Source organism: Paraburkholderia antibiotica (genome assembly GCF_012927125.1).
Taxonomy (GTDB): domain Bacteria; phylum Pseudomonadota; class Gammaproteobacteria; order Burkholderiales; family Burkholderiaceae; genus Paraburkholderia; species Paraburkholderia antibiotica.
The window spans coordinates 802,295-859,965 of the sequence record NZ_JABBFZ010000001.1; the positions used below are offsets into that span (position 1 = coordinate 802,295).

At 65.3% G+C, this 57,671-nt stretch carries 43 protein-coding genes and 5 tRNA genes (2 of these 48 running past the window's edge); 33 read left to right on the plus strand and 15 right to left on the minus strand.

Annotated features, from left to right (window positions below; translation table 11 throughout):
- The 9 genes from HHL14_RS03570 to HHL14_RS03610 all read left to right on the plus strand — a co-directional run.
- Window positions 1–445: the end of a peptidase domain-containing ABC transporter gene (locus HHL14_RS03570; protein WP_169496176.1), read on the plus strand. The gene continues 1,721 nt to the left of window position 1, outside the view; the window shows 445 of its 2,166 coding nt (coding positions 1,722–2,166); its start codon lies beyond the left edge, outside the window; it ends in the stop codon at window positions 443–445.
- Entirely contained in the window at window positions 438–1,823 is a 1,386-nt protein-coding gene (locus HHL14_RS03575) for a TolC family outer membrane protein (protein ID WP_230412897.1), read from the plus strand. Before HHL14_RS03570 ends, HHL14_RS03575 begins: the two co-directional genes overlap by 8 nt.
- 343 nt (window positions 1,824–2,166) lie before the next feature.
- A complete protein-coding gene (locus tag HHL14_RS03580; RefSeq protein WP_169496177.1) occupies window positions 2,167–8,628 on the plus strand; it encodes a type I polyketide synthase in 6,462 nt (2,153 codons plus the stop codon).
- Between the two features lie 43 nt (window positions 8,629–8,671).
- Window positions 8,672–10,027 carry an aminotransferase class I/II-fold pyridoxal phosphate-dependent enzyme gene (locus HHL14_RS03585; protein WP_169496178.1) on the plus strand — a complete coding sequence of 452 codons (1,356 nt, stop codon included), beginning with the start codon at window positions 8,672–8,674 and terminating at the stop codon, window positions 10,025–10,027.
- The gene (locus HHL14_RS03590) at window positions 10,024–11,034 is read left to right on the plus strand and encodes a zinc-dependent alcohol dehydrogenase family protein (RefSeq protein WP_169496179.1); all 1,011 of its coding nucleotides are present in this window, start codon (window positions 10,024–10,026) and stop codon (window positions 11,032–11,034) included. The genes HHL14_RS03585 and HHL14_RS03590 overlap by 4 nt, the downstream gene beginning before the upstream one ends.
- A gap of 60 nt (window positions 11,035–11,094) precedes the next feature.
- The gene (locus tag HHL14_RS03595; RefSeq protein WP_169496180.1) at window positions 11,095–11,832 is read left to right on the plus strand and encodes an ABC transporter ATP-binding protein; all 738 of its coding nucleotides are present in this window, start codon (window positions 11,095–11,097) and stop codon (window positions 11,830–11,832) included.
- Window positions 11,832–13,058 (plus strand): ABC transporter permease, encoded by a 1,227-nt coding sequence (locus tag HHL14_RS03600; RefSeq protein ID WP_169496181.1) that lies wholly within the window; start codon window positions 11,832–11,834, stop codon window positions 13,056–13,058. The genes HHL14_RS03595 and HHL14_RS03600 overlap by 1 nt, the downstream gene beginning before the upstream one ends.
- 43 nt (window positions 13,059–13,101) lie before the next feature.
- On the plus strand, window positions 13,102–13,872 hold the full coding sequence (locus HHL14_RS03605) for an outer membrane lipoprotein-sorting protein (RefSeq protein ID WP_169496182.1): 771 nt from the start codon (window positions 13,102–13,104) through the stop codon (window positions 13,870–13,872).
- A gap of 15 nt (window positions 13,873–13,887) precedes the next feature.
- Window positions 13,888–15,255: a hypothetical protein gene (locus HHL14_RS03610; RefSeq protein ID WP_206002161.1), complete on the plus strand. Its 1,368-nt coding sequence runs from the start codon at window positions 13,888–13,890 to the stop codon at window positions 15,253–15,255.
- A gap of 118 nt (window positions 15,256–15,373) precedes the next feature.
- Here HHL14_RS03610 and HHL14_RS03615 read toward each other — a convergent pair whose 3' ends face one another.
- The 3 genes from HHL14_RS03615 to HHL14_RS03625 all read right to left on the minus strand — a co-directional run bounded on the left by HHL14_RS03615 (window position 15,374) and on the right by HHL14_RS03625 (window position 20,445).
- The gene (locus HHL14_RS03615) at window positions 15,374–16,558 is read right to left on the minus strand and encodes a porin (protein WP_169496184.1); all 1,185 of its coding nucleotides are present in this window, start codon (window positions 16,556–16,558) and stop codon (window positions 15,374–15,376) included.
- 141 nt (window positions 16,559–16,699) lie between these two features.
- Window positions 16,700–19,135 carry a glycoside hydrolase family 31 protein gene (locus HHL14_RS03620; RefSeq protein WP_169496185.1) on the minus strand — a complete coding sequence of 812 codons (2,436 nt, stop codon included), beginning with the start codon at window positions 19,133–19,135 and terminating at the stop codon, window positions 16,700–16,702.
- A gap of 20 nt (window positions 19,136–19,155) precedes the next feature.
- Window positions 19,156–20,445, minus strand: a complete 1,290-nt coding sequence (locus tag HHL14_RS03625; RefSeq protein ID WP_169496186.1) for an MFS transporter — start codon at window positions 20,443–20,445, stop codon at window positions 19,156–19,158.
- Between the two features lie 497 nt (window positions 20,446–20,942).
- Here HHL14_RS03625 and HHL14_RS03630 point away from each other — a divergent pair, with 497 nt between their 5' ends.
- The 6 genes from HHL14_RS03630 (at window position 20,943) to HHL14_RS03655 (ending at window position 28,192) form a co-directional block, all read left to right on the plus strand.
- On the plus strand, window positions 20,943–21,287 hold the full coding sequence (locus HHL14_RS03630) for a hypothetical protein (RefSeq protein WP_169496187.1): 345 nt from the start codon (window positions 20,943–20,945) through the stop codon (window positions 21,285–21,287).
- A gap of 224 nt (window positions 21,288–21,511) precedes the next feature.
- Window positions 21,512–23,473, plus strand: coding sequence for an extracellular solute-binding protein (locus HHL14_RS03635; RefSeq protein WP_169496188.1), 1,962 nt, complete (start codon window positions 21,512–21,514; stop codon window positions 23,471–23,473).
- A gap of 126 nt (window positions 23,474–23,599) precedes the next feature.
- Window positions 23,600–24,637 (plus strand): microcin C ABC transporter permease YejB, encoded by a 1,038-nt coding sequence (locus HHL14_RS03640; protein ID WP_169496189.1) that lies wholly within the window; start codon window positions 23,600–23,602, stop codon window positions 24,635–24,637.
- On the plus strand, window positions 24,637–25,743 hold the full coding sequence (locus HHL14_RS03645; RefSeq protein WP_169496190.1) for an ABC transporter permease: 1,107 nt from the start codon (window positions 24,637–24,639) through the stop codon (window positions 25,741–25,743). The genes HHL14_RS03640 and HHL14_RS03645 overlap by 1 nt, the downstream gene beginning before the upstream one ends.
- Window positions 25,740–27,389 (plus strand): ABC transporter ATP-binding protein, encoded by a 1,650-nt coding sequence (locus HHL14_RS03650; RefSeq protein WP_169496191.1) that lies wholly within the window; start codon window positions 25,740–25,742, stop codon window positions 27,387–27,389. The genes HHL14_RS03645 and HHL14_RS03650 overlap by 4 nt, the downstream gene beginning before the upstream one ends.
- A 137-nt stretch (window positions 27,390–27,526) precedes the next feature.
- Window positions 27,527–28,192, plus strand: coding sequence for a C40 family peptidase (locus HHL14_RS03655; RefSeq protein ID WP_169496192.1), 666 nt, complete (start codon window positions 27,527–27,529; stop codon window positions 28,190–28,192).
- 210 nt (window positions 28,193–28,402) lie between these two features.
- On the opposite strand, the gene HHL14_RS03660 is transcribed toward HHL14_RS03655, so the two are convergent.
- Window positions 28,403–29,287, minus strand: a complete 885-nt coding sequence (locus HHL14_RS03660; protein ID WP_230412916.1) for a patatin-like phospholipase family protein — start codon at window positions 29,285–29,287, stop codon at window positions 28,403–28,405.
- 751 nt (window positions 29,288–30,038) lie between these two features.
- Here HHL14_RS03660 and gltX point away from each other — a divergent pair.
- The 7 genes from gltX (at window position 30,039) to HHL14_RS03695 (ending at window position 33,060) form a co-directional block, all read left to right on the plus strand.
- Window positions 30,039–31,448, plus strand: a complete 1,410-nt coding sequence (gene gltX / locus HHL14_RS03665) for a glutamate--tRNA ligase (RefSeq protein ID WP_169496194.1) — start codon at window positions 30,039–30,041, stop codon at window positions 31,446–31,448.
- A gap of 158 nt (window positions 31,449–31,606) precedes the next feature.
- Window positions 31,607–31,682 (plus strand) — tRNA-Ala (locus tag HHL14_RS03670).
- 184 nt (window positions 31,683–31,866) lie between these two features.
- Window positions 31,867–31,942, plus strand: a tRNA-Glu gene (locus tag HHL14_RS03675).
- A 102-nt stretch (window positions 31,943–32,044) separates the two neighbouring features.
- A tRNA-Asp gene (locus HHL14_RS03680) sits at window positions 32,045–32,121 on the plus strand.
- 61 nt (window positions 32,122–32,182) lie between these two features.
- Window positions 32,183–32,258 (plus strand) — tRNA-Glu (locus tag HHL14_RS03685).
- Between the two features lie 81 nt (window positions 32,259–32,339).
- A tRNA-Asp gene (locus tag HHL14_RS03690) sits at window positions 32,340–32,416 on the plus strand.
- Between the two features lie 179 nt (window positions 32,417–32,595).
- The gene (locus HHL14_RS03695) at window positions 32,596–33,060 is read left to right on the plus strand and encodes a GNAT family N-acetyltransferase (RefSeq protein ID WP_169496195.1); all 465 of its coding nucleotides are present in this window, start codon (window positions 32,596–32,598) and stop codon (window positions 33,058–33,060) included.
- Window positions 33,061–33,138: 78 nt separating this feature from the next.
- Here the strand turns inward: HHL14_RS03695 and HHL14_RS03700 are convergent, their stop codons facing one another.
- Window positions 33,139–34,041 (minus strand): AraC family transcriptional regulator, encoded by a 903-nt coding sequence (locus HHL14_RS03700; RefSeq protein ID WP_169496196.1) that lies wholly within the window; start codon window positions 34,039–34,041, stop codon window positions 33,139–33,141.
- A gap of 209 nt (window positions 34,042–34,250) precedes the next feature.
- Between HHL14_RS03700 and HHL14_RS03705 the strand changes: the two genes are divergently transcribed.
- Entirely contained in the window at window positions 34,251–34,652 is a 402-nt protein-coding gene (locus HHL14_RS03705) for a gamma-glutamylcyclotransferase family protein (protein ID WP_169496197.1), read from the plus strand.
- A gap of 260 nt (window positions 34,653–34,912) precedes the next feature.
- Here the strand turns inward: HHL14_RS03705 and aceB are convergent, their stop codons facing one another.
- Both aceB and HHL14_RS03715 read right to left on the minus strand, forming a co-directional pair.
- A complete protein-coding gene (aceB, locus tag HHL14_RS03710) occupies window positions 34,913–36,505 on the minus strand; it encodes a malate synthase A (protein ID WP_169496198.1) in 1,593 nt (530 codons plus the stop codon).
- Between the two features lie 76 nt (window positions 36,506–36,581).
- Entirely contained in the window at window positions 36,582–37,436 is an 855-nt protein-coding gene (locus tag HHL14_RS03715) for a (S)-2-haloacid dehalogenase (RefSeq protein ID WP_169496199.1), read from the minus strand.
- Window positions 37,437–37,598: 162 nt separating this feature from the next.
- On the opposite strand from HHL14_RS03715, the gene HHL14_RS03720 reads away from it, so the two are divergent.
- Window positions 37,599–38,501 (plus strand): LysR family transcriptional regulator, encoded by a 903-nt coding sequence (locus HHL14_RS03720; protein ID WP_169496200.1) that lies wholly within the window; start codon window positions 37,599–37,601, stop codon window positions 38,499–38,501.
- 328 nt (window positions 38,502–38,829) lie between these two features.
- Window positions 38,830–39,264 carry a universal stress protein gene (locus tag HHL14_RS03725; RefSeq protein WP_169496201.1) on the plus strand — a complete coding sequence of 145 codons (435 nt, stop codon included), beginning with the start codon at window positions 38,830–38,832 and terminating at the stop codon, window positions 39,262–39,264.
- 294 nt (window positions 39,265–39,558) lie between these two features.
- Here HHL14_RS03725 and aceA read toward each other — a convergent pair whose 3' ends face one another.
- From aceA to HHL14_RS03740, 3 genes are all read right to left on the minus strand, one after another.
- Complete coding sequence (gene aceA / locus HHL14_RS03730) at window positions 39,559–40,863, minus strand: isocitrate lyase (protein ID WP_206002198.1); 1,305 nt, start codon at window positions 40,861–40,863, stop codon at window positions 39,559–39,561.
- Window positions 40,864–41,325: 462 nt separating this feature from the next.
- Complete coding sequence (locus HHL14_RS03735; RefSeq protein WP_169496203.1) at window positions 41,326–42,960, minus strand: DEAD/DEAH box helicase; 1,635 nt, start codon at window positions 42,958–42,960, stop codon at window positions 41,326–41,328.
- Between the two features lie 536 nt (window positions 42,961–43,496).
- Window positions 43,497–43,766: an acyl-CoA-binding protein gene (locus HHL14_RS03740; RefSeq protein WP_169496204.1), complete on the minus strand. Its 270-nt coding sequence runs from the start codon at window positions 43,764–43,766 to the stop codon at window positions 43,497–43,499.
- A 254-nt stretch (window positions 43,767–44,020) separates the two neighbouring features.
- Between HHL14_RS03740 and tsaB the strand changes: the two genes are divergently transcribed.
- From tsaB to HHL14_RS03760, 4 genes are read left to right on the plus strand one after another with little or no spacing between them, the layout of a single operon-like run.
- Window positions 44,021–44,863: a tRNA (adenosine(37)-N6)-threonylcarbamoyltransferase complex dimerization subunit type 1 TsaB gene (gene tsaB, locus HHL14_RS03745; RefSeq protein ID WP_169496205.1), complete on the plus strand. Its 843-nt coding sequence runs from the start codon at window positions 44,021–44,023 to the stop codon at window positions 44,861–44,863.
- Window positions 44,860–45,354: a ribosomal protein S18-alanine N-acetyltransferase gene (gene rimI / locus HHL14_RS03750; protein ID WP_169496206.1), complete on the plus strand. Its 495-nt coding sequence runs from the start codon at window positions 44,860–44,862 to the stop codon at window positions 45,352–45,354. Before tsaB ends, rimI begins: the two co-directional genes overlap by 4 nt.
- On the plus strand, window positions 45,341–46,528 hold the full coding sequence (locus HHL14_RS03755) for a uracil-DNA glycosylase (RefSeq protein ID WP_169496207.1): 1,188 nt from the start codon (window positions 45,341–45,343) through the stop codon (window positions 46,526–46,528). The genes rimI and HHL14_RS03755 overlap by 14 nt, the downstream gene beginning before the upstream one ends.
- Window positions 46,528–47,778, plus strand: a complete 1,251-nt coding sequence (locus HHL14_RS03760; protein WP_230412898.1) for a DUF1853 family protein — start codon at window positions 46,528–46,530, stop codon at window positions 47,776–47,778. The genes HHL14_RS03755 and HHL14_RS03760 overlap by 1 nt, the downstream gene beginning before the upstream one ends.
- 66 nt (window positions 47,779–47,844) lie before the next feature.
- Here the strand turns inward: HHL14_RS03760 and thiD are convergent, their stop codons facing one another.
- Window positions 47,845–48,651 carry a bifunctional hydroxymethylpyrimidine kinase/phosphomethylpyrimidine kinase gene (gene thiD / locus HHL14_RS03765; RefSeq protein ID WP_169496209.1) on the minus strand — a complete coding sequence of 269 codons (807 nt, stop codon included), beginning with the start codon at window positions 48,649–48,651 and terminating at the stop codon, window positions 47,845–47,847.
- A 211-nt stretch (window positions 48,652–48,862) separates the two neighbouring features.
- On the minus strand, window positions 48,863–50,170 hold the full coding sequence (gene lplT, locus HHL14_RS03770; protein ID WP_169496210.1) for a lysophospholipid transporter LplT: 1,308 nt from the start codon (window positions 50,168–50,170) through the stop codon (window positions 48,863–48,865).
- Window positions 50,171–50,388: 218 nt separating this feature from the next.
- Between lplT and alr the strand changes: the two genes are divergently transcribed.
- The 3 genes from alr to HHL14_RS03785 all read left to right on the plus strand — a co-directional run bounded on the left by alr (window position 50,389) and on the right by HHL14_RS03785 (window position 53,272).
- Entirely contained in the window at window positions 50,389–51,459 is a 1,071-nt protein-coding gene (gene alr / locus HHL14_RS03775; protein WP_169496211.1) for an alanine racemase, read from the plus strand.
- Between the two features lie 3 nt (window positions 51,460–51,462).
- Window positions 51,463–52,839: a DNA repair protein RadA gene (gene radA / locus HHL14_RS03780; protein ID WP_169496212.1), complete on the plus strand. Its 1,377-nt coding sequence runs from the start codon at window positions 51,463–51,465 to the stop codon at window positions 52,837–52,839.
- Between the two features lie 154 nt (window positions 52,840–52,993).
- Complete coding sequence (locus HHL14_RS03785; RefSeq protein ID WP_169496213.1) at window positions 52,994–53,272, plus strand: DUF2866 domain-containing protein; 279 nt, start codon at window positions 52,994–52,996, stop codon at window positions 53,270–53,272.
- A gap of 177 nt (window positions 53,273–53,449) precedes the next feature.
- Here the strand turns inward: HHL14_RS03785 and HHL14_RS03790 are convergent, their stop codons facing one another.
- The gene (locus HHL14_RS03790) at window positions 53,450–54,529 is read right to left on the minus strand and encodes a CaiB/BaiF CoA transferase family protein (RefSeq protein ID WP_230412917.1); all 1,080 of its coding nucleotides are present in this window, start codon (window positions 54,527–54,529) and stop codon (window positions 53,450–53,452) included.
- A gap of 149 nt (window positions 54,530–54,678) precedes the next feature.
- Window positions 54,679–56,643, minus strand: coding sequence for an ATP-binding cassette domain-containing protein (locus HHL14_RS03795; protein ID WP_169496215.1), 1,965 nt, complete (start codon window positions 56,641–56,643; stop codon window positions 54,679–54,681).
- A gap of 166 nt (window positions 56,644–56,809) precedes the next feature.
- Between HHL14_RS03795 and HHL14_RS03800 the strand changes: the two genes are divergently transcribed.
- Window positions 56,810–57,289, plus strand: coding sequence for a glutathione peroxidase (locus HHL14_RS03800; protein WP_169496216.1), 480 nt, complete (start codon window positions 56,810–56,812; stop codon window positions 57,287–57,289).
- Window positions 57,290–57,329: 40 nt separating this feature from the next.
- Here HHL14_RS03800 and HHL14_RS33055 read toward each other — a convergent pair whose 3' ends face one another.
- Window positions 57,330–57,671, minus strand: partial view of a cardiolipin synthase gene (locus HHL14_RS33055; RefSeq protein WP_230412899.1) — the 3' end only. The gene runs 1,386 nt beyond the window's last position; the window shows 342 of its 1,728 coding nt (coding positions 1,387–1,728); its start codon lies beyond the right edge, outside the window; it ends in the stop codon at window positions 57,330–57,332.

The window sequence follows — 57,671 nt, forward strand, 5'->3', positions numbered from 1 at the left end:
GTTCGCGGGCAGCATCGACGAGGCGCGCATTCACCAGCTGCTCGACGAGGTCGGTCTGCTCGACGACGTGATGCGCCTGCCGATGCGCACGCGCACCATCATCAGCGACACCATCGCCAATATTTCGGCGGGGCAGCGCCAGCGTCTGCTGCTGGCGCGCGCGTTGTACCAGCGGCGCGAACTGCTGCTGCTCGACGAGCCGACCTCCAACCTCGATCCCGACTCGGTGCGCCGCATCGTCGGCTTGCTGCTGCGGCTCGACTGCACGGTCGTGGTGATTACGCACGACATGTCGCTCGCGGCCGCGTTCGAGCGACGCTACCGGCTGACCGATGGCGAGCTGGTGCGCGAAGCGGGCGGACAGGCACATGAAGAAGCGAACGCAGAAGTGAACAAAGAAGCAAACGCAGCAACCCCCCACGACGTGAGCACCGCCGATGAATAAGCGCAACCGCATGATGCCGATTCTCGCGGCCTGGTGCGTCGGCGCGGCGCATGTCGCGCACGCGGCGCCACTCGATCTGATGACGGTCGTCGATCAGGCGGTCGGCCACGACGCCGATCTCGCCGCGGCCGAAGCCGGCTACGAAGCCGCGAAGCAGGCGGTGCCGATCGCGCGCGCCGCGCTGCTGCCGAGGCTCGACGGCGGCTGGGGACGCGGCTACAACCGTATCGCCAATCAGGGTTATGTGCCGGTCTCGTACTGGCAGAGCGGCTGGACCGTGAGCCTGTCGCAGCCGCTGTTCGACTGGGCGCGCTGGAGCAGCTACAAGCAGGCCGATTTCACTGAAGCGCACGGCGCGGTCGCCTATGCCAGCGCACAGCAGGACACGATTCTGCGCGCCGCGCAGGCGTACTTCGACGAACTGGCCGCCGAGGACGAACTGAAGCGCGCGAACGACTATCAGGCCGCGATCGGCCAGCAACTCGACGAACTGAACCGCCGCCGCGCGGCCGGCGACGCGACGCTGATCGATCTGCGCGAAGCCGATGCGATCGGCCAGCAGGCGCAGTTGCAGCAACTCGACGCGACGAGCGCGCTGAATCTGAAGCAGCAGGCACTCGCACTGGTGACGGGGCAGCCGTTCACGCCGCTCGCGCGCCTCGCCGACACGCCGGTGCGTCCGCGGCTCGATCCCGCCGACGTCGACAGCTGGGTCGGGCAGGCCACCACGCAAGGCTATGCGGTGCAGTTGAAGCAGCTCGACTGGCAGATCGCGAAGCTCGACGTCAGCAAGGCGCGCGCCGCGCACTATCCGGTCGTGAACCTGCAGGCCGGCTATACGCCGGCGGGCGCGGCCTCGGGCTATGCGCGTCCGACCACCACCACGACGGCGATGCTGACCGTCACGATTCCGCTCTTTGCCGGCGGCGAAATCCAGGCGCGTCTGCGCGAATCGTACGCGCAGCGGGATCAGGCGCAGGACGCGGTCGATTCCGCCGCGCGCCAGGCCGGCGCGTCCGCGCGCGATGCCTATACGCGCTTCACCGCCGGACTCACGCGCGTCGATCTGCTCGGGCGTCTTACGCAAACTTCGCGCGATGCGCTCGCGGCGACGCGTATCGGCTATCGCGTCGGTAGCCGCACCAGCACCGACGTGCTGCGCGCGACCGACACGCTGTACACGAACCAGCGTGACCTGCTGCGCGCGCGCTACGACACGATCCTCGCGTTGCTGCAATTGAAGGCGCAGACGGCGGCGTTGAACATCGACGAAGTGGCGGCGGTGAATTCGCAACTCGCGATTGCCGCGGCGGGGACTTCAGCGCCGGCATCGCAATCCGGCAATAGTGGAACGGTATCGGTAAAGCCGAAAAAATAAAGCGTCGATAAAACTGCGGAAAAATATTTTTCTGATTATCTTGAAATTAATTCCTATTTTCATTGAAATTATCATTCAATTCATGAAATTGTAAATAGGATAAAAGTAAGAAAATTGCCTGGTGGAACCGGTGCTGTCTGAAAAACGACCTGACGTATATAGGACAAAGCTTGATAGGATGGATTTCTAGCGAAATGAGAGCGTTAGACCGCATTTGTCGTGAATACTGATATCAATAAAAAAATCGTATATCTAAGAGTCCGGAAATTCGATCTCTGAATTAAATTCAGCGGGTCTGATTCTTATCGATTATTTTGCGATTTATTAGAATAAGGAATTGATCATGCGTGACATTGCGGTAGTGGGGATGGCCGGTCGTTTTCCAGGCGGTCTCGATAATGTGGATTTGCTGGTGCAGGCATTGCGCGCGCGCACCGTGACCGCCGAGACGGTGCCGGCGGATCGTTGGGATGCGGGCCGCTACTACGCGTCCGACGAAAACGCGAAGGGCAAGGCGTACGTCGACAAGGCGAACTTTCTCAGGCAGGACGTGCGTTCGATGGACGCCGAGTTCTTCGATCTGCCGCCGCGCGTCGCGGAGAACATCGATCCGCAGCAGCGCCTGCTGCTCGAACTGATCTGGGAAGCGTTCGAGAACGCCGGGCTCGACCTGCCCGCGCATGCGGGCCGCAAGGTCGGCGTGTACGTCGGCGGCTTCATGCTCGATCACATGGTGACGCTGATGCAGGTGTCGAACCGTACGCGTCACAACGCGAACACGGCGGCCGGCATGATGATGACGATGCTGGCGAACCGCCTGTCGCACGCGTTCGATCTGCGCGGGCCGAGCCTGTCGATCGACACCGCCTGCTCGTCGTCGCTGGTCGCGTTCAGCTACGCGTGCCGCGACATCTGGAACGGCGACTGCGAGATGGCGGTGGTCGGCGGCGCGAACGTGATGACGCGCCCCGAGTACCCGATCGGGATGAGCAAGGGGCATTTCCTGTCGCGCGACGGCCAGTGCAAGTCGTTCGACGCGCGCGGCGACGGTTACGGCCGCGCCGAAGGCGGCGGCATCGTGCTGCTGAAGACGCTCGAGCGCGCGCTTGCCGACGGCGACACGATTCTCGCGACCGTCGCGGGCGCGGGCGTCAACTCGGACGGCCGCACGCCGGGCATCTCGATGCCGAGCGAGGAAGCGCAAAGCGCGCTGATTCGTGAGGTTTCCGAACGATTCAACATCGACACGCGCAACGTGCGCTACGTCGAATGCCACGGCACCGGCACGGCGGTCGGCGATCCGATCGAAGCGGCGTCGATCGGCTCCGTGTACGGCACCGACCGTCACGGCGACGACCGGGTGGTGCTCGGCTCGATCAAGAGCAACATCGGCCACATGGAGGCCGGCGCGGGCATCGTCGGCGTGATCAAGGCGGTGCTGTCGCTGATGCATCGCGAGGCATTCCAGCTCGGCAATCTGCAAACGCCGCATCCGGGCATCGCGTTCGACGAACTCGGCGTGCGTCTCGCCGACGCGCCGATTAAGCTCGCGCAGCCGGGCGAATCGTTCCTCGTCGCGGTCAACTCGTTCGGCTACGGCGGCACCAATGCGCACGTGGTGCTGCGCTCGGCGCCCGATCACGCGAACACGCCGGCCGCCAACGACGCGACCGCCAACGTGGCTCATGAGGCCGCTCATGCCGCGGCCACGCCGCCGCGTCCGGCGAATTTCCCGCTCTATCTGCCGCTGTCCGCGCGCAGCCCGGCCGCACTGAAGGCGCTCGCGCAGCGCTATCACGACGCGCTCGGCGCGCCGCAGACCGATGTGACCGATCTGCTGCATTCGGCCGCGCTGCGTCGCGCGCCGCTCAGCCAGCGCGCGGTCGCGCTCGGCGCGAACAAGAACGAACTGCGCGCGGCGCTCAACGCGCTCGTGCAGGGCGATAAGTCGGATCAGGTCGTGAGCGGCCAGCAGGTCATCAGCGCGCTCGAAAAGCCGGTGTGGGTATTCAGCGGCATGGGCCCGCAATGGTGGGCGATGGGCCAGGAGCTGTATCGCGACGAGCCGCTGTATCGCGCGGCCGTCGATGCGGCGGACCAGATTTTCCAGCGCATCTCGGGCTTTTCGATTCTCGCCGAAATGCTCAGGAGCGAAGCCGATTCGCAGATCACGAAGACGATCTACGCGCAGCCGGCCAACTTCATGGTGCAGTGGGGCATCGTCGCGGTGCTGCGCGCGGCCGGCATCGAGCCGGGCGCGGTGGTCGGCCATAGCGTCGGCGAGGTCGCGGCGGCGGCGGTGAGCGGCGCGCTGAGTCTCGAAGACGCATTGCGCGTGAGCTACGAGCGCAGCCGTCTGCAGGCGCTGACCGCCGGCACCGGCAGCATGCTCGCGGTCGGTATCGGCCGTGAAGCGATCGCGCCGTTGCTCGAGCCGTTTGCCGGTCGCGTCGAAATCGCCGCGGCCAACGGGCCGAACACGCTGACGCTGTCGGGCGAAACCGCTGCGATCCAGGCGCTCGCGGCCGAGCTGTCCACGCGCGAAGTGTTCAATCGCGTGCTGAACGTCGAGGTGCCGTACCACAGCTATCTGATGGAGCCGATTCTCGCCGAGCTGATCGCGTCGCTCGGCACGATCGTTCCGCGCGAGCCGACGCTGCCGGTCTACTCGACCGTCACCGGCCGCCTGATGCAGGGGCCGTCGTTCGGCGCCGAATACTGGGCGCGCAACGTGCGCGAACCGGTCGCATTCGCCGACTCGGTGCAGTCGCTCGTCGACGCGGGCTTCGCGACCTTCGTCGAGGTCGGCCCGCATCCGGTGCTGTCGAGCGCGATGCGCGATTGCGTGAAGGCGCGCGCGAAGGAGATTCGCCTCGTCGAAACGCTGCGGCGTAGCGAAGTCGAGCGCACCCGTTTGTATCGCGCGGTGGCTCAGGTGTTCGCAAGCGGTTGCACGATCGACTGGCGCGCGCTGAACGGCGCGGGCCGCTTCACCGCGCTGCCGAACTATCCGTGGCAGCGCGAGCGTTCGTGGCTCGAAACCGACCGCGCGGTGTATCAGCGTATCAGCCCGACCGACCGGCCGATGCTCGGCTGCGAGCAATACCCGGCAACGGGCGTGTGGGTCAACGATCTCGAACACGAAGGCCTCGCGTATCTGAAGGATCACATCGTCTCGGGCACCGCGATCATGCCGGCTGCCGGCTACGTCGAGACGCTGCTCGAAATGGCCGCGTTGCTGCATCCGGAAGCACCGGGCTGGCGCGTCGAAAACGTCGAGATTCGCGCGCCGCTGGTGATTGCCGGCGACCGTGCGATCGACTACGTGTCGAGCTACGACCGCGACACGCGCCGTGCGGCGATTCGCAGCGTCGAGAGCGGCAAGACTGGTGAAGGTCAGTTGCACCTGACGGCGAGCGTCGGCGCGTTGAGCGCGGCCGAAGCACATCGTGTCGATCTGGCCGCGTGGCGTGCCGCGCTGTCGGTCGAGCAACCGGCGGCCGAGTTCTATCGCCAGCTTGCGCGCATCGGTCTGCAGTACGGCCCGGCTTTCCAGGCGGTCAAGGCGTTGCATCGCGCACCGCAAGGCGGCCGCGTGCTGGCGCTGATCGAGCGCGACGCATCGCTGCGCAGCGACGGTTATCACGCGCAGCCGGTGATGCTCGACGCGTGCTTCCAGGTGCTCGTCGGTCTGCTCGGCGATAACGAATCGACGTTCCTGCCGACCGGCTTCAAGGAACTGCGTCTGCTGGCCGCAGCGCTGCCCGCGCGCTACTGGTGCGAGGCCGTGCAGGTGAAGGTCACGCCGCAACACATCGACGCGGACCTGACGATCGTCGACGACGCCGGCACGGTGCTCGCGGTGATTCGCGGCATGCGCGTGACCGCGTCGTCGGCGAAGGTCGCGCGGACCGACAACTTCGGCGATCCGGTCAAGCTGCAGATGGTGCGCTACGAATGGAACGACGCCGGCAGTCTGTCCGAGCCGAAGCGACTCGGTCACTGGCTGATGGTTGAAGATCCGGCCGCCGCCGCGCTGACAGGTCGCGTCGTCGACGGGCTGGAGGCCTTCGGCGCGCGAGTCTGTGCGCGCCTGCAGGCGGGCTCGGGCTTTAACGTTGACGGCGTGCGCATCACCGCGCTTGCCGATTCCGCCGACGACATCGCGAAAGCGCTCGCCGCCGCCGGTCCGCTCGATGGCGTGATCTTCGCGCACGGCGCCCACGCCGCGCTCGACGCGGCCGATCCGACCGCCACCGAAGCCTTGCTGTTCATGCTTGGCGTTACGAAGCAACTGGCCGCGTTGCCGGTCGCGCAACGACCGCGTGCCTACGTGCTGACGCGCAACGCGGTCAGCGTGGGCGAGGGTGCGGGTCAGGAGGCTGCAGTCGAGCCCGCGCAAACCGCGCTCAATGGTTTCGCGCGTGTCGCGTTCAACGAAATCGAAGGGATGCGCTTTAGCACCGTCGACATTCCGGCCGCCGCGAGCGAGGACGATCTCGACGCCGCGATTCTCGAACTGGTGTGCGATGCCGACGAAGACGAAGTCGCAATCCGTCGCGGCCGCCGCTTCTTCAGCCGTCTGGAAGCGAAGCCGTCGCTCACCGCGCCGCGTATCGAAGCGCGGCCGTTGACCGCCGAGCGCGCGGTGCAGGTGCGCGGCGTCGCCGAGCACGAGGAAAAGGACAGCGCGGGCAGCGTCAAGCTGATCGAGACGCTGCGCGCGCCGCTCGCGGACGACGACATCGAACTGCGCATCGAACGCGTTGCGTTGACGATGCGGGCACTGCGCGGCTCGGGCGGCGCAGGTGCCTCGGGTGCCGACACGCTCGACCAGGACTTCGTCGAAGTGCTCGCCACCGTCAATACGGTGGGCGCGAACGTCACCGATCTGCGCGTGGGACAGCGCGTCTACGGTCTCGCACCGGCCGATTTCGCGAGCCATATTCGCGGCCCGCGCTCGGCCTTCCATCTGGTCGAGCTGCCTGACGCGATGCTCGCGAAGGCCGCCTCCGACGCCAGTTCGGCCGCCGCGCTGCTGCTGGTCGCGGTGCGCGAAGCGGTGGCCGAGCGCATCGTCGAGCAGGCCGATCTGGGCCGCGACGCCCGCGTGCTGGTCACCGACGACGAACTCGGTCTCGCGGTGCACGCAGCACTGCGCCGACGCGATATCGCGGCGACGCTGTTCGCGAGCCCGACGCGCGCCGCGCATCCGGCCAACCCGGCGGGCAGCAACGTGGTCGCCGCGCTGGCTGCCACGAACGCCGCGCTCGAAAACGCGGTCGCCGATCTCACCGCGGGCCGCGGCTTCGATGCGATCGTCGCGCCGCTGAACGCCTGGGCCGACAGCTTCGGCTGGCACGCGCTCGCCGCGGGCGGCGTGCTGATCGATACCGACGCACGCACCCGGCCGTTCACGGTGCCGTCGCAGGCGGCGTCGATCGTACGTGCCGATCTCGCGGTGCTCACGCAACGCGCCGAGCGTTTCGCGACGGCGCTGCGTCATGCGGTCGAGCGCGCGGGCCACGGCGAATTCACGCCGGCCGACAGCCTGTCGGTGTCGATCGTCGATCTCGCGAGCCGCAAGCTCGCGCTGCCGGACGCGGACATTCCGCTGATCGTCAGCTTCGACGACGAGCGCACGCCGTTGCAGATGCACGTGCACGAGGCCATCACGTTCCGTCCGGATGCGAGCTATCTGGTGACGGGCGGCCTCGGCGGCTTCGGTCAGAAGACCGCGCGCTGGCTGGTCGACCATGGCGCGCGTCATCTGGTGCTGGCTGGTCGTAGCGGTATCGATACGCCGGAGCGCAGCGCGTTCGTCGCCGATCTGCGCGAGCGTGGTGCCCACGTTGCGTTCGTCAAGTGCGATTTCGCGCGGGCCGGCGAGGTGCAGGATCTGTTCGCGACGCTCGCGAGCGCGGCCGCGCCGCTGCGTGGCGTGTTCCACTCGGCGGCCGTGATCATCGACGAGCCGATCGTCGAACTCGATCCGGACAATCTGCTCGCGGTGATGCGCAGCAAGGCTGAAAGCGCGCGTCTGCTGCACGAAGCCACGCGCAACCTGGAGCTCGATCACTTCGTGCTCTATTCGTCGATCGCGAACCTGGTCGGCAATAGCCGTCAGGCGAGCTACGTCGCCGCCAACGGCTTCCTCGACGGTCTCGCATGGCATCGCCGCGCGCAGGGGCTGCCGGCCACCAGCATCAACTGGGGGGCGATTGCCGATGTCGGCGTGGTCACGCGCGACGAGAAGCTCGAACAGTTCATGCGCTACATGGGGCTGCGCGGTATGCAGTCGGCCGAAGGCCTGCACTGGCTCGAACGCGCGATGCTGCGCGAAGTCACGCAGCTCGGCATCACGCTGATCACGAGCTGGGCCGATTGGGGCCGCTATGAAACGCTGGCCGCGCAGTCGTCGCGCTATGTCGATCTGATTGCCGCCGACACCAGCGCGGACGCCGATCCGGGCGCGGTGCTGCGCACCGAGCTGGCCGAGGTGCCGGCCGCCGATCGCTTCACGGTGCTCGCGAGCCTCGTGGCGTCGCTGATCGCCGACGAACTGGAGACCGCGCCCGAAGCGATTCCGGTCGACCGCCCGATCCTCGATCTCGGCGTCGACTCGCTGATGGCGACCGAAATCCAGTCGCTGCTCAACCGCAATCTCGGCATCAGCGTGTCGGTGCTGGAGATCCTCGACGACCTGACTGTGCGCGCGATCGTCGACAAGACGCTCACCGCGTTCGGCTGGGGCGAGGCGGGCGGCGCCGGCGAGCCGACGGCCTCGGCCGCAAAGGTCGCGTGATGCGGATGCAGGCTTACGTCAACACCATCAAGGAGATTTGCCGATGAGTTCCATCTCGCACATCGAACGTCTACGCGCGAAGCTGCTCGGCAAGACCGGCACCGGCGACGCCGCCACGGCCGGCGGCGACGCGCCCGCGCCGCGTGCCGCCGCGGCGAAGGTCGCGGTCGGCCCGGAGCACTACGACTTCGCGCGCTTCCCCGAACTGCGCGAGTACACCAATACGCGCTGGTACTACGACAAGCAGGGCTACGAGTGGAACATGTTCCGCGAGCACGTCGGGCTGGTCAGCGCCGAGGTCGAGGTTGCCGGACGGAAGATGATCAACTTCTCTTCGTACAACTACCTGAACCTGTCGGGCGACCCGCGCGTGCAGGCGGCCGCGAAACAGGCGATCGACAGCTACGGCACCTCGACCGGTTCGGGCCGCATCATCATGGGCGAGATTCCGGTGTTCGGCGAGTTCGAGCGCGAACTCGCGGAGATGCTCGGCGTCGAGGATGCGGTGCTCGGCGTCAGCGGCTACGGCACCAACGTCGCGGCGATCGGTTATATCGCGCGTAAGCAGGATCTCGTGCTGTACGACGAGCTCGTGCACAACAGCATGCTGGTTGGCGCGAAGCTGAGCGGCGCGCGCCGCTTCGCATTCGCGCACAACGATTGCGACGCGCTGGAGCGCTTGCTCGCCGAGCATCGCGGCAGCTACGAGCGCGTGCTGATCCTCACCGAGGGCGTCTTCAGCATGGACGGCGATATCCCCGATATCCCGCGGCTGATCGACATCAAGAAGCGCTATCACGCGCTGCTGATGGTCGACGAAGCGCATTCGATGGGCGTGATCGGGCCGCGCGGGCGCGGCGTGGTCGATCACTTCGGGCTCGACCCGGCGGACATCGACATTCACTACGCGTCGATGAGCAAGGCGTTTGCGACGGTCGGCGGCTATATCGCCGGGCGCCGCGAGCTGATCACGATGCTCAAGCACTACGCGCCGGGGCTCGGGCTCTATATCGCGTCGCCGATGCCGGCTAACGCGGCGGCCGGACTCGCCGCGCTGCGCATCATGCGCGACGAGCCGGAGCGTGCGCGTCGGGTGATCGACAGCTCGAACTACTTCCGCGAGCAGGCGCGCGCGGCCGGTCTCGATACCGGCTTCAGCGAAGGCTCGGCGGTGATTCCGGTGATGTTGCCGGACGGCGAGAAGGCACTCTGGATGGCCGCGCGCATGTTCGACAACAACGTGTTCACGTTCCCGATGATCTTCCCGGTCGTGCCGCGCGATGCCGCGCGTCTGCGCTTCTTCATCAACTCGGCGCATACGCGCGAGCACATCGACCGCACGATCCGCCTGCTGGTCGAACTGAAGGCCGCGGCGCCGGCGAGCAGGGGGCTCTTTTGAAGCAGATCCGCATTGACGGCTTCGGGCCGCCGGCGCAGGTCGCGCGCTGCTGCGAGGTCGCGGCGCCCGGCGCGCCGTCCGCGTGGGAGGTGCTGGTCGACGTCGAAGCGTGCGCGGTGAATCTCGCCGATCTCGCGCGGATCGCCGGTCGCTACGGCGAGTTGCCGAAGCTGCCGGCGACGCCGGGCCTCGAAGCGGCGGGGCGCATCGCCGCGTGTGGCGCGTCGGTGCGCGATCTCGCGGTCGGCGACCGGGTGATCCTGATCGCCAACGACAACTGGTGCCAGCAGCGGCGGGTGCCGGCGTCGCTGGTGTTCAAGGTCGCGCCGGAGCTCGACCCGCTGCAACTGGTGACGCTGAAGGTCGGCGCGTGCACCGCGCTCGAACTGGTGCGCCGCGAGGCGGCGCTCGAACGCGGCGGCTGGATCGTGCAGACCGCGCCGCTGTCGAGCGTCGGTCGCGCGGTGATGCAGATCGCGCGCCACGAAGGCTTGCGCACGCTGAACATCGTGCGCCGGCCCGACGCGATCGAACAGGTGCTGGCGGCGGGCGGCGACGTCGCGCTCGAAGACGGACCGGAACTCGCGCAGGCCGCGCGCGCGGCGACCGGCGGCGCGCCGCTTCCGATCGCATTCGACGCGGTCGGCGGCGACGGCGTCGCGCGGGTCGCGGCGCTGCTCGACGCGGGCGGCACGATCGTCAACTACGGGATGTTGTCGGGCCGGCCGATCCAGTTCGCGTGCGACGACGCGATTTTCCGCGGCATCAGCGTGAAGGGCTTCTGGCTCACGAAGCTGCTGTCGCGGATGACGCATGCGCAACGCGACGCGCTGATCGCCGAGGCGGTCGAACTCGTGCGCGCGGGCGTGCTGCATACCGAGGTCGCCGCGACCTATCCGCTCGACGCGATCGGCAAGGCGTTGCGTCATGCGGAGGAAGCGGGGCGGCAGGGCAAGGTGTATCTGCTGCCGAACGGTGCGCCGGCTTCGGTGGCCGCGTCCGTTTAACCGCGCCTGGGTCAGTCCACTGACGACCCCGCGCCACTTCATCAAACAATCAGGATATCTATGAGAACCGATTTGCAGGAGCCCGCGTTGCCGCACGTGGAGGACCCACCTTTCGCGCCGACGCACGCGAGCGTCGTGCGGCTGAAGGGCGTCAGCCGGACCTATGGCGAGGTGCACGCGCTGGCCGCCATCGATCTCGACGTCGCGGCGGGCGAGATGCTCGCGATCGTCGGGCCGTCCGGCAGCGGCAAGACCACGCTGCTGAATCTGATCGGCCTGCTCGACAAACCATCGACGGGCGAGATCGAAGTGCTCGGCGAGCCGACCTCGCGTCTCACGTCGACCGGTTACGCACGACGCCGCCAGGAATTGATCGGCTTCGTGTTCCAGAGCTACAACCTGATCCCGGTGCTGAGCGCGCTCGACAACGTGCTGTTGCCGCTGCGCCTCGCCGGCCGCACGAGCGCCGCGCAGAGCGCGCGGGCTCGTGAGCTGCTCGACGAAGTCGGCCTCGGCGGCCATCACCACAAGCGTCCCGAGCAGATGAGCGGCGGCCAGCGGCAGCGCGTCGCGATCGCGCGTGCGCTGATCGCGCAACCGCAACTGGTGATCGCCGACGAACCGACCGCGAGCCTCGACAGCGAAAACACCCACGCGGCGATGCAGCTGTTCCAGCGCCTGAACCGCACGCACGGCGTGACTTTCGTGTTCTCGACGCACGACGAGCGCGCGTTGCGCTATATGACCCGGTGCGTGCGTCTGAGCGACGGCCAGCTTCCCGCAGGAGATTCCCACTGATGCACGCGCTCCTTCTCGCACTCAAGAACGTATTTCGCAATCGCCGCCGCAGCTTCGTCACGCTCGCGGCGATCGCGTTCGGCCTGACCGCGATCAATCTGTTCAGCGGCTACATTTCCAACGTCTACAGCGGGCTCGAACAGCAGGCAGTGATGGGCGAACGTCTCGGACACCTGACGATCTTCCGGCGCGGCTTCCTGCTCGAAGGCAAGCTCGATCCGAAGCGCTATCTGTTCTCGCCGGACGACACTCGCAAGATCGAAGCGCTGATCCACAGCGAACCGGGCGCGAAGCTGGTGTCGCCGCGGCTGTCGCTGAACGGGCTGATCTCGAACGGCGAAGCATCGACGATCTTCATCGGCGAAGGCATCGTGCCGCAGCATAACGACATGCTCGGCGCCGGCGAAGCCGACGACGCGGGCGGCCGTCTCGATCCGAAGCACGACGCGGGCGTCGCGGTGTCGTCGGATCTCGCGAAGCTGCTGAACCTGAAGAAGGGCGATACGTTCAGCCTGCTCGCCTCGACGATGGACGGCCAGGCGAACGCGGTGGACGCGGACGTGGTCGACATCTTCAACACCGGCAGCGCCGGCACCAACGACAAGTACGTGCTCACCACGCTCGCGCTCGCGCAGACGCTGATGAACACGCAGTCGGTGGAACGCTTCGTCGTGCTGCTCGACGATGCCCGGCTGACCGACCAGGTGCGCAACGATCTCGCGCGCAAGCTGGCCGACGCGGGTTTCGGCGTCGAGATCAAGACGTGGCAGGAACTCTCGAGCTTCTACACCCAGGTCCGTCAGCTGTTCGACATGATCTTCTCGTTCATCGCGAGCATCGTGCTGGTGATTTCGGCGATGAGCGTCGCGAACACGATGTCGATGGCGGTGGTCGAACGTACCCGCGAAATCGGCACGCTGCGCGCGCTCGGGCTGACGAACGCGGGCGTGGTCAAGCTGTTCTCGCTCGAAGGGCTGTGGATCGCGCTGCTCGGCTGCGTGGCCGGCTTCGTGATTACCGTGATCGCGGCGTTGGCGATCAACGCGTCGGGGATCGGTTATATCCCGCCGAATTCGTCGTATCGCGTGTTGCTGCAGGTCGATCTCGACTGGCTGCGCATGACGGCGATCGCGCTCGCGGTGATCTTTTTCGCGGTGCTGTGCGCGGCCTGGCCGGCCTGGCGCGCAACCCGCATCGAGGTGGTCGACGCATTGAGTTTCGTCTGACGGTCGATCGATGTTTCCTTTTTCTTTGTCAGGTATCCAGAACATGCAACGTCTCAAACCCGTTAAATTTCTGAGCGCGTCGCTGCTCGTTGTCAGCGCGATGTTGTCGATTCATGCGGTTGCGGCGGACACGCCGAACGCGACCGAGATCGTCGCGGCGAGCGATCGCGCACGCGGCGGCGGCCTGAACGGCGTGCAATGGACGATCGATATCACCGGCCAGGACTCGAACGGCCCGATCGACAAACGCACGTACGTGGTGCGCGCGAGCGGCGACGACAGTCTCGCGCAGGCCACCTATCCGCCGCGCGAGGCGGGCAGCCGGCTGCTGCAGAACGGCCGCAGCATGTGGTTCGGCAAGGCGACGCTGACCAAGCCCGTGTCGATCTCGACGCGACAGAAGATGGTGGGCCCGGCGTCGAACGGCGACATCGCGTCGACCAACTACGCGAAGGACTACGACGCGACGATCCTGCGTACCGAGTCGGTGAACGGCGAGGACGCGTACGTGATCAACCTCGTCGCGAAGAGCAAGTTCGTCACCTATGACCGGATCGTCTACTACGTGTCGGTGGCGCGTCATGTGCCGCTGAAGGCGGAGTTCTACACGGTGTCCGGCAAGCTCTTCAAGACCGCGCAGTTCGAGATCGGCAACAAGCTCGATATCGACGGCAGCACGCAGCCGTTCGTCAGCAAGATGAGCATTCAGGACACGATCGACCGCTCGAATTACTCGGTGCTGCAGTACTCGGACGTGAAGACGCGCAAGTACGCCGCCGACACGTTCACGCTCGACGCGTTGAATCGTCCGTGACGGCGGGTTAGCGAGGTGATGCGTCGAAAAGCGAAGGGCCGGGCGCGTCGCGCGTCCGGCGAAACGGCGACGTTCGCGCTGCGCATGCTGCCGCTCGCGGTGCTCGGCTGGGCCGCGGCGATGGTGTCCGGCTCGGCTCGGGCCGCCGACGAGCACAGCGACGAATCGTCGAACTGGCTGTCGTTCGGCTATAACGTCCAGGCGTTGGGCTACGGCACGGGGACCGTGCTCAACAAGGAATCGCTCGTCAATCCGGGCAACCAGATTGCGAAAGTGCCTGAAATCGAGGGGCAAATCGATCCGCGGATCGATCTGACGCTGAAGGCCGGGCCGTGCTACGCGCAGTTGAAACCGCGTGGCTTTTTCGTCTGGCAGGGCAGCACGCCAGGCGAGAATCCGCGTACCTCGACCGACGGCTACCTGAACGAAGGCAGGCTGTCGTGCCGGATGCCGGGCGGCGTCACCGCGGAAGTGGGGCGTGGCGTGCTGCTATGGGGCAGCTCGATTCTGCTGTCGCCGAGCAATCCGTTTTTCGCGGAGACGGGCAAGACCAATCCGGTCAATGAAATGCTCGGGCGCGACTACGCGCGCGTGAGCGCGCAGCTGTCGTCCGCATGGAGCGTCGAGGCGATCGGCAATTTCCACGTCGATACACGCGATACGACGAAGGCCTATTTTTCGCCGGTCACGGCGCTCAAGGTCAACTGGACCGGCGAGGCGGTCAGCGCGAGCGCGCTCGCTTCGCATCGCGACGACGGCGTGAACCGGCTCGGCGCATACGGCACGTGGACCGTATCCGATGCGCTGCTGCTGTACGGCGACGGCTCGCTCGGCCAGGGCCGCAGCGCGCTCTTCGCGGAGCCGCAAGCCGGCGCGCCGGCGGGCTGGACGTTCGTGCAGAACCAGACGCGCGACAAGTCGTTGCGCGCGAGCGCGCTGCTGGGCGGCAGCTATACGCTGGCGTCCGGCTGGACCCAGACGCTGGAGCTGCTCTACAACGGCGACGGTTATTCGAGCGGCGAACGGCGCGCGTATCAGTCGGCGATTCAGGCCGCGAACGGCGCGCTTGGGATGGGCAACATCGCGGCGGCGGGTGTGCTGGGGCAGGCGCTCAATCCGCAGCAGAGTTTGCTCGGACGCCGCTACGCGCTGCTGCAACTGGGGCGCACGGACCTGTTCAACAAGCTCGACGTGACGCTGCGCTATACCCAGGCGTTCGATGCGCCGCGCGGCGGCAACGCGGCGGTGTCGCTGAATTACAAGGTGACGCCGAACGCGGAACTGTTTGCGTTCGCGCAGTGGAACGTCGGCAACTCGCAGTCGGAGTTCGTGCAGGTCGCGCGCTTTTCGATGATGAGCGGGCTGCACTACTACTGGAACTGACGGAACGGAGCGGCGGGGGATTGGAAGCTGAGGTGAGCTTCAATGAAGCTGAGCGCGTCTCGCGGCCGTGGCCCCGAGACGCGCTCATATTCCGGCACGATGCGGTGCTTGCGCTTCTTCAGAACGCGTGCCGCAGCCCGACCATACCGACGAACTGCGACGGCCCCGACGACGGCGTCGTGTTCTGCGAATCGCCGACTACCGCGACGGCGTCCGCGATGCTCACGCCGCTGCCCGCCGCGATCAGCGACTTGCCGCTCGCGCGCTGATACGCTTCGAGCGCATACAGCGTGGTGCGTGCCGACACGTTGTAGGTCTGTTCGAGCGAGATCTGGTGATAGTGCGCCGGATCGCTGATGCCGTTCGCCTTGCTCGCCTGCGTGAAGCTATAGCCGCCGCCGATCGTCACGGCCGGCGAGAACTTGTAGGTCGCGATCGCGCCGTAGGTGTTGAACACGGCCTTGTCGAAGAACAGCGAGCCGTGGCCCGGCGCGTACTGCACGTTCGAATAGTTCAACCCCACCATCAGATCACGCCAGATGTAGCGACCCGCCGCGGCGAACAGCTGCGCGCTGCGCGCGCTCGCATAGCCGTTGTTGACCGGCGAGTTGATCGCGAAGGTGCCGAGCGCGGCGCTCGTCGCGATGTCCTTCAGCTTCACGTAGCCTGCCGCGAGCGACACCGGCTGGTAGTCGTAGCGCAGCGCCGCGCTGAACACGCCGCCATTCGCGACGCTGCCCGGCACGCCGCCGAGACCGTATTGCGCGCTCGCTTGCAGACCAGCGATCACCGGCGATAGATAGGTGATCGAATTATTGAAGCGCAGCGTCGTGTCGAGCGCGTCGATATCGCCGGGGTGGGCGCCGGTAGCACCGGTCAATACGCCGGTCGGTCCGAGCGCGCCGACCATCTGGAAGTAGGGCGTGTACTGACGGCCGAGCGTGACGGTGCCGTAGCGGTCGTTGGCGAGGCCGACATAGGCCTGGCGATTGAACAGGTAGCCCGCGCTGCTTTGCGCGCCGGTCAGCGAATTGAAGCCGCTTTCGAGCCGGAAGATCGCTTTCGTGCCGCCGCCGAGATCTTCGGAGCCGAGGAAGCCGAACTTGCTCGCCTGCAGGTTGCCCTGGCTCATGTAGAAGTTCGAGTGGCCCTTCTGGTTGCTCACATAGGCGAACGCGTTGTCGACGACGCCGTACAGCGTGACGCTGCTTTGCGCCGACGCGCTGGCCGACCATGCGGCGCCGGCCAGCGGCAGGCAGCAGAGGACGAACGCGCGGCTGCGCGCGCGCTGGGTGGTTTTCATGATGGTGATGTCTCCGGGGGTGAGCGGCCCGGTTTTCCGGGCCGATACGGCTTATTGTTCGGTGCCTCGTAGGGTGCTTTGTAGGGGGCTTGGTAGCGAGTCCTGCTACTTCGATGTGTTGCCGCGTGCTGCTTTATTGCTTCACTGCGCCAGCGCGATCGTCAGGCAGCGCCAGCCGTCGGCGCTGTGATCGTCGACAAGCGTGCCGGTCTCGCAGACGATCGCGCGCGTTTCGTGCTGCGGCACGAACACGCGGACCTGCGGTTGCGCGTGCGGCATCCAGCGCGGACGTTCGAGCGTGACCCGCAATGTGTCGGCGTCGCCGCGCAGCACGACGTTCCAGCGACCTTGCGCGCCGTCGCGCCAGGCTTCGCTCTCGCCGTCGTCCTCGATCGAGCCGCCTTGCGCGACACCGTCGCCCGCATACGGCACCGCGATGAACGCGCGCTCGTCGGCGGGGCGGCCGAAGTGCTGTTCGGCGACGTTCAGCGGCACCACGCTGCCTTCGCGCAGCAGGAACACCGGGCGCTCGAACGGCGCGGGCAACGTGACGCTCTGGCCGCCGTCGAACGCTTCGCCGCTCCAGTACGAGACCCAGCGCGAGCCGGCCGGCAGATAGACCTCGCGCGTGCTCTGGCCCGGATCGACGACCGGCGCGACCAGCAGCGACGAGCCGAGCATCATGTCGTCGCCGTCGACGAGGCAGCGCGGATCGTGCGGAAACTCCGCGAACAGCGGCCGCAGCACCGGCTCGTACGCGCTATGCGATTGCCACAGCAACTCGTACAGATACGGAATCAACCGGTAGCGCAGCTTGATGAGGTCTGCCACCTGCTGCGTGACTTCGGGGTACATCCACGGTTCGTTGACGGTGCCGTCGTCGTTCCACGAGTGAATCGAAAAGCGCGGCAGGAAGATGCCGAACGCGACCCAGCGCGCGAACAGCTCCGGTCCCGGCGCCGGACCGGAGAAGCCGCCGATGTCGTGGCCGCTGTTCGACACGCCCGACATCGCGAGCCCGAGGCCCATCTTCAGATTGAAGCGCAGCGTTTCCCACGACGTGTAGTTGTCGCCCGACCACGTCTGCACGTAGCGGTGCATGCCGACGCCGCCCGAGCGCGACACGAGGAACGGGCGCGTTTGCGGCGCGTATTCGCGCTGTGCGTCGCGCGACGCACGCATCATCAGTTGCGTTTGCAGCACCTTCGCCTGCTGCGCGGGATACGGCTTGCCGAAGCCGCGCGCGATCGCGTCCGGCGTCCAGATCTCGAACTCGTTGTTGTCGTTCCACGTGGCCGCCATCCCGTACTGGAGCAGCGCATCCTTCACGCGCGCTTTCCACCAGTCGATCGTGGCCGGATTCGTGAAGTCGAGATACGCGCCGACTTCGTCCCAGAACTGCACCCACGCGGGGTCGCCATCTGCTGCTTCGATCAGCAGGCCGGCTTGCGCGACTTCGTCGAAGGCCGGATGGTCCTGCAGCAGACACGGCTTGATGTTCGGGCACAGGCGCACGCCGTGATCGAGGTAGCCCTGCACGAAGCCTTTGATGTCCGGAAACTTCTCGTGATTCCAGTTGAACACGTAGCGCTTCGGTCCGATCGACGTATAGCCCGACGACAGATGGAACGAATCGCACAGGATGTCGTGTTCGCGGCAGCGCTCGATGAATTCGCCCATCTGCTGCTGCGCGTTCGGCGCGTCGGTGTAGCTCATCGTCGAGCCGGAGTAGCCGAGGCCCCACTTCGGCATCCACGCGGGGCGGCCGGTGAGCCACGTGAAGCGACGCACCGCATGCAGCGGCGAGCCGGCCGACGCGATGAAGTAGTAGTCGAGATCGCCGTGCTCGGCGATGAAGTGGCGGTAGTGGCCGTGATAGTTATCGAGCTCGCGGCCCATGTCGAAGCGGCAGTCGGCGAGCGTGTCGTAGAAGAGGCCAAAGCCCGTCGACGTCTGCGGCTGCCACGTCACGTAGAACGGGATGTGCTTGTAGAGCGGGTCGGTGGTGCGCGCGTTGTAGCCCATCGCGTCGATGTTGCGCATCTCGTAGCTTTGCTGCGCGCGATCGAGCGAGCCGGCGCGTTCGCCGAGGCCCACAACCATTTCGTCGCGGCGACGCTCGACGTAGTGATAGACACGCGAGTCCCACCAGCCGAAGTTGTACGCCTGGGTCTTGCGGTCGCTCATCACGCGCTGCCACGCGCCGCCGTGCAGGATGTCCCACGAACAGGCGCCACCTTCGAGCGCGACGCTCACGCGCACGCGCGCCGTTTCGATCACGACGTGGCCAGCCGCTTCGGTCACCGTGAACGGCGGCGGTGTGAAGCCGCTCAGGTCGCGGCGCTCGCGGCCTTCGAGCGGCACGTCGTCGGTGCCGGGCGCGATCGCCCACGTGCGCGGGCCGCGCGTTTCGCCGTCCGGCAGCACCAGCACGCGGATGATGTCCTCGGCGAGCACGAACAGCTCGATGCGGCAATCCTGCTGCGCGCTCAGCACGACCGGGTTGGCCGCGGATTGGCCCGCGCGCGACGACAGCGCGAAGCGCGGCGGATGTTTGAGATTGATCGGTGAAGGCATGATGAGTCTTTCGTAGGAGGTCACGCAGCCGTGCTGCTGGCGTTGAGATCGGCGCGGCGCGCGCGACCGTGGCGCGGCACGCCGCGCATCAGGAAGATCAGGAGTGTGGCGCCGATGATGTCGAACGCGCCGAGCGCGCCGAACAGCGGCGTATAGCCGATCGAATCGGCGAGCGCGCCGACCATCAGCGAGAAACCGAGGCCGCCGATCCACGCGGCCATCCCCGCGAAGCCGGCGACGGTGCCGACTTCGCCCGGATCGAACACGTCGGCGGCGAGCGTGTTGACGAGCGCCGAGATCATCTGGTGCGCGAAGCCGCCCACGCAGAAGAGCGCGATGGCCTGATAGGGCGATGCAACGAGACCGATCGACGCCGGGCCGAGCATCATCAGCGCGCCGAGCACGACGCCTGAGATGCGCGACCAGATCAGCGGCACGCGAAAACGCTTCATCAGGAACGGCGACAGATAGCCGCCGAACAGCCCGCCCAGGTCGGCGGCGAGAAACGGCAGCCACGCGAACATCGCGATCTGCTTCAGATCCATATGCCGTTGCGTGGCGAGGTAGAGCGGAATCCAGAAGCTGAACGTTTGCCACGCCGGTTCGGCGAAAAAGCGCGCCTGCGCGATCGCCCAGAAGCGGCGCGTGCGCAGCACTTCGCGCACGCTCGCGCGGCGTGCGGCCGGCGGCGCCTGGCCTTCGACGATCGCGGTGCGCTCGGCGTCGCTCACGCGTTTATGTTCGGCGGGCGAGCGGTACAGCACGTACCACGCGGCGGCCCAGAAGAAGCCGAGCGCGCCGGTCACCGCGAACGCGCTCTGCCAGCCGTAGCGCAGCGACAGAAACACGACGAGCGGCGGCGCGAGCAGCGAGCCGAGCGAGGTGCCCGCATTGAAGTAGCCGACCGCGACCGATTTCTCGCGATCGGGAAACCATTCGGCGACCACCTTCATGCCGGCCGGAATCGCCACCGCTTCGGAGAGCCCCATGAAGCCGCGCAGCGCCGCGAGTGAAAACCAGCTGCCGGCGAAACCGTGGAACACGCCCGTCAGCGACCACAGGCAGGCGAACAGCGCGAAACCGAGCCGCAGGCCGATCAGGTCGATGATCAGGCCGCACACCGGCTGCATCACCGTGTAGCCGACCTGAAACGCGCCGACGACATACGAGTATTGCCGCGTGCTCATGTGCAGCAGCTTCATCAGCTCGGGCGCCATCACGCCGAGCGCGTTGCGCGACAGATAGTTGACGATCGTCCCCACGCACACGAGGGCGATGATCCACCAGCGCAATCCCTTGATCGTTTTCAAAATAGTCTCCGTGGCGTATCCCGGTTAGCGTTTGGCGAAGAGAAACTCGAGATGCGCGAATTCGAACATTTTTGGTTTTTCCAGCGGAAGTCATCCTACCACTTGGGATGTCGTCCGATATCAGGGAAAACCATGACAAATTCCTCTGTGTTGGTTGATTTAACGGGGAAATTTGATAGTGTCTAGCGGAGGTTATCGATGTGATCGGATGACTTGTCGGCGAAATAGTGGGAGTGAATTTTCTTTCGAACATGAAAATGTTCGTTTGTGCGAAGTGGTGATCGGCACGGCCGGCGGCTCGCGAGGCGCTGACGAACGGCGGCGCGCGGTAACGGTCGTTTCGACCGTTTTTAACGGAGGCCTGTCCGATGTAACCAGACGTTACGGTGCGGCCAGGTGAGCGATCTTCCGCATCAGTTCTTACAAAGTTGAAATACGTGCGCTGCTGCGTTGCGCTATATTTCCGCCAACAAAACATTCCTACCAAGGGTGAATCAATGAAGTCCACTCGTCTTGTTGCGCTTTTGCTCGGGGTGTCGACGTTGGCTGCATCGGGGGCAGCGATGGCCGGTCTGAACGTCGGCGTCAATATCGGCATTCCCGCGCCGGTCTACGTCGCACCGGCTCCGGTCTATGCACCGCCGCCGCCTCCGCCGCCGCCCGTCGTCTATCAGCCGGCGCCCGTGTACTACGGCGGTCCGCAAGTCGTGATCGGCTGGCATGGCGACCGTTACTGGGACGGCCATCGCTACTGGGCCCGCGACGACTGGTATCGCCACCACCCGCCGGGCCGCGGCAACTACGCGCGCGACCATTACGACAATCGTCGCGGCTGGCATTAAGAGTCAGAGCGTCGCTCGCGACGCGCGCGACATGCGGCGCTGGAATGCGCCGCAAGTGCGCCGCAGCGAAAAAACCGCCCCACGGGGCGGTTTTTGTTTGTGCCGAAGCGTTGACGCGTGAGCTTGCCGGTGACGCATTTCGTCGCACCGACAGGGCGGGGCGAGCGGATTAATTGGGTAGAATCCCCTCACATCGCCACTGCCTCTTCACCAGCACGACCTCTATGATCATTGGCTCGCGACGGGTTTCAACCACGGCTGCACCTCGACACAGCGTGATCCATCGACCCTTGCGCGCCGCGCTGGCCGCCACGCTCGCCACCGCGTTGTCCACCTTGCTGGCCTGCGCGAGTCTGCTGGCCTCGCTGCCCGCGCACGCGGCGCATGCGATCGCGCAATACGGCGAGCCGAAATACCCGGCGGGCTTCGCGCACTTCGACTACGTGAATCCCGACGCGCCCAAGGGCGGCACGCTGGTGCTCGCGAACCCGAGCCGTCTGACGAGCTTCGACAAGTTCAACCCGTTCACGCTGCGCGGCAACGCGGCGCCGGGACTCGAGCTGATGTTCGAGAGCCTCGCGGTCGGCAGCGCCGACGAAGTCGCGACGGTGTACGGGCTGCTCGCCGACGACATCGTCGTCGCGCCCGATGGCCTGTCGGTCACGTTCCACATCAATCCGCGCGCGCGCTTTTCGAACGGCGACCCCGTCACCGCCGACGACGTCAAGTTCTCGCTCGACACGCTGAAAAGCCCGCGGGCCGCGCCGCAATACGCATCGATTTTCAGCGGGATCAAGCGCGCGGTCGTCGTCGATCCGCGCACGGTGCGCTTCGAGTTCGTCGAGCGCAATCGCGAACTGCCGCTGCTCGCGGGCAGCATGCCGGTGTTCTCGCGCAAGTGGGGCATGAAGCCCGACGGCAGCCGCATTCCGTTCGACCAGCTCGCGTTCGAAAAGCCGATCGGCAGCGGTCCGTATCTGATCGAGAGCTACGACAACGGCCGCAACATCGCCTTCAAACGCGACCCGAATTACTGGGGCGCCGAACTGCCGGTGCGCGTCGGCATGAACAACTTCGACCGCATCGTCTACAAACTGTATGCCGATAACGTCGCGCGGCTCGAGGCGTTCAAGGCCGGCGAGTACGACGCGCTGGTCGAGTACATCGCGCGCAACTGGGTGCGGCGCGACGTCGGCAAGAAGTTCGACAGCGGTGAGCTGATCAAGCGCGTCTTCCCGCAGCACAACGGCACCGGCATGCAGGGCTTCATCCTGAACACGCGTCGGCCGCTCTTTCAGGACGTGCGCGTGCGCCGCGCCCTCGATCTCGCGCTGGACTTCCAGTGGCTGAACCGGCAGCTGTTCTTCAATCAGTACACGCGCATCGACAGCTATTTCGCCAACACCGAATGGCAGGCGAAGGGGCTGCCGTCGCCGGGCGAACTCGCGCTGCTCGAACCGTTTCGCGGACAACTCGACCCGGCCGTATTCGGCGCGCTGCCGAAGCAGCCCGACACCGATCCGCCCGGTTCGCTGCGCGCCAATCTGCTGCAGGCGCGCGATCTGTTGCAGCAGGCCGGCTGGACCTATCGCGACGGCGCGTTGCGCAACGACAAGGGCGAGCCGTTCCGCTTCGAGATTCTCGACGATTCCGGCTCGGCCGGCGCGATGGAGCCGATTGTCGCGACCTTTACGCGCAATCTGCAGAAGCTCGGCATCACCGCGACGTTTCGCGCCGCCGATTACGCGGTCTATCAGAAGCGGCTCGATGCCTTCGATTTCGACGTGACGACGATTCGCATGCCCGACGTGCAGGTACCCGGTCAGGAGCAGGTCAATCGCTTCGGCAGCAAGGCCGCGGACACGCCCGGTTCGGACAACGCGATCGGCGTGAAGTCGCCGGCGGTCGATGCGGTGCTCAACGCGCTCGTGCATGCGCAGACGCGCGAGCAGTTGTCCGACGCCGCGCATGCGCTCGACCGTCTGCTGATGCATGGCTACTATGTGGTGCCGCACTGGTACAGCGGCACGCATCGGGTCGCGTTCAAGCGCGGACTCGCGTGGCCGAAAACCTTGCCGCTGTACTATGGCGCGGAAGGCTGGATCACGTCGATGTGGTGGTACGAAGCGCCGGATGCATCGACGCCGGCCGCGGGTAAGGTGCCAAATAAGGCGCCAAAATCGTAGCGATGTTGGCGCACTAAACGACACCGCGCGACACCGCGCCGATGCCATGTTGCTGCATAGCCCGCTCATCGACGATTCACGACTAACCCTCGCTCACGCCAACGCCTTCGCACCGGAACACCGCCTATGTGGAGCTACATCCTCAAACGTCTGCTGCTGATGATCCCGACGCTGCTCGGCGTGCTGACGCTGACTTTCGCCGTGATCCAGTTCGTGCCGGGCGGTCCCGTCGAACAGATGCAGCACGAACTGCGCAAGGGCGCCGAAGGCGCGTCGCCGTTCGGCCTGCGCGCGCATAGCGGCGTCGACGCGCAACAGCTCGCGCAACTGAAGCAGCTGTACGGTTTCGACAAACCGCCGCTCGAACGCTATGTGCTGATGCTCAAGCGTTTCGCGAGCTTCGACCTCGGCCAGAGCTATTTCCGTCATCAGAGCGTGTGGTCGCTGATCGTCTCGAAGCTGCCGGTGTCGATCAGTATCGGCTTATGGACGTTCTTTCTCACCTATCTGATATCGGTGCCGCTCGGCATTGCGAAGGCGGTGCGCAACGGCTCGCACTTCGACATCGCGACGAGTCTGATCGTGCTGATCGGCTACGCGATTCCCGGCTTCGTGCTCGGCGTGCTGCTGCTCGTGCTGTTCGGCGGCGGCACGTTCCTGCAGCTGTTTCCGCTGCGCAACCTCACGTCGGATAACTGGGACCAGCTGAGCGTGGCCGGCAAGATCCTCGACTATCTGTGGCATATCACGCTGCCGGTTACCGCGTCGGTGGTCGGCAGCTTCGCGGTCGTCACGATGCTGACCAAGAACGCGTTTCTCGACGAGATCCGCAAGCAGTACGTGCTGACCGCGCGCGCGAAGGGGTTGTCGGAAAAACGCGTGCTGTGGAAGCACGTGTTCCGCAATGCGCTGCTGCCGCTGATCGTCGGTTTTCCGGCCGCGTTTATCGGCGCGTTCTTCACCGGCAGTCTGCTGATCGAAACGCTGTTTTCGCTCGACGGCCTCGGGCTGCTGTCGTATGAATCGGTGATGCGGCGCGACTATCCGGTCGTGCTCGGCACGCTGTATGTGTTCACGCTGATCGGTCTCGTGACCAAGCTGATCTCCGACCTGTGCTACGTGTGGGTCGATCCCCGCATCCAATTCGAACAACTGGAGCGCTGATGAATCGAGCCCGCCTTTCCGCCGATGCGGCGGCGCGCACCGAACCCGCGCGCGCGCTGGTGTCGCCGACGCCCGCGCGCCGTGTATGGCTGCGCTTTCGCCAGCAGCGGCTTGGCTACTGGAGCCTGATCGTGTTCGTGGTCGCGTTCGCGGCGAGCCTCGCGGCGCCGCTGTGGTCGAACGACAAACCGCTGGTGGTGCGCTACGACGGCCACCTGTATTTCCCGCTGTTCAAGGACTACGCGGAGACCACCTTCGGCGGCGACTTCCCGACGCCGGCCGACTATCTCGATCCGTATATCAAGCATCGTTTCGACGCGCCGGGCAACTTCGCGCTGTATCCGCCGAACCGTTACTACTACGACACGCTGAACTATTTCTCGAAGGTGCCGAATCCGGCGCCGCCGTCGCGCGAGAACTGGCTCGGCACCGACGACCGCGGCCGCGATCTGTTCGCGCGGCTGCTCTACGGCTTTCGCGTGTCGGTGGAGTTCGGTCTCGTGCTGACGTTCATCGGCACGATTCTCGGCATTGCGGCGGGTGCCGTGCAAGGTTACTTCGGAGGGCGAACCGATATCATCGGGCAGCGGTTGATCGAAATCTGGAGCGCGATGCCCGAGCTGTATCTGCTGATCATCTTCTCGGCGATCTTCGAGCCGGGTTTCATTCTGCTGATCGTGCTGCTGTCGCTATTCGGCTGGATCGGCCTGTCCGATTACGTGCGCGCGGAATTTTTGCGCAATCGCCAGCAGGACTATGTGCGCGCCGCGCGCGCGATGGGGCTGTCGAACTGGCAGATCATGTGGCGCCACGTGCTGCCTAACAGCCTGACGCCGGTGATCACGTTTCTGCCGTTCCGCATGAGCGGCTCGATCCTCGCGCTGACGAGCCTCGACTTTCTCGGTCTCGGCGTGCCGCCGCCGACGCCGAGCCTTGGCGAACTGCTCGCGCAAGGCAAGGCGAATCTCGACGCGTGGTGGATCTCGATGTCGACGTTCGGCGTGCTGGTCGCGATGCTATTGCTGCTGACCTTTATGGGCGACGCGCTGCGCAATGCGCTCGACACGCGCATCTCCGATGCGATGCGCGCGGGAGGCAATCAATGAGCGCGGCATCGCATATCACGCAGACGAATCAGCCGAAACAACAGCGTACGGACGCGCCGCTGCTCGAACTCGACCACCTGCACGTCACGTTCGGCGACACGGTCGCGGTGAACGACGTTTCGCTCGCGATCGCGCGCGGCGAGCGGGTCGCGCTGGTCGGCGAATCCGGCTCGGGCAAGAGCGTGACCGCGCTGTCGGTGCTGCGCCTGCTCAGCGATGCGCAGGTGAGCGGTGCGATCCGCTTCGACGGCGAGGATCTGCTCGCGAAGAGCGAACGACAGATGCGCGGCCTGCGCGGCTCGGACATCGCGATGATCTTCCAGGAGCCGATGACCGCGCTCAACCCGCTGTATACAGTCGGCGACCAGATTGCCGAGACCATCGTCACGCACGACGGCGTGAGCGTGCACGAAGCGGCGAAGCGCGCGGTCGAATTGCTCGCGCGCACCGGCATCACCGAGCCGGGCCAGCGCGTGAACAGCTATCCGCATCAGCTGTCGGGCGGCCAGCGCCAGCGCGCGATGATCGCGATGGCGCTCGCGTGCCGGCCGCGTCTGTTGCTCGCCGACGAACCGACCACCGCGCTCGACGTGACGATCCGCGCGCAGATCGTCGAGTTGCTGCTCGAACTGCAGCGCGACGAAGCGCAAAAGCGCGGCATGGCGGTGCTGCTGATCACGCACGACCTGAATCTGGTACGCCACTTCGCGCAGCGCGTCGCGGTGATGGAGCGCGGCGTGCTGGTCGAGACCGGGCTGGTCGAACAGGTGTTCGAGACGCCGAGCCATCCTTATACGCAGCGCCTGCTCGCGAGCCGGCCACAGCGTACGGTCGTGCCGGTGCTGCCGATTGCTCCGGTATTGCTCGAAGCGCGCGATGTGTCGGTGGACTTCAGGACGAAGCTGCCGGGCCTGCGCGGCTGGTTCAACGCGGGGCGGTTTCGCGCGGTCGAACAGGCGAGCGTGTCGGTGCGGCAGGGCGAGACGCTCGGCATCGTCGGCGAATCGGGCTCGGGCAAGTCGACGCTCGCGATGGCGTTGCTCGGTCTGCAACGCATCGCGCACGGCGAGATCGAGTTTCAGGGCAGGGCGCTCGGCAGCTATCGCGGCACCGAAAAGACCGCGTTGCGCTCGAACATGCAGGTCGTCTTTCAGGATCCTTTTAGTTCACTTTCGCCGCGGCAGACGATCGAACGGATCGTCGGCGAGGGGCTCGCGCTGCATCGGCCGCAGATGAGCCGCGAGGCGCGCCGCGACAAGGTGCTCGCGGTGCTGCGCGAAGTCGGCATCGACCGGACCGCGCTGTATCGCTATCCGCACGAGTTTTCCGGCGGCCAGCGTCAGCGCATCGCGATCGCCCGCGCGCTGGTGCTGGAGCCGCGCGTGCTGATCCTCGACGAACCGACCAGCGCGCTCGACGTATCGATCCAGCAGCAGGTGCTCAAACTGCTGACCGGTTTGCAGCACAAATACAATCTCGGCTTCGTATTTATTAGCCACGACCTGGAGGTGATCGGGGCGATGGCGCACCGTGTCGTGGTGATGCAAAACGGATCGATCGTCGAAGCCGGGGAGGTCGAGAAGATTTTTGCGATGCCGTCGCATCCTTACACACGAAAGCTGCTGAAAGCGGCGCTTGATCGTTGATTTTTCACCCATTCACCAATTGGGTGCTCATCTCGATTGATTTTTTCTATTCCTTTTGACACACAAATACTTACTGGCTAGTATCGAGCAAACTTTTTTTCGCAGTCCACTGATTTTCAGGCAAAAACTTCCGACCAATGCAGCACAGAACCCTTACCCAGGCTTGCACGCGCGTCGTCGCCGGGATGTTCATTGGCGTCTTGATGGCAGCAGCTCCCGGCGCGTTCGCCGACGAAGTAAGCAGTTTCAATCAAAATGCCTCGTATTCGACCAACTCCGGGTCGAATTCTCTCTCCCTCTCCACTGCCCAAACCCCGGCTGCCGACAGCGATAGCGGCGGCGCGAGGTCGTTTCTTTCCGGCATGGCCGGCAAGGCTGGCGACGTGGTGGTCGGCGCGCTGAACATGATTGGCGTGCGCTACCGGTGGGGCGGTAATACGCCGGATTCCGGGCTCGATTGCAGCGGTTTCGTGCGCTACGTGTTCCAGGACACGCTGGGCCTCGCGCTGCCGCGTCGCGCTGAGGAAATGAGCCGGATGGGCGAGAAGGTGCGCGTGAGCGAGCTGAAGCCGGGCGATCTGGTCTTTTTCAATACGATGCGCCGTACGTTCTCGCACGTTGGCATCTATATCGGCGACAACAAGTTCGTGCACTCGCCGTCCACGGGCAGCACGATCCGCGTCGACGACATGGATGACGGCTACTGGGAAAAGCGTTTCACCGGCGCGCGCCGGATCGAGGCCTCGTATCAGGCCGACGATCTGCGCAAGCGCGTGAACGCGACGATCGGCGGGAATAACTGATTCCGGTCTGATATCGCGACGCGATAGCGACAAAAAAAGCCTGCTTCATCGAAGCAGGCTTTTTGTATTGGGCGTCCGTATTTTTGCGATGCGGATGCGGTGTGACGTGGTGTGAAGTGACCGTGGGCTGCCGCAGCGAAAATACCACAGCGACACAGCAGGAAACGCAGCACCATGCGCACGCGGCCCGTTTCCCGTCGCCTGAGCGACTTACGCCCCCATCCGCCGCGCGGTCAGCTTGCGCTGCAACTCCGGCATCATCCGCGCGACCGCTTCCTCGCCGGCGAGAATCGCCGCATTGCGCTGCGAGAAGTCGCTGCCGCTCATCGCCGCGAGATTCGGCCGGATCACGACGTCGGCGTACTTGTCGAGCTCGTAGGCCTTGATGGTCTGGCCCATGATCGTGAAGGTCTGCATCAGCACGTCGAACGAACTGCTGGTCACGCCGGTTTCCGGGCGCTGCGAGATATCGACCGCGATCACGAAATCCGCGCCCATCTTGCGCGCGAACGAGGCCGGCACCGGGCTCACGAGACCGCCATCCACATACTCGTGGCCGCCGATCTTCACCGGCTCGAAAATCGACGGCACGCTGCACGACGCGCGCACCGCAATGCCGGTATTACCGCGCTGGAACAGGATCGGCTGACCGGTTTGCAGGTCGGTCGCGACGACGCCGAGCGGCTTGGCCATTTTCTCGATCGGACGGTTGCTCAGCGTGGTGTTCAGATAGTTTTGCAGCGCCACGCCTTGCAGCAGGCCGCGCGTGCGGAACGGCATTGCCCAGTCGCTGATCGAGGCTTCGTCCATCGAAAGCGCGAGCTTGTTCAGCGCGAAGCCGTTCATGCCCGACGCGTACAGCGCGCCGACCACGGAGCCCGCGCTGGTACCGACGACGAGATCGATCTGGATGTTGCGCGCCTCGAGCGCCTTGATCACGCCGATGTGCGCGAAGCCGCGCGCGGCGCCGCCGCCGAGCGCGAGCGCGACGCGCACCGGCTTCTGCGGCGCTTTTTCAGGCGGAGGCGTGGTGGGCGTGGCCGTGATCGGCGCGCCGTCGAGTTTGCCGCCGGTCGTGGTGCAGGCGGCGAGCATCGCGGAGGCGGCGGCCAGCGAGAAGTGGCGGCGGCTCAAACGGGGGGATGAGCCGGGTGACGAGGGTGGTGACGAGGGTTTCAACGAATTCTCCAGCAACGGCGCGGGCGACGCAGTCGGCGTCGCGCGGACCGCGATCAGGCCGAGGTCAAACGAAACGGATCGCCGGCGGCGATTCCGCGCGCCGGGGCCGGTGTCCGGTCGAGGTTCGACCCGAGCCTTGCCGCAGCGCGCGCACATCATAAAGCAAAGGTTCGGCTCGCACGCCCGGCTGTAATGAAACGTTGCAGAGGAAGTATTCGATACGGCCGGAGCCCGTGCGACGCTTTTGCGAGACGATTGCGCGGCTCGGCACGTGCGTAGGCATGGGCTCGGCCCTATGCGATAAAGCATGAGCGTCGTGAAGCTGCTCGTCCCGCTTGCGTGCCGGTCGCGGCAGATGTGCTCCAGCGTGTGCGTCCGGAGTTTGCGGCAATTCGTCGTGCCGGAATGAGCAGGCGAGTGCCGTCGATGCGCTCCTGCCGTCTCTCGTCGATGCCGCGCCAGCATCGTTTGTCGATGCGTCCCAAGCCATTGTCCCAGGCCATTCGGACGAGGGCGGCAACCCGCGTGCGAAAGGTATAATTCGGCTCTTGCACTTATTTCCCTCGTGTCCATGCGCGGCCTCGCGCGCAGCATGGGCACGCTTCGCTGCCGCGCTTCGCGGACCTGTCGGTCCGGGCGCCGGCGCCTGTTTTCCGAGTAACCGCTAATGACCACCTCCGTTCGTACCCGTTTCGCACCGAGTCCCACCGGCTTCATCCACCTGGGCAACATCCGCTCCGCGCTGTATCCGTGGGCGTTCGCGCGCAAGATGAAAGGGACCTTCGTGCTGCGGGTCGAGGACACCGACCTCGAGCGCTCGTCGACCGAATCGGTCGACGCGATTCTCGAAGGCATGGCATGGCTCGGCCTCGATTACGACGAAGGCCCGTTCTACCAGATGCAGCGAATGGACCGTTATCGCGAAGTGCTCAAGCAGATGCAGGACGCGGGGCTCGTCTACCCGTGCTACATGTCGACCGAAGAACTCGACGCACTGCGCGAGCGCCAGCGCGAAGCGGGCGAAAAGCCGCGTTACGACGGCACGTGGCGCCCGGAGCCGGGCAAGGTGCTGCCGCAGCCGCCCGAAGGCGTGAAGCCGGTGCTGCGCTTTCGCAATCCGTTCTCCGGCGTAGTCGCATGGGACGACGCGGTCAAAGGCCGGATCGAAATCTCGAACGAAGAACTCGACGACCTCGTGATCGCGCGCCCGGACGGCACGCCGACGTATAACTTCTGCGTGGTCGTCGACGATCTCGACATGCGCATTACGCACGTGATTCGCGGCGACGATCACGTGAACAACACACCGCGCCAGATCAACATCCTGCGTGCGCTCGGCGGCGAGCCGCCGGTTTATGCGCACCTGCCGACCGTGCTGAACGAGCAGGGCGAGAAGATGAGCAAGCGCCACGGCGCGATGAGCGTGATGGGTTATCGCGACGCGGGCTTCCTGCCGGAAGCGGTCGTCAACTATCTGGCGCGCCTCGGCTGGTCGCATGGCGACGCGGAGATTTTCACGCGCGAGCAGTTCGTCGAATGGTTCGACCTCGAGCATCTCGGCAAGTCGCCGGCGCAGTATGACCACGACAAGCTGAACTGGCTCAACGCGCACTACATCAAGGAAGCGGACAACGCGCGCCTCGCCGAACTGGCGAAGCCGTTCTTTGCCGAGCTCGACATCGACGCGGCCACGCTCGCACAAGGCGCGGATCTGGTAGCGGTGGTGGGCCTGATGAAGGATCGCGCGTCGACGGTGAAGGAGATCGCGCAGAACGCCGCGATGTTCTATCGCACGCCGGCACCGGATGCCGAGTCGATTGCGCAGCACGTGACCGATGCGGTTCGTCCGGCGCTCGCCGAACTGGCCGCCGCGCTGAAGACGGTGGAGTGGAGCAAGGAAGCGATCGCTGCCGCATTGAAGGCGACGCTCGGCGCGCACAAGCTGAAGATGCCGCAACTGGCTATGCCGGTGCGTCTGCTGGTGGCGGGCACGACGCATACGCCGTCGATCGACAGCGTGCTGATGCTGTTCGGTCGCGATGTCGTGGTTAGCCGGATCGAAAAAGCGCTCGGCTAACCGGAGCATTCTGGAGTGCGCTCATGCGTGTGTTGATAGATGATTCACGCACGCATGAGAGGGTTTGCGTGTGGTCTGAAAAAATTCGCATGTAATTGCTCAAAGGGTATTTACAAAGCGCAAATCGCCCTCTAGAATCTCGTTTCTCTGATGTGCACGGGGGTATAGCTCAGCTGGGAGAGCGCTTGCATGGCATGCAAGAGGTCAGCGGTTCGATCCCGCTTACCTCCACCAACAGCAGAGTAAAGTGGTTGCGAAGTCTGGAAGTTGTAGTAAAAAAGACTTCACAAATCACTAAAATGTAGTTAAAATAGCGGTCTTCGCAGTTGGCGGTAAAACAACTCAGCGAATTAACTGAAAAGTTAGCGCAAAGTTGAAATAAGTCAGAAGCGAATAAAGACGGATCTGAAAAGATTTTGTCCCCTTCGTCTAGAGGCCTAGGACATCACCCTTTCACGGTGAGTACAGGGGTTCGAATCCCCTAGGGGACGCCAAACATCGGCGTTGCTTTAGTGTTCCGGTTAAATTCGGTTGGCAGTAAAGTGGTGCGGCTTGCAGAGAATTAACCGACGCTCGCAAGCAAGGGTGTAAAGACTGGAGTGGTAGTTCAGTCGGTTAGAATACCGGCCTGTCACGCCGGGGGTCGCGGGTTCGAGTCCCGTCCACTCCGCCAGACAAAGCCCGTTCATTCAAATCTGAACGGGCTTTTTCATTAAAGGTGTAAGCAGTACGTAGTCCCCTTCGTCTAGAGGCCTAGGACATCACCCTTTCACGGTGAGTACAGGGGTTCGAATCCCCTAGGGGACGCCAAAACATCGGCGTCGTTTGGTTGGAAGTTTGAACGGTGCAGCAGGTAAGCGGAATGACACCGCAAGCCGCGGTGCTAAATCTGGAGCGGTAGTTCAGTTGGTTAGAATACCGGCCTGTCACGCCGGGGGTCGCGGGTTCGAGTCCCGTCCGCTCCGCCAGATTTGAGAAAGCCCACTTCGAAAGAAGTGGGCTTTTTTTATTTCTGTCGCGCTTATTTCATGGTCCTGCGCGCTGCACGGTTTGTGCGTGCCCGTGGCGGAAGGCTCGGGACAAACAGCCATTGCCAGCGCGCGCGGGCTGCTTTACCGTTGATCCGGTTCATCCTCGTGGTTCCGCCATGTTCGATCCCACCGAAGCGCCGTCACCGTTCCATCTGCGCATGGCCAGCATGGACGATTTCGAGTTCGCCGAAGCGCTGACGCGCAATAACATGGGTGGCTACTATCGCCGTCATCATCTGATGTGGCGCAGCGATCTGTTTCTCGGCAGCTGGCGCGAGTCGGAGAATTTTATTCTCGAAGTGGATGGCGTGCCGATGGGCGTGCTGCGCATCACGGAAGAGGGCGATTCGCTGCATATCCGTGACGTGCAAATTGCCGATGGATATCGGCGGCTCGGCGCGGGGACCTTTCTGCTCGATATCTCGCATCAATGGGCGCGTGAACGCGGGCTGCACGAACTGCAACTGCGCGTGTTCGTCGACAATCCCGCGGCGCGGCTGTATCAGCGCAAGGGATACAGGCTCGCCGGGCCGAGGCTCGCGCAGCTCGGGGCGATCCGTCATCTGGCACGGCGAGTGTGAGGTGAACTGGCGGTGCGCCGATGGCGGCCGCTTCACGTCATGACTGGCATGAGCTACGCGTCATAACGCTGCCGTCATTTAGCGCCCGGCAATATCCGCCGCATCCGCGCGCTCATCCCGCGTCGTTTCCTCATCCGTTTGCCCGGCATCGGGTTCGCCGTTTTCCGCGCGATGCTCGGCACCGCGCTCGATGAACGCCCGCGGACTCGCGCCGAACGCGCGCCGGAACATCGCCGAAAACGCACTCTGGCTCCGATAGCCCAATTCCTGCGCCACATGCGACAGCGGTCGCCCCTGGCTCAGCAGCGGAATCGCGCGCGCGAGAATCGCCTGCTGACGCCATTGCGAAAAACTCACGCCAAGCTCCTGACGGAACAGGCGCGCGATCGTGCGCGTGCTCGCACCGACCGTCGATGCCCATTGTTCGAGCGATTCGCCATGCGTCGGGTCCGCGATCACCGCCTCGCAGAGTGCGCGCAAGCGCTTTTCCCTGGGCATCGGTACCGAAAGCGGCAGCGGCTCGGAGCGTGTCAGTTCATCGAGCGCGAGCGCGCCGAGCAAGCGCTCGCGCGCGGCGGACAGCCCGGCGATATCGAGCGCGGCAATCACTTCGCGCAGCAGGTTCGACACCTCGACCACGCGCGGCGTATCGAGCCCGGCCGGCACCGTGCTCTCGGTGATGTAGAGCGTGCGCAGATAGGCATCCTCGACGGCGACCACCTCGTGCGTCACGTGCGGCGGCAACCAGATCGCGCGCGACGGCGGCACCATCCACGTAGTGCCGGTCGTCGCGACCCGCAGCACGCCGCGCGACGCGTACGCGACCTGCGCCCACGCATGCGTATGCCGCGCGATGTGCGAACCGGCTGGCATCGGCCGCGAGCGCACGCGGATCGGGTGCGTGTCGTTCGGCGCGAACTCGGGCGGAATGTCGGCGAGGCGGATGCGGCTCGGCAGTTCGGAGTCGGCGGACGAAGTCATGGTGGTCAAGCTCGGTCGAGGTCGCAGCGTGTGGCGTCGTGACGTGACTTTATGTGACCTCACGTTGCGCACAGCGGCGGGCGGCTGCGCCGATTCACCGGCGCGGGTTCCAACCATTGTAGAGGCTGATGTGACCGACGGACGACCGTTGCATAATGTGTCGGTTGCCCAAGCCCCCAACCACCGTTGATTCAGGAGACCCTACGACGATGCAGACCGTCTTTGTCTACGGCACGCTGCGTGCCGGTGAAGCGAACGACATCAGCGAAGCCGCCGCGCGTAACGACGTCCCCGCGCCGAACCTGCTCGGTACCGCGAGCGTGCGCGGCCATCTGTTCGACTTCGGCGATTATCCGGGCCTTGTCGTCGATGAAGCCGGCATCGACGTGCACGGCGACGTCTATGAAATCGACGACGCGCTCGTTGCGGTGCTCGACGAAATCGAAGCCGTGTACCCGGGCGTCGAGGACCGTTTCCTCGCGCGCGAGGTGATGGTGAAAGTGGACGGCAGCGTCGTCAACTGCCGCTTCTATCCGGTCGCGCCGGGCGCGGTCAAGGGGCTGCCTGAAATCCGCTCGGGCGATTGGGTCGCGCATCGGCGTACGCGCTGAGCGGCTGTCCGCACCGCGCGTTCCTGTGCGCATGCATTCGTGCACGCGCGCATTCGCGTGTGCGACGTGCGCTGCGACGCGAAGAATACGAACGGACAGACACAAAGCGACAGACACAAAGCGCCGCACGCGACCAGCAACAAAAAACGGCGCGCCAGGAGCCAACCCGGCGCGCCGTCGTTCAGACCGAAGCGATCACGAGATCATGCGATCACGCGATTAGCGCCGCCGCAAGCAGCCGGCCGCGCGCTCCACCGCGCTCAGATCTCCTCATAGAGCGGCAGCGTCAGAAAATCGGTGAACTGCTCGGCGGTCGACATCTGCTCGAAAATCTGCGCGGCACGCTCGTACGGCTTCGCGTTGCCGCCGACCGTCTGCCTGACCTTGTCGAGTTCCTGCGCCGCCAGCTCGCGCACCAGTTCCACCGTGACCTTGCGGCCGTCGTCGAGCTTGCCCTTCGGCGAGCGGATCCACTGCCACACCTGCGAGCGCGAAATTTCGGCGGTCGCCGCGTCTTCCATCAGGTTGTGAATCGGCACGCAGCCATTGCCCGTGAGCCACGAGCCGAGGTAGTGAATGCCGACGTTGATGTTGTTGCGCAGACCGGCTTCGGTGATCGGCGTTTCCGGACGGAAGTCGAGCAGGTCGGTCGCGGCGACGAGCACGTCGTCGCGTTGCTTGCCGATCTGGTTCTGCCGGTCGCCGAGCACCTTGACGAACTCTTCCATCGCGATCGGCACGAGTCCCGGATGCGCGACCCAGCCGCCGTCGTAGCCGTCGCCGGCGTCGCGCGCCTTGTCCGAGCGCACGCCGGCCATTGCCTTGTCGTTCGCAGCCGCATCGTTCTTGATCGGAATCAGCGCGCTCATGCCGCCGATTGCCGGCGCGTTGCGGCGATGGCAGGTCTTCAGCAGCAGCAATGCGTACGCGCGCATGAACGGCGAGGTCATCGTGATCTGCGAACGGTCGGCGAGGCAGAAGTCGCGGTCGGTCTTGAACTTCTTGATCGCCGAGAAGATGTAATCCCAGCGGCCCGCGTTTAGGCCCGAGCTGTGTTCGCGCAGCTCGTACAGGATCTCGTCCATTTCGAACGCGGCGACGATCGTCTCGATCAGCACCGTCGCGCGAATCGTGCCGCGCGGCACGCCGACCGCTTCCTGCGCGGCGACGAAGATGTCGTTCCACAGACGCGCTTCGAGATGGCTTTCCATCTTCGGCAGATAGAAGTACGGGCCCGAGCCGCGCGCGATCAGTTCCTTCGCGTTGTGCACCATGAACAGCGCGAAATCGAAGATGCCGCCCGACACGCGCTTGCCGTCGACCTTCACGTGCTTCTCATCGAGATGCCAGCCGCGCGGACGCACGATCAGCGTCGCGGTCCTGTCGTTGAGCCTGTACGACTTGCCGTTCTGTTCGAGCGAGATCGTGCGGCGCACCGCGTCCTTCAGATTGATATGGCCGGTGATCTGGTTGTCCCAGCTCGGCGCATTCGAATCCTCGAAGTCGGTCATGTAGGAATCCGCGCCCGAGTTCAGCGCGTTGATGATCATCTTGCGCTCGACGGGGCCGGTGATCTCGACGCGGCGGCATTGCAGATCCTGCGGCAGCGGGGCGATTTTCCAGTCGCCTTCGCGCACGCTCTTCGTGGCGGCGAGGAAGTCGGGGCGCTCGCCCGCATCGAGTCGCTTCGTGCGCTCGACGCGCGCCTGCAGCAACTGCTGGCGACGCGGCTCGAACGTGCGATGCAGCGCGGCGACGAGTTCCAGCGCCTCGCGCGTGAGGATTGCTTCAAAGCCGGGCTTGATCTCGCCGGTGATTTCCATGCCTTGCGGCAGCGACAGCGAATGAGCCATGTTTTCTCCTTGGTCGGTCAGATTGCAGAAATGCGAAGGTTGAAAAAGTTGAGGTGGACGGATGCAGTGAGTACCTTCATGCGCGCGGGCTGGCGCGTTTGCGGTTGCCACTGCCGGAAGTTCTGGTTTGACGGCTGGCGCTCGAGCGCGCCGACGCGGACGCCGATGCCGTGAGCGTCTGTAGAAAGGCCACCAGATCGTTCATGCCGCGGCCGGTGCCGTGCGGCGTGACGCCGAGTTCCTCGACGGGCAGGTTCTGCCGGTTCAGCCAGAACGTTGTGAAGCCGAACCACGTCGCGCCCGCCACGTCCCAACCGTTCGACGACACGAACACGATTTCGCGCGCGGCGGCGCCGAACGCCGCGGGGCCGAGCGCATAGGCGGCAGGTGAGGGCTTGTATGCGCGCACGGCATCGACGGACAGCACGTGATCGAACAGCGCGCTCATGCCCGCGCTTTTGATCGCGATATCGAGCATCTGCGGATTGCCGTTCGACAGGATCGCGAGCCCGATGCACGCAGGGGCGACTGTGTCGGTGGTATTGGAGGTTTCGATAGCCGCGGCGGTATCGCGCAACGCGCGCAGCACCGGCACGGCGTCCGGAAACGCGGACAGGCACGCGTATTCGTCCATCAGACGCTTTTCGGCCGCACGGCCGAGCGTGAGCTGCAGTTTTTTCGCGGCGAAACGCAGCGCGTCGAGCGTGATGTCCCAGAACGGGCGGTAGTGCTCGCCGGGCGCGTCGGGGCGTGCGGCGAGCGTGCGCAGTTGCGTGTATTCGATCTGCTTCTGACGCCACAACTGCGACAGCGCGTCGCCGTGGCCGGGGAATAACTGCTCCGCGGCGGCGACCACCGAATGCACGTCGAAGAGCGTGCCGTAGGCGTCGAAAATCACTGCTCGCGGGAAAGGTGTCGTTGTGGCCGACATAGCCGTGCGCTCCATTTCAGAGGTCGGGATCGATTGTATTGGTGACTATAGGTACTAAGAAATAGGCTAAAGATCACTTGATCTTTTACTTTCATATACCTAATCTCACAGCCACTCTCACTTTTGCGCCGGGTTCAGCCATTGGCGCGGCGCGCATCGTTCATGGACCGTTTCAAGCAGATCGAGACCTTCGCGACCGTCGCGGCCAAGGGCAGCCTGTCGGCGGCGGCGCTCGCCGAGGGTGTCGCACCCGCGATCATCGGCCGACGCATCGACGCGCTGGAGGAGCGCCTCGGCGTCAAGCTGCTGGTGCGCACCACCCGCAAGATCACGCTGACCTTCGAAGGCTCGGCGTTTCTCGAAGACTGCCAGCGCATCATTCACGATATGCAGAACGCCGAGGCGAGCGTGTCGGCGGGCGGCGTGAAGGCGAGCGGCCATCTGCGGCTGTCGGCGCCGGCCGGCTTCGGGCGCCGGCATGTCGCGCCGCTGGTGCCGGCGTTCACGGTCGCGCATCCGGACGTGTCGATCACGCTCGATCTGTCCGATCGCCTCGTCGATCTGGTCAACGAAGGCTTCGATTGCGCGGTGCGGCTCGGCGAGTTGCCCGATTCGTCGCTGGTGTCGCTGAAGCTCGCGGAAAACCGTCGCGTGTGCGTCGCGTCGCCCGCGTATCTGAGCCGGCGCGGTGCGCCGCACAGCCTCGCCGATCTCGCGCGCCACAACTGCCTCGCGCTCGGCGCGAGCGCGAACCAGCAACGCGGCTGGATGTTCCAGCAGGACGGCAAGGTCGTGTCGATCAAGGTGTCCGGCACGATGGAGTGTTCGGACGGCGCGGTGCTGCACGAATGGTGTCTGGCCGGGCACGGGCTCGCATGGCGCTCGTGGTGGGAAGTCGGCGCGGAGATCGCGGCGGGTCGCCTCGTCACCGTGCTCGACGAATTCGCCGCGCCGCCGATCGGCATTCACGCGGTGTTTCCGCAGCGCCGTCATCTGCCGTTGCGGGTGCGGCTGTTTCTGGACTTTCTCAAGCATACGTACGGCGAACCGGGTTACTGGGATTGAACGAAGCGATCCGCGCACGCAGCGCCCGGTGGCGTTCATCCGCGCTGCGCGCGCCAATGCGACCCGAGACGATTCGACGCGGCCCGAAGCGGCCCGAAGCGGCCCGGAAGCGCCCAAAGCGGCCCCGAAGCGCGAAACGGCCGCTCGAACCGGCAAAATGCGCAAACCGCACGACACGCGCGCTGCGCCATCCATCGCCGATCCCGACGCAACCGCTTTCCGATCCCTACCCACATCCGCACGCACTACAATCGATGCGAGCGGCCTGCACGCTGGGCTTCGTTGAACGCTGACGCCGCGCTGCGCGCAGCCGGCGACGGAGGACGTCATGTTCACGCACATCCTGGTTCCGACCGATGGTTCAGACCTGTCACGCAAGGCAATAGCGGGCGCGATCGATCTCGCGCAAGCCGTCGGCGCGCGCATCACCGCGTACGCCTGTCTGCCGCAATATCCGTACTCGCCGTTCTCCGACGTGGCGGTCGAGCCGCCCGGCGAATTCCTGCAGCGCAGCGAACGCGAGGCGCGCGTGCATCTGCGCGAGGTGGAGTTCGCCGCGCACCGTGTCGGCGTGAGCGTCGAGAGTCGCACCAGCGTGCATCCATCGCCGTATCTCGGCATCATCGAGGCGGCCGAGCAGGGCGGCTGCGACGTGATCTTCATGGCCTCGCACGGGCGGCGCGGGCTCGGCAGCCTGCTGATCGGCAGCGAAACGCAGCGCGTGCTCACCCATACGAAAATTCCGGTGATCGTGTATCGCTGAAACGGCGGAACGTGCGGAAAAAGCGGCGTGCCGGCAGACGCACGCGCGTCGTGCCATGACGCGAAGTCGAAAAAAAACGCGCCGGCGGCAAGGCCGGCGCGTTCAGGTTTGCCGCCCGCCAGTGGCGTGCGGACTTCTCTCAGACCCCGGCCGTCGGCGCTCGCCCGAAGACTCCCGCCAATCCGGGACGGCGCGGTCCTCCCTGAATCGGCGGCGCTCTGACGGCGCCGCTCGACGTTCTGCCAGTCGTTCCTGCGATCAGGCCGCGGGGCCGCGAGGCCCAGCCGGTTGATCTCAGGCGACCTTCTTGTCGAAGAACTGTTCGTCTTCCGTCGAACCGTGCAGCGCAGTCGTCGAAGCTTCGCGCTCGACCGTCTGCGTCACCGCGTCGAAGTAGCCGGTGCCGACTTCGCGCTGATGCTTCACCGCGGTGAAGCCCTTTTCGGCTGCCGCGAATTCCGCCTGCTGCATTTCGACGAAGGCGGTCATCTGATTGCGTGCATAGCCGTGCGCGAGGTTGAACATCGAGTAGTTCAGCGCGTGGAAGCCGGCCAGCGTGATGAACTGGAACTTGTAGCCCATCGCGCCGAGTTCGCGCTGGAACTTCGCGATCGTTGCGTCGTCGAGGTTCTTCTTCCAGTTGAACGACGGCGAGCAGTTGTACGACAGCAGCTGATCCGGGTACTCCTTATGGATCGCGTCGGCGAATTTCTTCGCGAACTCGAGGTCCGGCTTGCCGGTTTCGCACCAGATCATGTCGGCGTACGGCGCATACGCGAGACCGCGCGAGATTGCCTGCTCGAGACCCGGCTTGGTGCGGAAGAAGCCTTCGACGGTGCGCTCGCCGGTCAGGAACGGGCGGTCGTTGTCGTCGATGTCCGAGGTCACGAGGTCGGCGGCTTCCGCGTCGGTACGGGCGAGCAGCACGGTCGGCGTACCGCAGACGTCGGCGGCCAGACGCGCAGCGGTCAGCTTGGCGACGGCTTCGCGGGTCGGCACCAGCACCTTGCCGCCCATGTGGCCGCACTTCTTCACCGATGCGAGCTGATCTTCGAAGTGCACGCCCGATGCGCCCGCTTCGATCATCGCCTTCATCAGTTCGAACGCGTTCAGCACGCCGCCGAAACCGGCTTCCGCGTCGGCCACGATCGGCGCGAAGTAGTCCACGTAGCCTTCGTCGCCCGGGTTCTTGCCTTCCGACCACTGGATCTGGTCAGCGCGCGTCAGCGTGTTGTTGATGCGCTTCACCACGAGCGGCACCGAGTTGGCCGGGTACAGCGACTGGTCCGGGTACATTTCGCCGGCGACGTTCGCATCGCCCGCCACCTGCCAGCCCGACAGATAGATCGCCTTGAGACCGGCCTTCACCTGCTGCATCGCCTGATTGCCGGTCAACGCGCCGAGCGAGTTCACGAACGGCTCGTTGTTCACGGCGGCCCACAGCTTTTCCGCGCCGCGCTTGGCGAGCGTGTGTTCGGTTTGCAGCGAGCCGCGCAGACGCACCACGTCTTCAGCCGAATAGGTGCGCTTGACGCCTTTCCAGCGCGGATCGGTTTCCCATTGTTGTTTGAGCTGCTGCGCTTGCTGTTCGCGGGTCATGGTCATGATGTGCTCCTTCTATGCCAGTTATGAGGGATGGGTGACTCTGTCTTCTCGAAGCGTGGGTCCCGTCGGGGCGTTCTGTTTCGTGAAGTCTTATATAAGAGTCTAGGCAAATCGATGGACCCGCAATAGACACCGCCAAAGCTTTTTCAAATATTTATTTTGCTATCGAATCAATAGGTTAATTTTCTCATTTCGCAATGAGAAACGATGTTTTCCATCCTGCAATTGGCTTCTTGTGCCTTGCAACATGGCTTTTTACGAGGCAAAAAATTTTTTTACATCGTGAAATTTGGGGCGGCTGCCGGGGTGGGGCGAGTACGGACGAAAAAAAACCGGCGCCTGAGCACCGGTTTTTTTGCGACTGGCGGACGGCGCGAAGCCGTCCGGGTCTGTTATTGCAGCGAGATTACAGCAACGAAGCGCGTTGACCGCGCTTTAACCGCCCTTAAGCCGTTCTTAGCTGCCGCGGCGCGCCGTACGCGGACCGTCGTTGCGGCGAGCACCGTAGCCGCCGTCGCGCGAGCCGTAGCCGTCGCGGGAGCCGCCATAGCCTTCACGCGAACCGCCGTGGCCTTCACGCGAACCGTAACCGTCGCGCGAACCGCCGGCCGGCTTGTTGCCCCAGCTGTTGCCGTTGCCGTTGCCATTGCCGCCACCGTTGCCGCTGCGCGCCCCGTAGCCGCCCGGCTTGCCCGAACCGTTGCCGAAGCGACGGCCACCGTTACCGCCCGGACGACCGCGGCCGCCGAAGCCAGGACGGCCATTGCCCGAAGGCGGCGCCTTGCGCGGCTCGAAGCCTTCGACGACGTTGACCGGCAGCGGCGTGCGCACGAAGCGCTCGATGCGCTTCAGCGCGCCTTGTTCCGCGTGATGCACGAGGCTCACCGCGACGCCCGAGCGGCCCGCGCGGCCGGTACGGCCGATACGGTGCACGTAGTCTTCGGCGAACTTCGGCAGGTCGTAGTTGAACACGTGCGTGATGCCCGGGATGTCGATACCGCGAGCGGCGACGTCGGTCGCGACCAGCACGCGCACGCGGCGCTCGCGCAGCGCGCGGATCGTGCGGTTACGCGCGCCTTGCGGCAGGTCGCCGTGCAGCGCGGCCGATTCGAAACCGGCGTCGGCCAGACGGCCCGCGAGTTGGTCGGCGTCCATCTTGGTGGCCGTGAAGACGATGGCCTGGTCGAGGCCTTCGGCGCGCAGCAGATGGTCGAGCAGACGATCCTTGTGATCGCGGTCGTCGACGTAGTGAACGGTTTGCGCGATGTTGGTGCGCTGTTCCATACGCTGGACGATCTCGATACGCTCCGGATCCTTCAGCAGACGGCCGGTCAGCGAGCCGATCTTGCCGTCGAGCGTGGCCGAGAACAGCATGGTCTGACGCGTAGCCGGCGTTTCGGCGACGATCGTGTCGATGTCGTCGATGAAGCCCATGTCGAGCATGCGGTCGGCTTCGTCGAGCACGAGGATCTGCAGTTGCGACAGATCGATGCGGCCGCGCTCGAGGTGGTCGATCAGACGACCCGGCGTGGCAACGAGAATTTCGGGGTTCTTCGCCAGCAGCATCAGCTGTTGGCCATAGGCGACGCCGCCGAGAATGCTGACGGTGCGCAGGCGCTTCAGGTGCTTGCCGTAGGTTGCCGCGGCGGTCGTGACCTGCATCGCGAGTTCGCGGGTCGGGGTCAGCACCAGCATGGTCGGACGTGCGACCGGCTGCGGGCGGCGGCCACGGCCACCGTCGGCCGGACGCGGCTCGCGCGGCTGGCTCGTCTGCGTCTTTTGCAGCTGCGAGAAACGTTCGATTGCCGGCAGCATGAAGGCGGCGGTCTTGCCCGAACCGGTCGGGCTCGAAACCAGCAGGTCGCGGCCGGCGATACCGGCCGGCACCGCGCGCTGCTGCACGGGCGTCGGGTGTTCGTAACCAGCAGCGGTCAGCGCGGAGACGACGTCCGCGGACAGACCGAGCGACGCGAAAGTCGGCTTGGCGTCAGCCTGGGCTTCGGCCGGCGCGGCATTGGCCGTGGCGGCGAGGCCGAGTGCTTCGTCGGCGATGGCGTTCAACGGGCTGCTGGGGGTGTTGCTCGAAGTCATGTGAATCCTTGAAGACGATCCTGGGGAGGTTCGTGGAATAAAAACGTCAACGCCAATCGGCATACCCAAGTCGTCGGATTCAGCGAGCAAAGAAGCAGCGAGCAAATCGAAAAACGGGGGCAACTCGCGACAATGAAGGCGAGTTTCTAGTTAGAAGCTGTATCGGATGCGACATGTCAACATGACAAGCCGCCAGCCTGGGACGTGAGCCCGTAGGGGGCTAGGCAGAAGGGGACAGGTTCTAAACTGGATTGGAGCAAACGCTATGAAACGCTTTGCCGCGAGGCCAGCCATGAAAACTGGGCAAAGCAGTGAAGCGCAGGCGGCATTATATCGGGATTTGCTGCACTGCGCCACTGTTAGGGCGCGTCCGATGGAAAAAAGTGCCGGAATGGTGAAGTCGGGGAGACGGCGGCAACTCGGGGCCGCCGTCTCTGAACTGCCGCCGTCCCAGGTATCCTGGCTACGCGCGAGGCGGTGTGGGCGTTTCAGCGCAGTCGCGTGGTAAGCGGCGGCTCGGAGGCAGCCGCGCGACCTTAGGCCGCGGCGCCGCTCTTCAGCGATTCGACGAGTTCGACGTATTGCTGCTTCGCAGCGTCCTGCGCGGTGCCCTTGAGCGCGGCCCACGCATCGTATTTGTATTTACCGACGATGTCGGTGAAGCCCGGCTTGTCGCCGTGCACGTCGCCTTCGCTGGCCTGCTTGAAGAGCGCGTACAGACGCAGGAGCGTTAGATTGCCCGGGCGCTCCGGCAACTGCTTGACGTCTTCCTGGGCTTGCGCGAACTGGGTGTTGAGATCGGTCATGGTCGTTTGACCCGCGAGGCGGGATGGGATGGATTGGCCGAAAATCATAACAATGGAGCGCCGTCGCCGGGCAGAGGGCTTATTCCAAACAGCGTCGGTCGTGAGGTCCGGGCGAGGTTCCGCGGCAGGTTCGTGCGTGCTATCGCGAGCGTTGCTGTGAACCATCCGTGAAGCATTCGCGAACCATCCACGCATCATTCAGGCAGGACCGCAAACCACCATCCGCACGCACGGCGCCGATTACAATACCGTCCATGACTCAAATCGTGCTCCTTGCCCTCGATACATCGACCGAATTCTGTTCGGCGGCGCTATTGTCCGTGCCCGTCGATACCACCGGTCAGCCCACCGCCGAACCCCGCATCTGGGTGCGCCACGAACAGACCGGCGCGGTGTCCAGCACGCGTTTGCTGCCCGCGATCGGCGAACTGTTCGACGAAGCCGGCCTCACGTTGGCCGATTGCGATGCGATCGCGTTCGGCGCCGGTCCCGGTTCGTTCACCGGTCTGCGCACCGCGACCGGCGTCGCCCAGGGGCTGGCGTTCGGCCTGAATCTGCCGGTCGTGCCGATCGGCACATTGCTCGTGTGCGCGGAGAGCGCCCGCCTGCGCGATCCGTCGACGACACGCGTGCTCGCCGCGCTCGACGCACGCATGGACGAAATCTATTGGGCCGACTACGCGTGGGACGAGGCGGCGAGCGAGTGGCGCACGGTGCGGAGCGCATCGCTCGATGCGCCGCAGCGGCTCGTATTGCCCGACGTGCCGTTCACGCTGGCCGGCAACGCGGCCGCCGCGTTCGGCGAACGGCTGCCGGCGAGCGCGGCGGCGCGCAGCATCGACGGCGAGGCGCTGCCGCATGCGGGGCCGCTCGCGTACGCGGCGCTGCGCGCGTTTCGCGCGGGTCGCACGGTGCCGGCCGATCAGGCTGCGCCAGAATATGTGCGCGACAAGGTCGCGCAAACCACCGCCGAGCGCATGGCTGACAAAGCCGCGAAAGCGGCTGGTGCGGCCGGTGCAGCTAGTGCCGAGCAGCCCGCGAAGCAGGCGCTCGACGGTGCTTCGCCACATGCATCCAACGACGAGGCGCGTCGATGAGCGGCGTTCTGCTCGCGGATCGCTATATGTCGCCGATGACCGAAAGCGACCTGGACGACGTCGCGGCGATCGAGAAGCTCGCGTATGAGTTTCCATGGAGCCGCGGCAATTTCGGCGATTCGCTGCGCAACGGCTATTTCGGCGTCTGTCTGCGGCACGTGACGGGTTCGCTGATCGGCTATTGCGTGCTGATGCCGGTGGTCGACGAAATGCATCTGTTGAATCTGTGCGTCGCACCGACGGCGCAAGGCGCGGGCGCGGGTCTCGCGCTGCTGCGCGAGGCGGTGCGCATCACGCACGCCGAAAAACTCGACGGGCTGCTGCTCGAAGTGCGGCCGTCGAATCATCGGGCGATCCGGTTGTACGAACGCTTCGGCTTCGCGACGATCGGCCGGCGCAAGAACTATTATCCGGCGCGACATCGCGGCCGGGAGGACGCGATCGTAATGCGTCTGTCGTTTGCCATGGAGGGCGCAGATGGCGCTGCATGAATCGGTGCTCGAGGAATTCGGTCTCGCGCCGCTGTGGGTGCGTCGCGGGATGGCGACGCGAGGGGACGAACAAGGTGCCGCAACCGAGGCGCGGCCGGATCAGGCGCAGGAGGTGGTGACGCGGGAGGGGACTCGGGCTGGGGGGCGGGCAGCTGCTCAGGAAGTTGCGCGTGAACCCGCTGCGCATGGAGCCGCACAAGAAACCGCTTACGCCGTGGCGCGCGTGGAGGACCGGTCGCCGGTCGGGACGGCTGCGGAGTCCGCGCATGACGAGCGCCGCATGCCGGCTCGCGACGATGCGGCGATCACGAACGACGCCCGCAATCGGCTCGACGCCCGAACGGACAATCACGCCACGCGCACTCAACAAGCGCAGGAGCCGCAGCACGAATCCGCACCGCACGACCCGCAACCCGCGCAACCGCGCGCGGCGCAGGCATCTACTCAAGCGCCGGCACCCGAGCGCCTCTCCGAACCCCCCACCTTCGATCTCCCGCCCGACGACGATTTCGCGTGGTTCGACGACCCTGGTGCGCCCGCGCCGGCACCCGCCGAAGCACGCCGCGCCGCGCCCGCGCTGCCGTCCGTTCAGACGCTCGACTGGGATGCGCTCGCCGCGCGTGTCGCCGGTTGCGAAGCATGCCGGTTGTGCGAGAAGCGCACCAACACCGTGTTCGGCGTCGGCGATCGCGAGGCCGACTGGATGCTGGTCGGCGAAGCACCTGGCGAGAACGAGGACCGTCAGGGCGAGCCGTTCGTCGGTCAGGCCGGCAAGCTGCTCGACAACATGCTGCATTCGCTCGCCCTTGCGCGCGGCACCAACGTCTACATCGCCAACGTGATCAAGTGCCGGCCGCCCGGCAACCGCAATCCGCAGCCCGACGAGGTCGCGCGTTGCGAGCCGTATCTGCAGCGCCAGGTGGCGCTCGTGAAGCCGAAGCTGATCGTCGCGCTTGGCCGTTTCGCCGCGCAGAGCCTGTTGAAGACCGAAGCGAGTATTTCGTCGCTGCGTGGCCGCGTGCATGCGTACGAGGGCGTACCGGTGATCGTCACGTATCACCCCGCCTATCTGCTGCGCAGCCTGCCCGACAAGTCGAAGGCCTGGGTGGATCTGTGCCTTGCGCGCGATACGTGGCTGGCGAACGGCGGCGCGCCGTCGAACGAAGCAAAGTGATGACGCCCGATGGGTCGGCGGCGCGTGCTATCGCCGCGTCTGCCGACAACGATATGCTGCACCGCACGCTTCAGGGCACGTCTCAAAGCACGTCTCAAGGCACGTCTCAAGGCACGTCTCAAGGCACGTCTCAAGGCACGTCTCAAGGCACGTCTCAAGGCACGTCTCAAGGCACGTCTCAAGGCACGTCTCAAGGCACGTCTCAAGGCACGCCACCCGCCAGCGGCGATCCACTGCGCGACCCCGCCGTGCGCGATCTCGCGTGGCTGCTCTTCAGTCCCGATCTGTTGCGCCCGCAACCTCCGACGGGCGTGCTCGCGCAGCCGTTCGACACGCCCCAGGAGCGTCAGGCCACCATCGACTGGCTGTACGCGCTCGACGCCAAACCCGACCCGTTGCATCGAGACCTCGCGGCGACCCGCATCACGCGTCTGGGCCGCTACGCCGAACGGCTGCTCGGCTTCTTCCTGCAACACGGCCCGGCCACGCAATTGATCGCGGCCGGCGTGCCGTTGCGGCACGCCGGCATCACGCTCGGCGAATGCGATTTCCTCGTGCAGACCCGGCAAGGCGCGCGGTTGCATTGGGAGCTGGCGGTCAAGTGTTATCTGCACGCGGGCGACATCAGCGAAACGGGTGGCGCGTGCGGCACAGCGGATTCAGTCGCGCCGCGTCTCGCCGATTACGTCGGCCCCAATCTGAAGGATCGTTTCGATCTGAAGCTTGCGCATCTGCTCGATCATCAGTTGCCGTTGAGCGCGCGCGACGAGTTCGCGTCGACCGGCTATGCGGGCGCATGGACGCCGCAGATGTTCGTCAAAGGCTGGTTGTTTTACCGGCAGCGCGCAGAGGAGAGCGGGCCGATCGGCATGCCGGCGGACCCGCCCGAACTCGATCCGGCGCACGGTCGCGGCTGGTGGGTCACGCGTCGCGACTGGCCGGCGTTCGCGGCGCGCCAGGCGGCCGAGCGGGCGGACCGGTGGCGCGCGCTGCCACGGCTCGAATGGCTTGCGCGGCGGCATGACAGGCGGGGAAAAGAGAGCGGAGAGATCGAGGGTACGGTGGAGGGCGCGGCGGCTACGTCGTACGTCGATGCGCACACACTTGCCGTGCAGACCGCGGATCAACCCGGCCCGACGATGGTGGCTGCTTTCGTCGAAAGCGATGCCGGCGATCTGTTCGAGCACTCGCGCGGTTTTATCGTGCCGGACGACTGGCCCGAGCACGCGCGGCGTTATGCGAGGCAGTAACGCCGCCAGCAGTAACACCCCGGCAGTAACGCCTCAACAACGCCCGTTACTGCCCAATACCGCCGTTCACCACCACCGATAAAAATGATGCACCGGCCCGACGCCGCTACCGACGTCGAGCCGATCGCTCGCTTGCAGCGCGCCGGTCAGATATGTCTTCGCATCGGCCACCGCGCTCGCCAGATCGCCGCGCTGCGGAATCAGCGCCGCAATCGCCGACGACAACGTGCAGCCCGTCCCATGCGTATTCTTCACCGGCACGCGCGGGCCGCCCAGACGCAGCGTGCCGCTGTCCTGCACCAGCCAGTCGGGACTATCGGCCGCGCTCAGATGGCCGCCTTTCATCAGCACCGCGCGCGCGCCGAGCGCACGCAACGCCTCGCCCTGTTCGACCATGCCGGCTTCGTCGGTGGCGGGTTGCGTGCCGAGCAGCGCCGCCGCTTCCGGCAGATTCGGCGTCAGCAGATCGGCGAGCGGCAGCAGTTCGTCGCGCACCGCCGCGACCGCGTCGGGCAACAGCAGCGCGTGATTGCTCTTCGAGATCATCACCGTGTCGAGCACGATGTGCTTCGGCCGATGACGGCGCAGCGCATCGGCGACCGCGCGCGCGATCGGCGCATTCGCGAGCATGCCGATCTTCACCGCGTCGATGCGGATGTCGTCGAATACCGCGTCGAGCTGCGCGGTGATGAAGCCCGGGTCCGGCGCGTGAATCGCGCTCACGCCGCGGGTGTTCTGCGCGGTCAGCGCGGTGATCACGCTCGCGCCATAGGCGCCGAGCGCCGAGAAAGCCTTCAGGTCGGCCTGGATGCCGGCGCCGCCGCCGGAATCGGAACCGGCGATGGTCAGCACGTTGGGAATCGGTTGGGTCATGGTCAAGCGAGGAAGAAGGAGGGCGCGCGCAAATTGACTACGGACGGGTACGGGCAGGATGCGGATTGAATGCGAGCCGAATGTGGGCTGAATGTGAAGCGCAAACGGCCCGAGCGCGGATTCGTCGCAGCCAGGCTTGCGGCGGATCAAAACTCCGCGCACCGACCCGATTGCCGCCGACAGCGATCCGGCCGCTCCCCAGTGCTTTACGTCAGTGCTTCACTTCGCCGATCAGCGCGACCGAGTCGAACGCGCGCTGGTTCGCCTGGTGGCGCCGCATCACGAACCACATCATCAGGCACACGAAGGTGCCGAACAGCACGATCACCGCGGTGACCGGCACGTCGAGCCACACCAGCACCGCGTACAGGCACAGCATCACCAGCACGGAGAGATTTTCGTTGAAATTCTGCACGGCGATCGAATGGCCCGCCGACAGCAGCACGTGCCCGCGATGCTGCAGCAGCGCGTTCATCGGCACGACGAAGAAGCCCGACAACCCGCCCACGAGCATCAGGAAGATATACGCGAAAATCAGATAGCCCGGCATATGCATGCGGCCGAAGTAGACGCCCCAGTGCGCGGGGAACAGGTCGCGCGTATAGAACGCCATCAGCATCACCGCGATACCCATCATGATGCCGACCGGCAGCACCGACAGCGACTTCTTCAGCGGCACGCGCGAGGCCGCGAAAATCGCGCCGACCGCGACGCCGACCGCCACCACCGCCTGCAGGATCGCGGCCTCGGACAGCGACATGCCGAGCGACACCTCGGCCCACTTCAACACGATGAATTGCAGCGTCGCGCCGGCGCCCCAGAACAGCGTCGTCACCGCGAGCGAAATCTGCCCGAGCTTGTCGCGCCACAGCACGAGGAAGCAGTCGGCGAAATCGGTGATCAGGCGGATCGGGCCGTGCTCCTGTTTCGGATAGCGCGCGCCGGTGTCGGGAATACGCAGATTGAACAGCGCGGCGATCACGTAAATACCCATGATGATGAGCATCGCGGCTTCGGCCGGTGTGTTCACGGTGGGGATGTGCATGTGCAGGATCGGCGCGGCGATATGCGGGCTGATCAGCGCGCCGCCGAGCACGGTGCCGAGAATGATCGAGCCGACGGTGGTGCCTTCGATCCAGCCGTTCGCGGCGACTAGCCGGTCAGGCGGCAACAGCTCGGTGAGAATGCCGTATTTGGCGGGCGAGTAGGCCGCCGCGCCGAAGCCGACGATGCCGTACGCGATCAGCGGATGCGCGCCGATCAGCATCGTGATGCAGCCGACGACCTTGATGGTATTGGTGACGAACATCACGCGTCCTTTCGGACGGGAGTCGGCGAAGGCGCCGACGAAGGCGGCCAGAACGACGTACGACAGCACAAAGAACAGCTTGAGCAGCGGCGTCATCCAGTTCGGAGCGTGAAGATCTTTCAGCAGTGCGATAGCAGCGATCAGAAGCGCATTGTCGGCCAGCGACGAAAAAAACTGCGCGGCCATGATGGTGTAAAAACCTTTTTTCATCTGATGCGATGCTGTCCTCGCTGCGGTCTGTCCGCCCCGGCCGTTTGCAATGCGTCCGGGCTTATGCCGATCGAAATGGGTTGTGCGCACGGCTTTATATCATGAAAATAGCTGGATTCGGACTAGCAGAATCCTTGATCGCACCGCCCAGCGGGCCGCAGAGCGTCGAAAACGCTCTGTAAGCCGCTGATTCGCAAGTGTCTTTACGAAAAAATCCCATGCCGCGCCCCCTTTCAGCCACGATTCATACCGCCGCACTCGCCAATAACCTCGCCGTCGCCCGGCGTTATGCGCCAAAGTCGAAAATCTGGGCCGTCGTCAAGGCGAATGCGTATGGGCATGGCCTCGCGCGCGCGTTTCCGGGCTTGCGCGCTACCGACGGCTTTGGCTTGCTTGACCTCGAAGAAGCGGTGAAGTTGCGTGAATTGGGCTGGGCGGGACCGATTCTTCTGCTGGAAGGTTTTTTCCGTCCGACCGACATCGATGTGATAGATCGTTACAGCCTGAGCACCGCGCTGCATTCGGACGAACAGTTGCGCATGCTCGAAATGGCGCGTCTGTCCAAACCGGTCAATATTCAGTTGAAGATGAACACCGGTATGAACCGGCTCGGCTACACGGTCGAAAAATTCCGTGCCGCCTGGGAGCGCGCGCGCGCGTGTCAGGGCGTCGGCCAGATCACGCTGATGACCCATTTCTCCGACGCCGACGGCGAGCGCGGCATCGCGCATCAGATGGCGGCGTTCGAGCGCGGCGCGCAAGGCATTGCCGGCACGCGTAGCCTCGCGAACTCGGCGGCGACGCTGTGGCATCCGGAAGCGCACTTCGACTGGGTGCGCCCCGGCATCATCCTGTACGGCGCGTCGCCGTCGGGCGTGACGGCCGCGATCGCGGGCACCGGCCTGCAACCGGCGATGACGCTCGCCTCCGAGCTGATCGCCGTGCAAACGCTCAGCGAAGGCAGCTCGGTCGGCTACGGTTCGACGTATACCGCGCGCGGTGCGATGCGCATCGGCGTGGTCGCGTGCGGCTATGCGGACGGCTATCCGCGCGTCGCGCCGGAAGGCACGCCGGTGATCGTCGACGGGGTGCGCACGCGGATCGTCGGGCGCGTGTCGATGGACATGCTGACCGTCGACCTCACGCCGGTGCCGACCGCCAACGTCGGCTCGCGCGTCGAGCTGTGGGGCGCCACGCTGCCCATCGACGACGTCGCGCAGGCCTGCGGCACCATCGGCTACGAGCTGATGTGCGCGGTCGCGCAGCGTGTGCCGGTTCGCGCGGAGTAACGCGTGGCGAAATCGAAGACGTTGTACGTTTGCAGTGAGTGCGGCGGTCAGTCGCCGAAGTGGTCCGGTCAATGCCCGTCGTGCCAGGCATGGAATACGCTGGTCGAATCGGTCGCCGAGGGGCCGGCCACGCATCGTTTCCAGTCGCTCGCGAAGAGCACGCCGGTGCGGCGCCTCGCCGACATCGAAGCGTCGGACGTGCCGCGCTTTACCACCGGCGTCAGCGAGTTCGACCGCGTGCTCGGCGGCGGTCTCGTGCCGGGCGGCGTGGTGCTGATCGGCGGCGATCCGGGCATCGGTAAATCGACGCTGCTGTTGCAGTCGCTCGCGGAAATCGCCGCGGACAGACGCGCGCTCTATATCAGCGGCGAGGAATCGGGCGCGCAGATTGCGTTGCGCGCGCAACGGCTGTCGCTGCTCGAACCCGGCTCGAAGGCGAGTGAGCTGCAACTGCTCGCGGAAATCCAGCTCGAAAAAATCCAGGCGACGATCGCCGGGCAACGCCCCGACGTCGCGGTGATCGACTCGATCCAGACCGTCTATTCCGACGCACTCACGTCCGCGCCTGGCTCGGTCGCGCAGGTGCGCGAATGCGCGGCGCAACTCACGCGTATCGCCAAGCAGTCGGGCACGACGATCATCATGGTCGGCCACGTGACGAAGGAGGGCGCGCTCGCGGGTCCGCGCGTGCTCGAACATATCGTCGATACGGTGCTGTATTTCGAGGGCGATACGCACTCGTCGTACCGTCTGGTGCGCGCGATCAAGAACCGCTTCGGTGCGGTCAACGAACTCGGCGTATTCGCGATGACCGAGCGCGGCCTGCGCGGCGTCGCGAATCCGTCGGCGCTGTTTTTGTCGCAGCACGAGCAGTCGGTGCCGGGTTCGTGCGTGCTGGTCACGCAGGAGGGCACGCGGCCGCTGCTGGTCGAAGTGCAGGCGCTCGTCGATTCGGCCAACGCGCCGAATCCGCGACGCCTCGCGGTCGGCCTCGAACAGAACCGGCTCGCGATGCTGCTCGCGGTGCTGCACCGGCATGCGGGCATCGCCTGTTTCGATCAGGACGTGTTCCTGAACGCGGTGGGCGGCGTGAAGATTTCCGAGCCCGCCGCCGACCTCGCGGTGCTGCTCGCGATCCATTCGTCGATGCGCAACAAGCCGCTGCCGAAGGGGCTCGTGGTGTTCGGCGAAGTCGGGCTGGCCGGCGAGATCCGGCCGTCGCCGCGCGGTCAGGAGCGCCTGAAGGAGGCGGCCAAGCTCGGCTTCTCGGTCGCGGTGATTCCAAAGGCCAATGCGCCGAAACAGCCAATCGAAGGCTTACAGGTCGTTGCGGTCGAACGCATCGAGCAGGCGATCGATCGGGTCCGCTCTCTCGAATAGACGGGCTTGTCCCGGTGGTAGGGCGTGCCGGAGGCACGCCATGTCCCGTAATGCCCGGTAAATATCTCCATATTGGCTGTAACCTGGCCGCCATACCTTTTTTCTAAGCTGTCACGCTATGCATCCCCTTTGATGCCCGAAAAAGGATCGCGCTTTGAAACAGTCATATGAAATCGCGGCCGAGCGTCCTATTCAGGTGCGCGGCTGCCGGGTCTCCGCACCGATTCATCAGCCTTGGGGCGGTGCCTGCCGGATCGTCGAGTGGATCGACACGGCGGGGCAGATCTCGCGGCGGGTGGTGGCCGAAGACGTGACGGCCGCCGAGGTGCGTGCGACGATCAGCCGCCATGTGGAAGGCCGCAAACACTTCCTGTACGACGACGAGAAATCGCCGCGCCAGACGTTGCCGAGGCAGTCGGTGGTGCGGCGTTGAGCTGATGGGTCGTTGAGTCGATCGTGGCGGGTGAGTCCGCGCCGGGATGTTTTCGGCTCAGGCCGGTTGCTGCCAACTCCGGTCACTCCAAGCCAGATGAAATCCGCTGAGGCCAGCTGACACCCTCGGCGGCTAGGTAGAGGCCGCCGCCCACACGCCGCCACCACGCTGCGCGCGCTAACCCCCCGAGCTGTTCCGATCCCCGTAGTGACTTTCATCCGCCGCATCGGCGCCGTCACTCGCCGCCGCGTACGCCTGCGGATTGAACAGCGGATGCCGCGCCGCTTCGGCCGGCGTCAACACCGGCGACACGCAGCAGTCGAGCGCTTCGAGCGATTCCACCCATTCGGCGAGCGTGCGTGTGCCGATCACATCGGCTACCTCCCGAATCAGCGCCTGCGCATCCGGCCCGCCGATTGCCTGTCCCAGACTCCAGTGACGCGTGGCCCATTCGGGCCGGTCGAGCGCCATGCACAGCGTTTCCCAGAACTTCAATTCCAGCGCCCCGACCGCGAGCCAGCGATGATCGCTCGTGCGATAGAGGTTGTAGCAGGGCACCCCGCCGTTGAGCAGCCCGGCTCCGGCCGGCGGCGCGGCGCCGTCGTTCGCGAGCGAGACCTGCGCGACGACGTTGTGCGCGTGGCTCGTGTGCGTCATCGATACATCGACGAAGCGGCCCTCGCCACCGCGCGCGACGCGCCACAGCGCGGCGAGGATCTGCGTGACCGCGGCGAGCGCGCCGCCGAGCAGATCGGCAATCTGGAAATTGGGCAGGATCGGCGCGCCGTCGCGGTCCGCCAGTTGATCGAGCACGCCCGCATAGCCGATGTAGTTCAGATCGTGGCCCGCGTGGTCGGCGAACGGGCCGCTCGCGCCGTAGCCGCTGATCGCGCAATAGACGAGTCGCGGATTGGCGGCGCGCAGCGTGTCGTAACCGAGGCCGAGCCGTTCCATCACGCCGGGCCGGAAGCTCTCGATCAGCACGTCCGCTTCCGCGGCGAGCGCGCGCAGCACGTTGCGGCCCGCGTCGGTTTTGAGGTCGAGGCGCGTCTCGCGCTTGCCGCGATTGACCATCCGGTAGAACGCGCCGGGCCGGCCCGCGACGCGGTCGCTCGACGACTGCATCATCGTGCGCGTCGGGTCGCCCGCGCCGGGCGCTTCGATTTTCAGCACGTCGGCGCCGAGTTCGGCGAGCCGCAGCGCGGCGACCGGGCCCGGCAGCAAACGCGTGAGATCGAGCACGCGCAGCCCTTGCAACGCGGGCGGCGTGGTGGGTGCGGTTGGCGCGGTTGGTGTAGAGGCCGCCGCCGCTGCGGAAAATGACGCCGACGATGAGTTCGCGAATGACAAAGCCAGGCTCCCTTGGTTGCCGGCGCGGCCCGGCCATAGCGTGTCGCCAGATGCCGCTAGCCGATCTGTTCGAGTTCCTCGTGCGTCTCGAGCCATTCGGCTTCGAGGGTGTCGAGGCGCGCGTTCACGTCTGCCTGACGGCGGATCGCCTCCGTCAGCTTGCTCTTCTGCTCGGGTTCGTAGCTCGTGGGATCGGCGACGAAGGCATCGAGCGTCGCTTTCTCCGCGTTGAGCGCGTCCATTTCCTTTTCGATCTTCGTGATGCGGCTTTGCAGCGGCTTCTTCAGATGCGCGAGCTTCTGGCGCGTCTCCGCTTCGAGGCGACGCTGTTCCTTGCGGTTCACGTTGCCGTCGGCGCCGTTCATCGCGTTTGCGCCGCCGGATGCTGCATCGCCCGCGCCGGACGCGTTCGCCTTCAGCGCCGCGCGCTGTTCGGCCGCATGCTGCAGCAGCCAGTCGCGATAGTCGTCGAGATCGCCGTCGAATTCCTGCAGACGATGCTTGGCGACCAGCATGAATTGATCGGTGGTCGCGCGCAGCAGATGGCGGTCGTGCGATACCAGGATCAGCGTGCCTTCGAACTGCGCGAGCGCCATCGTCAGCGCGTGACGCGTTTCGAGGTCGAGGTGGTTGGTCGGTTCGTCGAGCAGCAGCAGGTTCGGCTTCTGCCAGATGATCAGCGCGAGCGCGAGGCGCGCCTTTTCGCCGCCCGAGAACGGTGCGATCTTCGCGGTGGCCATGTCGCCGGAGAAGTTGAAGCTGCCGAGGAAGTCGCGCAGCTCCTGCTCGCGCGTATCCGGCGCGAGGCGCGCGAGATGCTGCAGCGGCGTATCGTCCGGGCGCAGCGTTTCGAGCTGATGCTGCGCGAAGTAGCCGATACGCAGCCCCTTGCCTTCGCGCACGTGGCCGGAGAGCGCTTCGAGCGTGCCCGCGAGTGTCTTGATCAGCGTCGACTTGCCCTGGCCGTTCGCGCCGAGCAGACCGATGCGCTGACCGTTCTGGATCGACAGCATCACGCGCTCGACGATCGGGATCTCGCTGCCGTCTTCGGCGCGATAACCGCAGCGCACGTCCTCCATCACCATCATAGGATTCGGCGCCGAATCGGGCGTGCGGAACTCGAACGTGAACGGCGACGCGACGTGCGCGGGCGCGATCAGCTCCATTTTCTCGAGCGCCTTCACGCGGCTTTGCGCCTGCCGCGCCTTGGTGGCCTGCGCCTTGAAGCGGTTGATGTAGCTCTGCAGATGCGCGACCGTGCGTTGCTGCTTCTCGTACGCGCTCTGTTGCAGCGCGATCTGCTGCGCGCGCAGCACTTCGAACTGCGAGTAGTTGCCGCCGTAACGCTTGATCTGCTGGTTCTCGAGATGCAGCGTGACGTTGCAGACGGAATCGAGAAACTCGCGGTCGTGCGAGATCACGATCAGCGTGCCGGCATAGCGATTGAGCCAGTCTTCGAGCCAGACGATCGCGTCGAGGTCGAGGTGGTTGGTCGGTTCGTCGAGCAGCAGCAGATCGGAGCGGCACATCAGCGCCTGCGCGAGATTCAGGCGCATGCGCCAGCCGCCCGAGAAGCTCGTGACCGGCTCGCGCGTTTGATCCAGCGTGAAGCCCAGGCCGAGCAGCAGCGCTTCGGCGCGTGCCGGCGCGGTGTAGCCGTCGGCATCGGCGAAGGCCGCGTGCGCTTCGGCTTCGGCCGCGCCATCGTGCGCCGCGGACGCCGCGGCGATGCGCGCCTCGATGTCGCGCAATGCGGCGTCGCCGTCGAGCGTGTAGGCGAGGGCGGTTTTATCGACGGCGGGAGTTTCCTGCGCGACGTGCGCGATGCGCCAGGTCGGCGGGATCGAGAAATCGCCGCCGTCCGCGTGCAACTCGCCGAGTAGCACGGCGAACAGCGTCGACTTGCCCGCGCCGTTGGCCCCGACAAGGCCAGCTTTTTCGCCGGGGTTCAGGGTAAACGTGGTGTTGTCGAAAAGCGGCTTGGTGCCGCGCGCGAGGCTGAACTGATTGAAGCGGATCACGACGTGGCCGGCTGAAGAAAACCGCTATTTTAGACTGTGCGGCGCGTCGTCGGGCGCGCACCTCGGATAGCGCCGTCTGTCGCCCCGGGAGCAGTCGCCATCGGCCATCCGGACGACTGTATCGGCGCGGCTTTTGGCATAGACTGACGGCTTTCACGGAGGGTACATGACATCGATCTATTCGTTTTCGGCGCGCACGCTCGGCGGCGAGGAAGTGAGTCTCGCGAAGTATGAGGGCAAGGTTCTGCTGATCGTCAACACCGCGAGCGAATGCGGATTCACGCCGCAATACGCGGGCTTGCAGAAGCTCTACGAAGCGTACGCGGCGCGCGGGCTCGCGGTGCTCGGCTTTCCGTGCAACCAGTTCGGCAAGCAGGAGCCGGGCGACGCCGCGCAGATCGGCAGCTTCTGCGAGAAGAACTACGGCGTGACGTTTCCGATGTTCGACAAGGTCGACGTGAACGGCGCGAACGCGCATCCGCTGTTCCGCTATCTGACCGGCGAAGCGCCGGGGCTGCTCGGGCTCGAAGCGATCAAGTGGAATTTCACGAAGTTCCTGATCGGTCGCGACGGCAACGTCGTCAAGCGCTATGCGCCGCTGACCAAGCCCGAGGCGATCGTCGCGGATATCGAAGCGCAACTGTGACGGCTGTCGCGTCGCCTGCTTTAACGCTCGCGCGCGGCCATCAAAGAATCGGCGAGAACAGTCGCGCGACGTGCATCAGCATGCGCCGCCACGCGCTCGCCTTGCGGTACTCGTCGCGATTGATTTCGAGCGACGCGGCGAAATCGTCGAGCAGCATCGTTTCGACTTCGAGCGCGAAGCCTTGGTCGACGGTCAGCACCATGATCTCGAAGTTCAGGCGGAACGAGCGGTTGTCGAGATTGGCGCTGCCGATCGCGGCCGCGACGCTGTCGATCAGCACTACCTTCTGGTGCAGAAACCCCGGCTGGTAGCGGAAGATGCGGATGCCCGCGCGTAGCGAGTCGTACGCATAGAGCTTCGACGCGGCGAACACCACGAGGTG

Bases quoted from the DNA above. Each gene is read 5' to 3' on its own strand.
- HHL14_RS03575 (WP_230412897.1), top strand. From the start codon at position 438: ATGAATAAGCGCAACCGCATGATGCCGATTCTCGCGGCCTGGTGCGTC.
- HHL14_RS03580 (WP_169496177.1), top strand. From the start codon at position 2,167: ATGCGTGACATTGCGGTAGTGGGGATGGCCGGTCGTTTTCCAGGCGGT.
- HHL14_RS03585 (WP_169496178.1), top strand. From the start codon at position 8,672: ATGAGTTCCATCTCGCACATCGAACGTCTACGCGCGAAGCTGCTCGGC.
- HHL14_RS03595 (WP_169496180.1), top strand. From the start codon at position 11,095: ATGAGAACCGATTTGCAGGAGCCCGCGTTGCCGCACGTGGAGGACCCA.
- HHL14_RS03600 (WP_169496181.1), top strand. From the start codon at position 11,832: ATGCACGCGCTCCTTCTCGCACTCAAGAACGTATTTCGCAATCGCCGC.
- HHL14_RS03605 (WP_169496182.1), top strand. From the start codon at position 13,102: ATGCAACGTCTCAAACCCGTTAAATTTCTGAGCGCGTCGCTGCTCGTT.
- HHL14_RS03615 (WP_169496184.1), bottom strand. From the start codon at position 16,558: ATGAAAACCACCCAGCGCGCGCGCAGCCGCGCGTTCGTCCTCTGCTGC.
- HHL14_RS03620 (WP_169496185.1), bottom strand. From the start codon at position 19,135: ATGCCTTCACCGATCAATCTCAAACATCCGCCGCGCTTCGCGCTGTCG.
- HHL14_RS03630 (WP_169496187.1), top strand. From the start codon at position 20,943: ATGAAGTCCACTCGTCTTGTTGCGCTTTTGCTCGGGGTGTCGACGTTG.
- HHL14_RS03635 (WP_169496188.1), top strand. From the start codon at position 21,512: ATGATCATTGGCTCGCGACGGGTTTCAACCACGGCTGCACCTCGACAC.
- HHL14_RS03640 (WP_169496189.1), top strand. From the start codon at position 23,600: ATGTGGAGCTACATCCTCAAACGTCTGCTGCTGATGATCCCGACGCTG.
- HHL14_RS03645 (WP_169496190.1), top strand. From the start codon at position 24,637: ATGAATCGAGCCCGCCTTTCCGCCGATGCGGCGGCGCGCACCGAACCC.
- HHL14_RS03650 (WP_169496191.1), top strand. From the start codon at position 25,740: ATGAGCGCGGCATCGCATATCACGCAGACGAATCAGCCGAAACAACAG.
- HHL14_RS03655 (WP_169496192.1), top strand. From the start codon at position 27,527: ATGCAGCACAGAACCCTTACCCAGGCTTGCACGCGCGTCGTCGCCGGG.
- HHL14_RS03660 (WP_230412916.1), bottom strand. From the start codon at position 29,287: ATGCTCGCCGCCTGCACCACGACCGGCGGCAAACTCGACGGCGCGCCG.
- gltX (WP_169496194.1), top strand. From the start codon at position 30,039: ATGACCACCTCCGTTCGTACCCGTTTCGCACCGAGTCCCACCGGCTTC.
- HHL14_RS03695 (WP_169496195.1), top strand. From the start codon at position 32,596: ATGTTCGATCCCACCGAAGCGCCGTCACCGTTCCATCTGCGCATGGCC.
- HHL14_RS03700 (WP_169496196.1), bottom strand. From the start codon at position 34,041: ATGACTTCGTCCGCCGACTCCGAACTGCCGAGCCGCATCCGCCTCGCC.
- HHL14_RS03705 (WP_169496197.1), top strand. From the start codon at position 34,251: ATGCAGACCGTCTTTGTCTACGGCACGCTGCGTGCCGGTGAAGCGAAC.
- aceB (WP_169496198.1), bottom strand. From the start codon at position 36,505: ATGGCTCATTCGCTGTCGCTGCCGCAAGGCATGGAAATCACCGGCGAG.
- HHL14_RS03715 (WP_169496199.1), bottom strand. From the start codon at position 37,436: ATGTCGGCCACAACGACACCTTTCCCGCGAGCAGTGATTTTCGACGCC.
- HHL14_RS03720 (WP_169496200.1), top strand. From the start codon at position 37,599: ATGGACCGTTTCAAGCAGATCGAGACCTTCGCGACCGTCGCGGCCAAG.
- HHL14_RS03725 (WP_169496201.1), top strand. From the start codon at position 38,830: ATGTTCACGCACATCCTGGTTCCGACCGATGGTTCAGACCTGTCACGC.
- aceA (WP_206002198.1), bottom strand. From the start codon at position 40,863: ATGACCCGCGAACAGCAAGCGCAGCAGCTCAAACAACAATGGGAAACC.
- HHL14_RS03735 (WP_169496203.1), bottom strand. From the start codon at position 42,960: ATGACTTCGAGCAACACCCCCAGCAGCCCGTTGAACGCCATCGCCGAC.
- HHL14_RS03740 (WP_169496204.1), bottom strand. From the start codon at position 43,766: ATGACCGATCTCAACACCCAGTTCGCGCAAGCCCAGGAAGACGTCAAG.
- tsaB (WP_169496205.1), top strand. From the start codon at position 44,021: ATGACTCAAATCGTGCTCCTTGCCCTCGATACATCGACCGAATTCTGT.
- rimI (WP_169496206.1), top strand. From the start codon at position 44,860: ATGAGCGGCGTTCTGCTCGCGGATCGCTATATGTCGCCGATGACCGAA.
- HHL14_RS03755 (WP_169496207.1), top strand. From the start codon at position 45,341: ATGGCGCTGCATGAATCGGTGCTCGAGGAATTCGGTCTCGCGCCGCTG.
- HHL14_RS03760 (WP_230412898.1), top strand. From the start codon at position 46,528: ATGACGCCCGATGGGTCGGCGGCGCGTGCTATCGCCGCGTCTGCCGAC.
- thiD (WP_169496209.1), bottom strand. From the start codon at position 48,651: ATGACCCAACCGATTCCCAACGTGCTGACCATCGCCGGTTCCGATTCC.
- lplT (WP_169496210.1), bottom strand. From the start codon at position 50,170: ATGAAAAAAGGTTTTTACACCATCATGGCCGCGCAGTTTTTTTCGTCG.
- alr (WP_169496211.1), top strand. From the start codon at position 50,389: ATGCCGCGCCCCCTTTCAGCCACGATTCATACCGCCGCACTCGCCAAT.
- HHL14_RS03800 (WP_169496216.1), top strand. From the start codon at position 56,810: ATGACATCGATCTATTCGTTTTCGGCGCGCACGCTCGGCGGCGAGGAA.